A 56,764-nucleotide genomic window follows, 5' to 3' on the forward strand; every position below is an offset into this window, starting at 1 on the left:
TGAAACGCCGTAGCGCCGATGGTAGTGTGGGGTCTCCCCATGTGAGAGTAGGGAACTGCCAGGCATCAATTAAGAAGAACCCCGTACCGAAAGGTACGGGGTTTTTTGCTTTTGGATCTTCTCTTAATTATCCTTTCACCTGATCGCTTATCCTGCTAATGGAATGTGTGATCTTCATCGCAATTTCTATTATAACAAAATTATAACATTTCATTTACGAGGCGAGCGAGTCTTTCTGGACTCAACACGCCGCTGTTTATGGCAGGAGCATAATCACAATGACAGAAAGCATTGCATCAAACGGGACGCTGGCCAACAGTGATACCCGCAGAAGGGTATGGGCAATCGTCAGTGCCTCTTCAGGGAACTTGGTTGAATGGTTCGACTTTTACGTCTACTCATTCTGTTCGCTTTATTTCGCACATATCTTCTTTCCTTCGGGAAACACCACAACGCAGTTGCTACAAACGGCAGGGGTATTCGCTGCAGGATTCTTGATGCGACCCATCGGGGGCTGGCTGTTTGGCCGCATAGCGGATCGCCGTGGCCGAAAGGCATCCATGCTGATTTCAGTTTGTATGATGTGTTTTGGTTCTCTGGTGATCGCCTGCTTGCCAGGATACGAAACGATTGGTACATGGGCACCAGCGCTACTATTGCTGGCTCGCTTATTCCAGGGGCTATCTGTCGGCGGCGAATACGGTACCAGCGCGACGTACATGAGTGAGATTGCACTGGAAGGCCGTAAAGGTTTTTACGCCTCATTCCAGTACGTCACGCTAATTGGTGGTCAGCTGTTGGCCATCCTTGTCGTGGTGATCCTGCAGCAGATTTTGACGGATGAACAGCTTCACACCTGGGGATGGCGAATTCCTTTCGCCATGGGCGCTGTACTGGCTATCGTCGCACTTTGGCTGCGTCGTCAGTTAGATGAAACCTCTCAGAAGGAAGTCAGAACGCTGAAGGAGGCGGGAACATTCAAAGGGTTATGGCGTAACCGCAAAGCTTTCCTGATGGTGCTGGGCTTTACTGCGGGCGGCTCTCTCAGTTTTTACACTTTCACCACTTATATGCAGAAGTATCTGGTGAACACTACAGGTATGCATGCGAATGTCGCCAGCGTTGTCATGACGGTGGCTTTATTTGTCTTTATGCTCATACAACCGCTCATCGGAGCGCTCTCGGATAAGATGGGTCGACGTACATCGATGCTTATTTTTGGCGGCTTATCTGCATTATGTACCGTCCCCATTTTGACTGCGCTTCAGCATGTTTCCTCACCGTATGCGGCATTTGCGCTGGTGATGGTGGCGATGGTGATCGTCAGTTTCTATACCTCGATCAGCGGCATACTCAAGGCGGAAATGTTCCCGGCTCAGGTTCGTGCGCTGGGGGTTGGGCTTTCGTATGCAGTGGCGAATGCGATTTTTGGCGGGTCTGCGGAATACGTTGCCCTGTCGCTTAAATCATGGGGCAGTGAAACAACGTTTTTCTGGTATGTCACGGTAATGGGGGCTCTGGCTTTCATCGTGTCCCTGATGCTGCACCGCAAGGGCAAAGGCATTCGACTTTAATAATGCGCCATCTGCCACACGGCATAGCCGGTCGTTGCGCCGGCAACATCCCAGGCAAAATCTTTCCAGCTCCAGCCGCTCCCTGCGGGGCGGCTGTCCCAAAGCTCTTTTGATGCTCCCAGGCCTACTGAAAACATAAGGCCGATTGCCGCACTCCGATCCCTGCTGTATCCCTGATGTTGCGCATACTCATTACCGGCAGCGGACAACATGGCAGAAGCGATAAAGTGTTGGGCTTTATCCTGACCCGACCAGCTGTCGTTAGCCATGTGGCTACATCCTGTCAGGCACAGGAGAGCGAATAAGAGAGGGATGCGCATTAACGAACTCCATAAAAAAGCCCTGCTAATGACAGGGCCTGAACATTACAGAATACGGCTGATAAGGCGATCTATCCGGATCCGACGTAAACGACGAATAAGCTTACGGACTTTCACAGGATAATCGGCAATGCTCTGCAGATCGCGGTAATGGCGAACGACGGTGGTATGAGTACGAATCAATTCCAGCTCGCGCTCGCGTTTCGCGGCTAATTCATGCTGCGGATCGTGGATCAAAATGGCATTTTCCAGATCCAGGCGCCAGGCGCGTGGATTCAGATTATTGCCTGTCAGCAGCATCCACTCATCGTCGACCCACATGCCTTTCAGATGGTAACTGTTGTCTTCATCTTTCCAGAGACGCACAACCAGCTGGTCAGTGTTGACGTAATACTGTAAGCGGCTCAGGAAACGGCGAAGGTTAATCTCATAGAGATAAGGCAGTGCACCAATGATTTTGAACGGCTGATCTTCGGGAATGAAGAAGTCGTTTGCCGTTTTATCACCCACGATGATTTCCACTTTTTTACCCTCACGCAGCAGCTGAATGATATTACGCACCAGCACGGCAGGAAGGTTAAAGTACGGTGTGCAGATGGTCAGTTTCTGCTCCGCACACGGCATCAAATGGAAAATGGTCTTGTTCAGCAGGCTCGATTTGCCTAAACCGACTAATGGCGTAACGGAAAGCTCTTCGTTATTGGCATCGCCCTGAAAATGATACACCGCATCGCGCAGCTCCTGACGGAAAGAGCGAACATCATTTTTGATTTCGGGGCTTTTAGGTCGATGAGGATCGTCGAGACGGTTCACGCCACGGCCATGGACCAGGTGTCTGTCAACCCAATTAAACATGATATCCGCCATCTGCGCATTACGAATCAGATGGTAGCGGTCATATCGATATTTATCGAGCTGATGGAGGTAAACGTCATTCAGACTCGCGCCGCTGTAGAGGACGCAATCATCGATAATAAAGCCTTTGAAATGCAGAACGCCGAGTGCTTCACGGGTATTGACCGGTACACCATAAACCGGCACATCAACGCCAGGGTTCTCCTGCGCCGTGCGGCAATACCAGTCAGCATTCGTGTTAGACGCCGCTGCACCAATACGGCCGCGCTGTGCACGGTGCCAGTCAACCAGAACGCGAACATCCAGCTCCGGACGTTGACGCTTAGCTTCATAGAGCGCGTTCAGGATCGCGCGCCCGCCTTCATCTTGTTCAAGATACAGCGCCACAATACAAATACGTCGCGTAGCGCTGGCGATCTTTTCCAGGAGCGTCTCCCGAAAATGAGCGGGAGCGTAAAAGAACTCTACATCATCAACTGACTGAGAAATCTTCGGTAGTTGAGCAAGGTGTTGTTGATGTTTATTACGCTTGAATTTTGACAACATCACAGTGCGTTTCTTCTCTGTTCATTGAAGGGTTGTCTGTAGCATGCAAACAACATAAGCGGACAATGATACCCCAGTGCTATCAAAAGTGGGTAACATTTCCAGTAGGTTACTCTTGTTTATCTGCTGATGTCAGGGGGAGTGACAAGGCCACAATCCCTTCGTCCAGCTGAATATCCACGTCAAAACCCAGTTTGCGCGCCAGAGTGACCATACCGCGATTGTTGGGCATAGTAATGCCATTCAGGCGTAGCAATCCGTGATCTCGCGTATAACTGATGAGTTTTTCCAGCAGCCGTCTCCCCAGGCCCAGGCCTTTTAGATCAGAGCGTACCAGTACGGCAAACTCCGCATCGATATTATCCGGATCCGAAATAGCACGGGTCACGCCGAGGATCTCATCACTCTGCCCGGAACGCCGTACGGCCACAAACGCCATTTCTCGATCGTAGTCGATCTGCGTCATATTGGCTAAATCATCATGAGTGAATTCATTGATCTCGCTAAAGTAGCGGTAGTAAAGATCTTCTTTGGTCACCTGAGAAATGAATGTGCGCAGCTGCGGCTCATCTTCCGGCAGAATAGGGCGGAAGAGCGCGCGTTCGCCGTTTTTCATCTCCACCCATTCTTCGAGGTGTAAGGGATAAGGGCGGATCGCCAGACGGCTCTCCCTGTCTCCTGTGAATGGCGCAATATCCAGCGTGACATCCAACGCGATAAACTCATTGCCGGAGGCGAGCAGGGGATGAATATCCAACCGCTGAATCTCCGCACAATCCACTATCAGGTTAGACACCTGCACCAGGAACTGGCTTAATCCGGCAATATCAAGCGGGCGCAGGGCGCTCCGGCCACGGATTTTTTTGCTCTTTATCGCCTGTATTATCAGATAGCGTGCCAGATTCATATTCAACGGCGGTAATGCTACCACCGCCTGCTCTTCAGGTCGCCAGTCAACGCCGCCTTCACCCAGCATAATCAGCGGCCCAAAGACCGGATCGTGTTCAATCACCACGCGGAGCTCCTGGGCGCCTGCTCGGTTAGCCATGCTTTGCACAAGAAGGCCATGGATCCGGGCCTGCGGCCAGGCCATTTTGACGCGGTCGAAAATGGCATCTGCTGCTTGCTGCACTTCCACTGCCGTGCGTAAGTACAACATTACGCCCTGAACATCCGACTTATGTGGGATATCCGGCGAGCGAAGCTTCAGGGCAACCGGGTAGCCAATTTGCTCAGCGATATGGACGGCCTCCGCGCTGTCGCTGGCGATCCATGTCGGCAGCGTTTGCATGCCGTAACTGCCGAGAACGGGCTGTACCTCATGCGTGTCGAGCGAGGTCGCCCCCTCTTCGATAGCCTGCTGCAGCAGTCGGTGGACGTCGACGGCATTCGCAGTCAGGTTACCCGGTAAGGCCGGGGTTTCACGCAGTTGCTTCTGGTTACGACGGTATTCCACCATGTGCATAAATGCGGTGATAGTCCCTTCTGGTGTGCGATACGTCGGCAACCCGGATTCACTGAAAAGCCGTCGTGCCTCCTGAGAGGAAAATTCACCGCACCAGTTGGTGAGCACGGTAACGTATTTGCCGCGCGGATGATTACGCACAGCGTCAATGAGCGCTCGCGCGCTTTCAGTACCAGGCGCAACCGCACTGGGCGAGTGGATGATCATGAGCGCGTCGAAATCCTGGCTGTCCAGCAAAATAGAAATAGCCTTTATATAGCGCTCGCTGCTGGCATCATCGCGTAAATCCAGCGGGTTGCCTGGAGCGACGCTAACGGGTAATGCCTCACGCAGACGTTGCAGCGTCTCTTCGCCGAGCGTAGCCAGCTTACCGTTGCGTAGCCAAAGCTCATCCAGTGCCAGCGCTGCAGGTGCCGCGCCATTGCTGACAATCATTAGCTTTTCGCCGCGTAACGGACGCATATGGCTCAGCGTCTCAACGGCGGAAAAAAGCTCGTGCGTATCCTGCACCCGAAGTAAACCGGCACGCTGGATCGCGGCATCCCACGCGGGATCCATACCTGAATGCGAATTCAGCAAACGCTGCGCCTCCGGGCTACGTCCACTTTTGATGACCAGGATCGGTTTATTGCGCGATGCGCTACGCGAAGCTGACACAAAGCGACGGGCATCGCTTAAGTGCTCAAGGTAGAGAAGAATCGCGCTGGTTTTACTGTCTCTGGCCAGGAAATCCAGCAGCTCATCTACGTCGATATCGAGGCTATCACCCAGAGCGATGAAGTAGGAGAATCCCATCTCACGCTGCTGCGCCCAGTCGAGAATGGTGTTCGATACGGCTGCCGACTGCGAAATAAAGGCGAGTTTGCCTTTGCGGATTGGCACCGGGGAGAAGCTGGCATTCAGTCCTTGCCATGGTGCGAGCAGTCCCAGACTGTTTGGCCCCAGAATACGCATCTGAAAGCGACCGGCACAGGCCAGGAGTTCTCGCTGCTGTTCAGGAGGTGAGGAGAGAATAATGCAGGTTTTACACCCTTTTTGGCCAAGCGACTCCAGTAAGTCCAGATTCCGTTGCGCATGCGTACAGATGATAGCGAGGTCGGGAACGAAGGGCAGGCTCTGAACATCTGGCCACGCAAGTACCCCCTGAACGGCCTTATAAGCAGGGGTGACGGGCATGACAGGGCCATTAAATCCGCCAGCCAGCAGGTTACGCATCATCAGGTAACCCGCACGATCCGGTTTCATGGAGGCGCCAATAACGGCAATGGATTTAGGTCGTAGTAGCGCTTCTAACCCTCGCTGGCTCATGCAACTCTCCTGTGAATGCAAGCGGCCTGATGATTTTAAACGCTTTCTGCCTCGGCTGCTGTGACGCTGCCCTTATGAACGGTTTTTCCTGCAAGGTAACGCTCGCGGAAACAGGAAAAATGGCTGCCTAACGCGCTGGCGGCCTGGGTATCTCCGGCCAGATCCAGTAGCGCAATTGCCACTTCCGCCGTGCAATATTGCCCGTCAGCATGGGCTTCACGCAGGCGATAGGCCGAGACGCGAGACAAATCGACTGAAATCACCGGTAAAGCATCCAGATAGGGGCTTTTGCGGAACATTTTTCGCGCTTCGGTCCAGGTGCCGTCCAGCATAATAAACAGCGGCGGCTTACCGGATGGCGGCGCAGAAAGAACCTGGCGCTGTTCTCCCGCGTAGGAGGCCGGGAAAACCACCATTGGCTGATAGTCGGGGTTTGTGACTAAATCGAGCAGTGCCTGAGGGGGGTCTGTACGAGACCATTGAAACGCGGCGGTATTCGGCAAAATATCGGCGATAAGACGCCCCGTATTGCTGGGCTTCATCGGCTCGGTATCGAACATGACGAGACAAAAACGGCTTTCCGCCGTACTCGGGGTAAGCGTCTCGCAGAGGCAAACCTTCAGCGGCAGCAGGCAGCGCTGACAGCGCCGGATACGGTTGCCGCGGGCAAGGAACGGGCGCGTGGCGCGCGCAAGGCGTTCGGCGCGTAATTGGAGAACAGCGTTATCAGTCATGGGCGAAATGCAGGAAAAACCCTATTTTCGCAGAGGCGAGTACGGGGCACAAGATGTGCCCCACGAATGTTACAGCGACTCGTTTAACCAGCTTTCAAATGGCGCTTTCGGAACTGCGCCGTTGAGCATGTCGATCACTTCACCATTTTTGAAAATCATAATGGTCGGGATGCTGCGAATACGAAAACGTGCGCTCAGTTCGCGCTCGGCTTCGGTGTTCACCTTAACGAACCGCATTTTTCCGCTACGCTCTTCGGCCACGTCTTCGAAGATCGGTGCAAAGCTGCGGCAGGGGCCGCACCACGGTGCCCAGAAATCGACCACCACAGGAAGATCGTCCTTGAGGAGTTTGTCCAGCGTAGCACCCGTCGCGTTAATGACATCGCCATCAAACAATTCATGGCCACAACGTCCGCATTTCGCACCATCTTCCATCCGATCGTCCGGAATGCGGTTAAGAGCCTGACAGTTGGCACATACGGTATTCATAACTAACCTCTGATAGAGCCGTGGGACAGCGGCAGAACGCCGATAATGTTTCTAATATGTTACATATTATCAATGAGCCTGTTTGAAACAACAATGCGTTTTATTCAATGAGAACAATAGTCACAGGCTTTTGTACGAAATTATGGCTATGCGCTGGCACATCGGGTAATCTGCGCGCTTCGCGCAGCGCTGGTGGAGAAAAGCATGAACGACGAAATGAAAAATAAAAGCGGCAAGGTCAAAGTGATGTATGTCCGCAGTGATGATGACTCTGATAAACGCACCCAAAATCCGCGTACCGGAAAAGGTGGCGGGCGTCCGGCGTCTTCTCGTGCAGACGGTGGCCGTCGCCCCGCCCGCGATGACAGAAACAACCGCGGTGATGACCGCAAACGTGATGACCGCAAGCGTGACGATCGCAAACGCGATGACCGTCCGCGGGATGACTTCTCACGTGATAACGCCTCCCCGTGGCGCACCGTTTCTCGCGCCCCTGGCGATGAGGCGCCAGAAAAAGCCGATCACGGCGGTATCAGCGGTAAGAGCTTTATCGACCCGGAAGTGCTGCGCCGTCAGCGTGCGGAAGAGACCCGCGTGTACGGCGAGAATGCCTGTCAGGCCCTGTTCCAGAGCCGTCCTGAGTGTATCGTCCGCGCCTGGTTTATCCAGAGCGTGACTCCGCGCTTCAAAGAAGCGCTGCGCTGGATGGCCGCGAACCGCAAAGCCTACCACGTTGTGGATGATGCCGAGCTGACCAAAGCGTCCGGTACCGAACACCACGGCGGCGTCTGCTTCCTGATCAAAAAACGTAACGGCACCACCGTTCAGCAGTGGGTCAGCCAGGCGGATGCCGATGACTGCGTGCTGGCGCTGGAAGACGTGGGCAACCCGCACAACCTGGGTGCGATGATGCGCAGCTGCGCGCACTTTGGCGTGAAAGGCGTACTGCTGCAGGATGCCGCGCTGCTGGAATCCGGCGCCGCGATCCGTACTGCGGAAGGCGGAGCCGAGCACGTACAGCCGATCACCGGCGACAGCGTGCTGGATGCCCTTGAGCAGTTCCGTAAAGCGGGCTATTCCATCGTGACCACCTCGAGCCACGCCGGTACGCCGCTGTTTAAAGCGACGCTGCCACGTAAGATGGTGTTGGTGTTAGGTCAGGAACGCGATGGTCTGTCTGATGCAGCGCTCTCCAGTGCGGATCTGAGCGTCTCTATCGACGGAACAGGCAACGTGGAAAGTCTGAACGTTTCCGTTGCAACCGGCGTGCTGCTGGCCGAGTGGTGGCGTCAGAATAAGGCATAAGCCTCTTCATGTGCCGGGCCTGACCCGGCACATTCAAACCCTACTCGCTCTCTGCCGGTAACACAGGCATCCAGTCAATGGGCGTTTCGCCACGTTTTTCCAGCCATTCATTCGCCAGAACAAAATGATTACTGCCAAAGAAACCGCGATGGGCAGACAGCGGTGACGGGTGCGGTGCTTTCAACACGTGATGACGCTGGCGATCGATAATCGCTCCTTTCTTCTGCGCATGCGATCCCCAGAGTAAAAACACCACTCCTTCACGATGCTCGTTGATCAGGCTGATGACTTTATCGGTGAACGTCTCCCAGCCCAGGCTGGCGTGCGAGTGCGCCTGGCCCGCCCTTACGGTGAGTACCGTGTTCAATAACAGCACGCCCTGGCGCGCCCAGCTTTCCAGGTAGCCGTGGTTTGGCCGGGTAAACCCGGGCACGGTTCCCTCAAGCTCTTTATACATGTTGAGCAGAGAAGGGGGGATCGCCACGCCCGGACGGACGGAAAACGCCAGTCCATGCGCCTGTCCCGGGCCGTGATAGGGATCCTGGCCCAGAATAACCACTTTCACATCGCTCAGTTCGGTATAGCGAAAGGCGTTGAACACATCTTTCTGCGGCGGGTAAATCGTCTGTCCGGACTGGCGCTCAGCCGCAACGGTGCTGAGCGTATTGATAAAATAAGGCTGCTGCTTTTCTTCTGCCAGCACGTCATGCCAGGTTAAAGGTGTTGTCATCTCGCTCTCCTGCGAATCTCAATCTGTGACTAGCTTACCTGTTTAACCCCGGTGATCAAAATGACACGCTGAAATGTGCGCTAAGTGGCTAAATTTATTTTGAAAAGATGCAGGGCAAGTTGAATTGGTAAGGCTGTTAAATTGATCTAAAACAATAAATTCAAACCACACTCTTTATGTGGTTGGTGTTTTTGTTGATTTAAATCAATAAATCACCGGGGTGTGAATGATATATATACACACAAGAAACAATGGTTTTACCAATTGGCCGCGTGAGGCCGACATCAGTTAATGTAGCCTAGGGAGGCAACACATGATTACAGGTATCCAGATTACTAAAGCTGCAAATGACGATCTGCTCAACTCTTTCTGGCTGCTGGACAGCGAGAAAAACGAAGCGCGCTGCGTCGTGGCGAAAGCGGGTTTTGCTGAAGATGAAATCGTGCCGGTGAGCAAACTGGGCGAAATCGAATACCGTGAAATCCCAATGGAAGTGAAACCAGAAGTGCGCGTGGAAGGTGGTCAGCACCTGAACGTAAACGTACTGCGCCGCGAAACGCTGATGGACGCGGTTGAACACCCAGAAAAATACCCACAGCTGACTATCCGCGTGTCCGGCTATGCGGTTCGCTTTAACTCACTGACTCCAGAACAGCAGCGCGACGTTATCGCCCGTACCTTTACTGAAAGCCTGTAAGGGTTTCAGTCACGGGGGTGGAATAAAAAAGCCGGGAAATTTCCCGGCTTTTTTTTACTCTTCAGTTTTCGTCTGTGGCGCGGCAGAGCTTGGCTTACGGCGCTTACCAATATTTTTGGTATCGCGGTGGCGCTGCTTCACGCGCGGCTTCTCTTTTTCTTTCTCTTTTCTCTCAGCACGTTTCGCGAGCGCTTTCTTGGACGGTTTACCCGTCATCTTTTCACTCGGCGCACGTGTGGTCGGGCGCAAGCCGTCAATAACGCGCGCTTTCAGCGGCTCGTCAACATAGCGGCCAATTTTCTGCAGCAGCAGGTAGTCATGCGCTTCGACCAGTGAAATCGCAATCCCTTTGCGGCCCGCGCGGCCGGTACGGCCAATACGGTGCAGATAGGTATCGCCGCTGCGCGGCATGTCGAAGTTAATGACGTGGCTGACGTCAGGGATGTCGATCCCGCGAGCGGCAACGTCTGTTGCAACCAGCACGTTAACGCGACCGTCGGTCAGGCGCTTAATGCCTTCAGTTCGCTTGATCTGCGCCATCTCGCCTTCAAGATAGCAGTTGTTGATCCCGGCGTTACGCAGCATTTCTGCCAGCTCGTGCACGCGCTCGCGCTTGCGCACAAACACGATGGTGCGCAGCGCATCTTCCTGCTTCAGCAGGTGTTTGAGCAATTCGACCTTGTGCTCGAGGTTGTCCGCGCGGTAGTACCACTGGTGGATCTTCTTGCGCTCACGGGTGGACGGGGTCGCCGACACTTCCACCGGATCTTCCAGCAGACGTTCCGCGAAGTCTTTGATCGCTTCCCCTTCCAGGGTGGCAGAGAACAGCATCGTCTGGTTACGCCAGCGCGTTTCACCCGCAATGTGTTCGATATCCTGCGCGAAGCCCATGTCCAGCATGCGGTCGGCTTCGTCGAGGATCAGCGTTTCAACCGCGCGGCAGTCGAAGTTCTCTTCTTTAATGTACTGCAGCAGGCGGCCCGTCGTCGCAACGACGATGTCCTGGTTTTCGCTGAACACTTCGGCGTGGTTCATATACGCCACGCCGCCGGTGATGGTAGCGATATCCAGATGGGTATTTGCCGCGAGTTCACGCGCGTGATCGGCCACCTGCATGGCCAGTTCGCGCGTAGGCGTCAGGATTAAAATACGCGGCGGGCCAGATTTTTTACGTGGAAAGTCGAGCAGATGCTGCAACACAGGCAGCAAATAGGCTGCTGTCTTCCCCGTGCCGGTTGGCGCAGAACCGAGCACATCGCGGCCCTCAAGCGCAGGCGGAATGGCCGCTGCCTGAATGGCGGTCGGGCGTGTAAAGCCTTTGCTCTCAAGTGCATTGAGCAGGCTTTCATCGAGTTCAAGTTCGGAAAAAGTCGTTACAGTCATGTTCTACCTCTGTGTGGGGCGCTGATTATAGACGTTACGGCTGTAATCTTCATCTGTTTGTATGGATATCGCTTTTCGGCCACTTCGCTTTCCCCTATGCTACTCCAGTTTCACTTAGAAGGTTGCCCTGACATGTCTCAACTCAAAGCGCAGCTGCGCCGCGATGGTTTTACGTTTAAGCAGTTTTTTGTGGCGCACGATCGCTGTGCGATGAAAGTCGGTACAGACGGTATTTTACTGGGCGCGTGGGCGCCTGTCGCAGGTGTTAAGCGTATTCTTGATATCGGTACCGGCAGCGGTCTGGTGGCGTTAATGCTGGCGCAGCGCACGGAAGAGCATGTCACCATTGATGCCGTCGAATTGGATGCGCAGGCCGCAGGGCAGGCGAGTGACAATATGGCCGAATCTCCCTGGGCAGCCCGAATGAAGGTGGAATGCGCAGATGTGTTGGCCTGGGCACCTGAACAAACCGCGCGTTACGATCTGATCGTCAGTAACCCTCCCTACTACGAGCCCGGCGTTGAGTGCGGGACACCCGAGCGTGAACAGGCGCGTTATACCGGCTCCCTCGATCATAAAGCGCTGCTCACCAGTGCGGCGGAACTCATCTCCGAAGAAGGTTTTTTCTGTGTGGTCCTGCCTGAGAGTACCGGCAACACGTTCATCGGTATCGCGCAGGAGATCGGCTGGACGTTACGTCTGCGTACCGATATTTCGGATACGGAAGGACGACTGCCGCACCGCGTGCTGCTGGCGCTCTCGCCAAAAGAGGGGGAATGCTTTAATGACCGAATGGTGATCCGTGGGCCAGACCAGCGTTATTCCGAAGATTACACTGCTCTGACCCAGGCGTTTTATCTGTTTATGTAAACCTGCGGGGCGAGGATCGACGGGCCGGATTCAGCAAGCTGATCCGGGTAGTCCAGCGTATAGTGCAGTCCACGGCTCTCTTTACGCATCATCGCGCAGCGAACGATCAGCTCGGCAACCTGCACCAGATTGCGAAGCTCCAGCAGATTATTGGATACGCGGAAATTGGCATAATACTCATCAATTTCCTGCTGCAGCATGGTGATGCGGCGCAAGGCGCGCTCCAGGCGTTTCGTGGTCCGCACAATCCCCACGTAGTCCCACATAAACAGCCGTAGCTCATGCCAGTTATGCTGGATCACAACCAGCTCGTCCGGATTATCCACGCGGCTTTCATCCCAGGCAGGCAGATGCTCTGTTTCACGGGCATAAGGCATGCGCTTCGCGATGTCTTCCGCTGCTGACCAGCCGTACACCAGGCACTCAAGCAGCGAGTTAGAGGCCATACGGTTCGCGCCGTGTAGTCCGGTATAGCTGACCTCACCGATAGCATACAGACCATCGACATCGGTACGCCCATGATCGTCAACCATGACCCCACCGCAGGTATAGTGGGCCGCTGGCACAATGGGCACCGGATCGCGCGTTAAATCGATGCCAAGATTGAGCAGCTTTTCGTAGATCATCGGGAAATGCTGACGAATGAACGCTGCTGGCTTATGGCTGATATCGAGATACATGCAGTCCACGCCAAGACGCTTCATTTCATGATCGATGGCGCGGGCAACGATATCGCGCGGGGCCAGTTCACCCCGGGCGTCAAAGTCCGGCATAAAGCGGGAGCCGTCAGGGCGTTTCAGATAAGCACCTTCACCGCGCAGGGCTTCCGTCAGCAGGAAGTTGCGCGCCTGAGGGTGGAACAGGGCGGTTGGGTGAAACTGATTAAACTCGAGGTTCGCCACCCGGCAGCCGGCGCGCCAGGCCATCGCGATGCCGTCTCCGGAGGCAATGTCGGGGTTAGTCGTGTACTGATACACCTTAGAGGCACCGCCCGTGGCCAGCACCACAGCCTTCGCCTGGCAAGTTTCTACCTTCTCTTTATTGCGGTTCCAGACCCAGGCGCCCACCACGCGACGCGTGCCCGGCAGGCCAATCTTGTCGGAGATAATCAGGTCGACGGCGTTACTTCGTTCAAGCACCCGAATATTAGGATGGCTCAGCGCCTTGCTGACCAGCGTGGTCTCCACTTCTTTACCGGTGGCATCCGCTGCGTGCAGGATGCGGCGGTGGCTATGGCCGCCTTCGCGCGTCAGGTGGTAGCTCTCTTCACCGTTAGGCTGGACGTGGGTATCAAACAGCACCCCCTGATCGATAAGCCACTGTACGCAGTGTCGGGCGTTGCTGGCGACAAACTCTGCGGCATGTTCATCCACAATCCCCGCCCCGGCGATGAGGGTGTCTTCAACGTGTGAGGCAATGCTGTCCGTTTCGTCAAACACGGCCGCAATTCCGCCTTGCGCATAGAAAGTTGAACCCTCGCTCATCGGGCCTTTACTCAAGACGATCACGTTCTGATGCTCAGCAAGACGCAGCGCAAGGGAGAGACCGGCAGCGCCGCTGCCGATGATCAGTACATCACAATGGAGTTCAGGTGTTGTGTTCATGATGTTTGTTTAATTTACTAAACAGTGTTTGGCCAGAATAGCATCTGGCTGAGAGGTTCCGCACGTTTTTTTTGTATGTTGTTATGGTGACTAAACGTAAAGTCAGAGCTAAACAAGAGGTAAATGAACGAAAATATTTTGCGAAGCAGATCGTTAGCTTCAGATTTTGTGGTGAAATAAAGCCGGTGTTGCGTTACTCTTCTGACGATAAAGTTGATGATTCTTGTCAGAAAGTGGGTGCGTATCGTGATCAGACTTATAATGAGAGAAAATGATCGGTCTGCGGCGCGATGAACAAAAACAAAAGCGTGACGGAACTTATTGAAGAATAGACGCTCTAAGCCAGTGCTTGCTCAAAGTACAAAGCTGTTAGAGTGGCGTTTCGATAGCGCGTGGAATTTAGGTTTGGGGAGACATTACCTCGGATGAGCGAGCAGTTAGCGGACCAGGTCCTGGTTGAACGGGTCCAAAAGGGAGATCAGAAAGCCTTTAACCTACTGGTAGTTCGCTACCAGCATAAGGTGGCGAGTCTGGTTTCTCGCTATGTACCCTCGGGAGACGTTCCTGATGTGGTACAAGAGTCTTTTATTAAGGCCTATCGTGCGCTGGATTCATTCCGGGGAGATAGTGCTTTTTATACCTGGCTGTATCGCATTGCCGTGAATACAGCAAAAAATTATCTTGTCGCTCAGGGTCGTCGTCCTCCTTCAAGTGATGTGGACGCAATCGACGCCGAAAACTTCGAAAGTGGCGGCGCGTTGAAAGAAATTTCGAACCCTGAGAACTTAATGTTGTCAGAAGAACTGAGACAAATCGTTTTTCGCACGATCGAGTCGCTCCCGGAAGATTTACGCATGGCAATTACGTTACGGGAGTTGGATGGCCTAAGCTATGAAGAGATAGCAGCCATCATGGATTGTCCGGTCGGCACGGTTCGTTCACGAATTTTCCGTGCGCGAGAAGCCATTGATAATAAAGTTCAACCGCTTATCAGGCGTTGACGATAGCGGGATACTGGAAAAGGTATTAGGCATGCAGAAAGAACAACTTTCCGCTTTAATGGATGGTGAAACGCTGGATAGTGAGCTGCTCAATGAGTTGTCTCATTCTCCCGAAATGCAAGAGACCTGGGAGAGCTATCATCTCATCCGTGACACCCTACGTGGTGATACCGGCGAGGTTCTCCATTTCGATATCTCGGCTCGCGTCATGGCGGCCATTGAGAACGAGCCAGTACATCAGACCACTCCGCTGATTCCTGAAGCTCAGCCCGCGCCTCACCAGTGGCAGAAAATGCCGTTCTGGCAAAAGGTGCGTCCGTGGGCCAGCCAGCTTACCCAAATGGGCGTGGCTGCTTGCGTATCGCTTGCAGTTATCGTTGGCGTCCAGCACTATAATACTCAGTCTGAAGTCAATCAGCAGCCTGAAGCGCCAGTGTTTAATACACTGCCGATGATGGGCAAAGCCAGCCCGGTTAGCCTGGGCGTACCGGCAGATGCTTCCGCAAGCGGCGGTCAGCAACAGCAGGTACAAGAGCAGCGCCGTCGCATCAATGCGATGTTGCAGGATTATGAGTTGCAGCGTCGTCTGCACTCCGAACAGCTTCAGTTTGAGCAGGCACAAACCCAGCAGGCTGCTGTGCAAGTGCCCGGAAACCAAACTTTAGGAACGCAATCGCAGTAATGAAGCAACTTTGGTTCGCCATGTCTCTGATGACAGGTAGCCTGTTCTTCTCTGCCAACGCCTCGGCTGATGTTTCATCCGGGGCGTTGTTGCAGCAAATGAATCTGGCCAGCCAGTCACTCAATTACGAGTTGGCATTTATCAGCATTAATAAGCAGGGCGTCGAATCGTTACGCTACCGCCATGCCCGTCTTGATAACCAGCCGCTCGCCCAGCTTTTACAGATGGATGGTCCACGTCGGGAAGTGGTTCAGCATGGCAATGAAATCAGCTACTTTGAACCTGGCCTGGAACCTTTCACTCTGAATGGCGACTATATCGTTGATTCCTTGCCATCGCTTATCTATACCGATTTCAAGCGTCTTGCGCCTTTCTACGATTTTATCGCGGTCGGCAAAACCCGCATCGCAGACAGACTCTGTGAGGTTATCCGCGTTGTTGCCAGAGACGGTACGCGTTACAGCTACATCGTCTGGGTTGACGCAGAAACCAAGCTGCCAATGCGCGTTGACCTGCTCGACCGTGACGGTGAAACGCTGGAACAGTTCCGCGTTATCTCCTTCAGCGTGAATAATCAGGTGGGCAACAGCATGCAGAATCTGGCCAAAGCCAGCCTGCCGCCGCTGCTTTCGGTTCCTGCCGGTGATTCTGTGAACTTTAACTGGGTTCCTTCCTGGATCCCGCAAGGATTTAGTGAAGTCTCCAGTAGCCGTCGCCAGTTGCCGACCATTGAAACGCCGGTCGAATCACGCCTTTATTCAGATGGGTTGTTCAGCTTCTCGGTGAATATCAACCGTGCAACGGCAAACAGTTCTGAACAAATGCTTCGTACCGGGCGCCGTACGGTGAGTACCACGGTACGTGATAACGCCGAGATCACCATCGTCGGGGAATTGCCGCCGCAAACGGCGAAGCGCATTTCCGACAGCATTAAATTCAGGGCTGCGCAATGATTAAAGAGTGGGCTACGGTCGTATCGTGGCAGGATGGCGTTGCGCTGGTAAGCTGTGATGTAAAAGCTTCATGCAACAGCTGCGCGTCCAGAGCAGGTTGTGGCAGCCGCGTGCTCAACAAGCTGGGGCCGCAGACGTCGCATACGATCGCCGTCCCGAGCGAACAGCCGCTGGTGGCAGGGCAGAAGGTGGAGCTGGGCATTGCAGAGGGCAGTCTGCTGACCTCCGCGATGCTGGTTTATCTCTCCCCACTGGTTGGTTTGTTTGCGATGGGCGGTATTTTCCAGATGTTGTTTGGCACCGATGTGGCTGCCATGTGTGGTGCTGCACTGGGGGGCGTAGGTGGATTTTGGCTTGCCAAAGGCCTGTCGCCAAAGCTCGCTGCACGTGAAGAGTGGCAACCCGTTATCCTCAATGTTGCGCTTGCACCTGACCAGCTTCGTGTCGAGACGCTCTCTTCTGAAGCCCGGTGATCCACCGGGCTTTATCATTATTTACATCTCAAAAAAGAAAACGCCGTTTCTTCGCGCTATGCTTGGCTCTAAGTGCATTTCCAGGTTGCGGGGATGTAGTGTAGAATGCTGCGTTTTCGCACTGAAAAACGTCAGGCTAAGAACAGCGGCCTCCAGGAATTCGTAAGGCATAATTATTTAACTATATGAAGAACATACGTAACTTTTCGATCATTGCTCACATTGACCACGGTAAGTCGACGCTGTCTGACCGTATTATCCAGATTTGCGGTGGCCTGTCTGATCGTGAAATGGCAGCCCAGGTACTGGACTCCATGGACCTGGAACGCGAACGCGGTATCACCATTAAAGCGCAGAGCGTGACGCTCGACTATAAAGCGACGGACGGTGAAACCTACCAGCTGAACTTTATCGACACCCCAGGCCACGTTGACTTCTCCTATGAAGTTTCACGCTCGCTGGCGGCCTGTGAAGGCGCGCTGCTGGTGGTCGATGCCGGGCAGGGCGTGGAAGCCCAGACCCTGGCGAACTGCTACACCGCGATGGAAATGGATCTCGAGGTTGTGCCGGTTCTGAACAAAATTGACCTGCCTGCCGCCGATCCTGAGCGCGTGGCGGAAGAAATTGAAGACATCGTCGGCATTGATGCGACCGACGCGGTTCGCTGCTCGGCGAAAACCGGCGTCGGTGTTCCCGACGTGCTGGAGCGTCTGGTGCGCGATATTCCGCCACCGGAAGGTGACCCGGAAGCGCCGCTGCAGGCGCTGATCATCGACTCCTGGTTCGATAACTACCTTGGCGTTGTTTCGCTGGTGCGTATCAAAAACGGCACCATGCGTAAAGGCGACAAAATTAAGGTGATGAGTACCGGTCAGGTCTACAACGCCGACCGTCTGGGTATCTTCACGCCAAAACAGGTTGACCGTACCGAGCTGAAATGCGGCGAGGTAGGCTGGCTGGTATGTGCCATCAAAGACATCCTCGGTGCGCCAGTGGGCGATACCCTGACCGGTGCGCGTAACCCGGCGGACAAAGCGCTGCCCGGCTTTAAAAAGGTGAAGCCGCAGGTTTACGCGGGCTTGTTCCCGGTTAGCTCTGACGACTACGAAAACTTCCGTGATGCGCTCGGTAAGCTGAGCCTGAACGATGCCTCCCTGTTCTACGAGCCAGAAAGCTCAACGGCGCTGGGCTTCGGCTTCCGCTGCGGCTTCCTCGGCCTGCTGCACATGGAGATCATTCAGGAACGCCTGGAGCGTGAATACGATCTGGATCTGATCACTACAGCGCCGACCGTAGTGTATGAAGTGGAAACCACCTCGAAAGAAGTGATCTACGTCGACAGCCCGTCCAAGCTGCCGCCGCTGAACAATATTCACGAGCTGCGTGAGCCTATTGCCGAGTGTCACATGCTGCTGCCGCAGGAGTTCCTGGGCAACGTCATCACGCTGTGTATTGAGAAGCGTGGCGTGCAGACCAACATGGTTTACCACGGTAACCAGGTGGCGCTGACCTACGAAATCCCGATGGCGGAAGTGGTACTCGACTTCTTCGACCGTCTGAAGTCCACCTCCCGTGGCTATGCGTCGCTGGATTACAACTTCAAGCGCTTCCAGGCCTCCAACATGGTGCGTGTGGACGTGCTGATCAACGGCGAGCGCGTCGATGCGCTGGCGCTGATCACCCACAACGACAATGCGCCATACCGCGGTCGCGAGCTGGTTGAGAAGATGAAAGATCTGATCCCGCGTCAGCAGTTTGACATCGCGATTCAGGCGGCCATTGGCAACCACATTATCGCGCGTTCAACCGTGAAACAGCTGCGTAAAAACGTTCTGGCGAAATGCTACGGCGGTGACGTCAGCCGTAAGAAAAAGCTGCTGCAGAAGCAGAAAGAAGGTAAGAAGCGTATGAAGCAGGTCGGTAACGTCGAGCTGCCGCAGGAAGCATTCCTTGCCATCCTTCATGTTGGCAAAGACGGCAAATAACCCTAAGGAGTTGGCATGGCGAACATGTTTGCCCTGATCCTGGTCATCGCTACCCTGGTGACAGGTCTGCTGTGGTGTCTGGATAAGTTTATCTTCGCCCCAAAACGTCGTGAACGTCAGGCTGCCGCACAGGCAGCCACGGGCGATGGGATTGACGCGAAAACCCTGAAGAAAGTCGGCCCGAAACCGGGCTGGCTGGAAACGGGTGCATCGGTATTTCCGGTGCTGGCGATTGTGCTGGTGGTGCGTTCGTTCATTTACGAGCCGTTCCAGATCCCATCAGGTTCAATGATGCCAACGTTGCTGATTGGTGATTTTATTCTGGTAGAGAAGTTTGCCTACGGCATTAAAGATCCGATCTACCAGAAAACGCTGATCGAAACCGGTCATCCGAAACGTGGCGACATCGTGGTGTTCAAATATCCGGAAGATCCGCGCCTGGACTACATCAAGCGCGCGGTAGGTCTGCCGGGTGACAAAGTGACCTACGATCCGGTTGCGAAAGAAGTCACCGTTCAGCCTGGCTGCAGTTCCGGTACCGCTTGTGAAAACGCGCTGCCTATCACCTACTCAAACGTTGAGCCAAGTGATTTTGTGCAGACCTTTGCCCGTCATAACGGCGGCGAAGCGACCAGCGGATTCTTCCGGGTACCGAAAGGCGAGACCAAAGAGAACGGTATCCGCCTGGTTGAGCGTAAAGAGACGCTGGGTGATGTCACCCATCGTATCCTGACGGTTCCAATCGCGCAGGATCAAGTGGGTATGTATTACCAGCAGCCGGGACAGCAGCTTGCCAGCTGGATCGTACCACCGGGTCATTACTTCATGATGGGCGATAACCGCGATAACTCTGCCGATAGCCGCTACTGGGGCTTTGTGCCGGAAGCGAATCTGGTGGGTAAAGCGACCGCGATCTGGATGAGTTTTGAGAAGCAGGAAGGCGAATGGCCGACCGGGGTACGCCTGAATCGTATTGGCGGGATCCATTAATTCTCAATAAAAGAGCACGTAGCCGCACTATTTCGCGGCTACGTGAATTATTTCCACGATAAATCTCTTCGAACTAACGACATCCCCTGTCGTTGTGTATAGAATATTCCCCCGAAGTTTAAGGTTGGCCCTGCAAGGGAGCCACGGCACACGAAACCGCGTTGGTTTTCTCAGGTCGGTTTCGTGTGCTGCATTTTTGACGCATTCATTTATTGGTATCGCATGAACCCCATCGTAATTAATCGGCTTCAACGGAAGCTGGGCTACACTTTTCATCATCAGGAGTTGTTGCAACAGGCATTAACCCACCGCAGTGCCAGCAGCAAACATAATGAGCGCCTCGAGTTTTTAGGTGACTCTATTTTAAGTTTCGTGATTGCGAATGCGCTTTATCATCGTTTCCCGCGCGTGGACGAGGGTGATATGAGCCGCATGCGTGCCACGCTGGTTCGGGGTAATACCCTTGCGGAAATCGCGCGTGAATTTGAACTGGGCGAATGTTTGCGTCTTGGGCCGGGTGAACTGAAAAGCGGCGGCTTCCGTCGTGAATCTATTCTTGCCGATACGGTCGAAGCATTAATTGGTGGTGTGTTCCTGGACAGCGATATCCAGACCGTTGAAAAGCTGATCCTGAACTGGTATCAGACCCGTCTGGACGAAATCAGCCCGGGCGATAAACAAAAAGATCCGAAAACGCGTCTGCAGGAATATTTGCAGGGTCGTCATCTGCCGCTGCCATCCTATCTGGTGGTGCAGGTACGTGGCGAAGCGCACGATCAGGAATTTACCATCCATTGCCAGGTCAGTGGCCTGAGTGAACCGGTGGTGGGCACAGGTTCAAGCCGTCGTAAGGCTGAACAGGCTGCCGCCGAACAGGCGTTAAAAATGCTGGAGCTGGAATGAGCGAAGAAAAGACCTATTGCGGATTTATTGCCATCGTCGGCCGCCCGAACGTCGGCAAATCCACCCTGCTGAATAATCTGCTTGGGCAGAAGATTTCCATCACCTCGCGTAAGGCGCAGACCACGCGTCACCGCATCGTCGGTATCCATACTGAAGGCGCGTATCAGGCGATCTACGTCGATACCCCGGGCCTGCACATGGAAGAGAAGCGTGCCATCAACCGCCTGATGAACAAGGCGGCGAGCAGCTCGATTGGCGACGTAGAGCTGGTGATTTTCGTTGTGGAAGGCACCCGCTGGACGCCGGACGACGAGATGGTGCTGAACAAGCTGCGCGACGGTAAAACGCCGGTCATCCTCGCCGTCAACAAAGTTGATAACGTGCAGGAAAAGGCCGACCTGCTGCCGCATCTGCAGTGGCTCGGTAGCCAGATGAACTTCCTCGACATCGTTCCGCTGTCTGCTGAGACCGGCCTGAACGTGGATACCATCGCGGGCATCGTGCGTAAGCATCTGCCGGAAGCGATTCATCACTTCCCGGAAGACTACATCACCGATCGCTCTCAGCGCTTTATGGCGTCTGAAATTATCCGTGAAAAGCTGATGCGTTTCCTGGGTGCTGAACTGCCGTACTCTGTGACGGTGGAGATCGAGCGTTTCCAGAGCAACGAGCGTGGCGGCTACGACATCAACGGCCTGATCCTCGTTGAGCGTGAAGGGCAGAAAAAGATGGTGATCGGCAACAAAGGGGCCAAGATCAAAACCATCGGTATCGAAGCCCGTAAGGACATGATGGAGATGTTCGAAGCGCCGGTTCACCTCGAACTGTGGGTGAAAGTGAAATCTGGCTGGGCCGATGATGAGCGTGCTCTGCGCAGCCTCGGTTACGGCGAAGACCAGTAACGCAAGACGACGAGCATATGGATGGATGGCAGCGCGCTTTCGTCCTGCACAGTCGCCCCTGGAGCGAAACCAGTCTTATGCTGGACGTCTTCACGGAAGAGTCGGGTCGCGTGCGCCTGGTTGCGAAAGGCGCACGTTCCAAACGTTCTAATCTGAAAGGCGCCCTACAGCCTTTCACGCCGCTGCTGGTTCGCTTTGGTGGGCGAGGGGAAGTCAAAACCCTGCGCAGCGCCGAAGCCGTCTCCCTGGCGCTACCTCTTTCCGGCATCTCGCTCTACAGCGGTCTGTATGTCAATGAACTCATTTCACGCGTTCTTGAACATGAGACTCGCTTCTCTGAACTTTTCTTTGATTATCTGCACTGTATCCAGACGCTGGCTGGCGCAACCGGCACGCCCGAGCCTGCGCTGCGCCGCTTCGAACTGGCGCTGCTGGGCCATCTCGGGTACGGAGTCGATTTTCTGCACTGTGCGGGCAGCGGGGACGAGGTAGAAGACACCATGACATACCGCTACCGCGAAGAAAAAGGCTTCATTGCCAGCATCGTTATCGACAACAGCACCTTTACCGGGCGCCAGCTCCGGGCGCTGTATGAGCGCGAGTTTCCCGATCGGGACACCCTGCGCGCAGCAAAACGCTTTACCCGGATTGCCCTCAAGCCGTATCTTGGCGGCAAGCCCTTAAAGAGCCGCGAATTATTCAGGCAGTTTGTACCGAAACGTTAGACCACAGAATCGAAAAGAAAACCGAGGATTGTCATGGCTGAATTACTGTTAGGCGTCAACATCGATCACATCGCCACGCTGCGTAATGCGCGCGGCACGGCGTATCCCGATCCGGTTCAGGCGGCGTTTATCGCTGAACAGGCTGGCGCCGACGGCATTACCGTTCATCTGCGTGAAGACCGTCGCCACATCACCGACCGCGACGTGCGCATTCTGCGCCAGACGCTGGATACCCGTATGAATCTGGAGATGGCGGTCACCGAAGAGATGCTGGCGATTGCCTGTGAGACCCAGCCGCACTTCTGCTGCCTGGTGCCGGAAAAACGTCAGGAAGTCACCACCGAAGGTGGTCTGGATGTGGCCGGTCAGCTCGACAAAATGCGCGATGCCTGCAAGCGACTGGCGGATGCCGGTATCCTGGTTTCGCTGTTTATTGACGCCGATTTCACCCAGATTAAAGCGGCAGCCGACGTGGGCGCGCCGTATATCGAAATTCACACCGGCTGCTATGCCGATGCCAAAAACGATGAAGAGCAGACCAAAGAGCTGGAGCGTATTGCTAAAGCGGCCACCTACGCGGCGAGCCTGGGGCTGAAGGTTAATGCCGGTCATGGCCTGACCTACCACAACGTGAAGGCCATTGCCGCCCTGCCTGAAATGCACGAGCTGAACATCGGCCACGCCATCATTGGCCGCGCGGTGATGAGCGGCCTGAAAGAGGCGGTTTCAGAAATGAAACGCCTGATGCAGGAAGCGCGTCAGTAATGGCCATTCTGGGCTTAGGCACCGATATCGTTGAAATAGCCCGCATAGAAGCGGCGATCGCCCGCAGCGGCGATCGCCTGGCGAGACGCGTGCTGAGCGATAACGAATGGGCCATCTGGGAAGCGCATCAGCAGCCGGTGCGCTTTCTGGCAAAGCGCTTTGCGGTAAAAGAGGCGGCGGCCAAAGCCTTCGGGACCGGAATTCGTAACGGTCTGGCGTTCAACCAGTTTGAAGTGTTTAACGACGAGCTGGGTAAGCCAAGCCTGCGTTTATGGGGCGAGGCGCAAAAGCTGGCGGAAAAGCTGGGCGTGAATCACGTGCACGTGACGATCGCCGATGAACGCCACTATGCCAGCGCGACGGTGATCATCGAAAGTTAAAGCTTGTCCGCGTGGTGCATCAGGACAAACTTATCCCACAGCTGCTCTTCGCTCTCGACGTGTGCCGGATCCTTCAGGATGGTATTCGGGATCGGGCACACTTTTTGACAGGTCGGCGTCTCATAGTGGCCGATGCATTCGGTGCAGCGGTCGCTGTTAATCTCATAAATGCTGTCGCCCATCGAAATGGCCTGGTTCGGGCATTCGGGCTCGCACATATCGCAATTAATGCATTTTTTGGTAATTAACAGCGCCATCAGGAAATTCTCAGAAACAACACAAACTGGGCGGGCATTATACGCGTCAAACCAGTTTCTTTACCAGTTCTTCGCTGTGGCGAATGCGTTCGGGCGCGCGCTCCAGATCCTGCTGCACCAGCGCCATAAACAGCAGATCCGTCAGCATCATTTGTGCGCTGGTGGACGAAATAGCCGCGCTGCGCGTGGCCTGCTCCTCGGCAATGGTATATAAACAGCGCGTGGCCCGCTGCTGGAGCGCATTTGGCGTAAAACCGGTGATCGCCAGAATTTTACCGCCGACGCGCAGCGCTTCATCGGTCGCCATGTTGATCTCTCGACGTTCACCGGAATAGGAGATCGCCAGCAGCAAATCTTCAGGATCCATTGCCTGAACGGTGGCGAGCAGGGCGTGCATATCCTGCTCCACTATCGCGTTGTAGCCGATCTTCGTCAGCTTCCAGCCAAAGTTACGCGCCACAAGTCCGGACGCGCCGATGCCGGTCAGAACGATCCGCCTCGCGCCGCGCAGCATCGCCACGCTCTCCAGCAGCTTCTCTTCCGTATTCACATCCAGCGTCGCATGCATGGCCGCCACGTTCTCTTTGATCAGCTTTTCGCCGACCAGCCGCATCGGATCGTCTCCGCGGATCTGATTATGCACCGGCATCGACTGCGGGTTGGGGTTACTGACCAGCGCTTCACTGATCGCCAGCTTGAGGGCTGGGAACCCCTTAAAGCCAATCTTCTGGGCAAACTTAACCACGCTGGACTGGCTCACGCCGGCCTCACTCGCCAGCTGCTGCGAGCTGAGATGGCGCGCGTGGTCGGGTTGAGAAAGTAGAAAATCCGCCAGCTTCTTGTCGCTTTGGGCAAAGCCTGCGTAGCGCTGGCGAATGCGAATTAAACAGTTCATACGGTCTCCTGGCGAAAATGTGACTATCTGCTCAAATACGAATTTTGCTCGCCTGAATGAATTTTATATTCCAATATAGTGTGATTATTATGAATTAAAAATTCTTGAGGTACAAAAATGAATCTTGGCTCACTTGTTTCTGAAACGCGTAACCCGCAAACCATGGATCTGGATGCGCTCTCCACGCTGGAGCTGGTTAACCGCTTTAATCAACAGGATACGCTGGTCGCGCAGGCAGTGAAAGAGACATTACCTGAGGTGGCGAAAGCGGTTGATGCAGCGGCGGAAGCCCTCAAGGCCGGCGGTCGCATTATTTACATGGGCGCGGGCACCAGCGGGCGTCTTGGGGTCCTGGATGCCTCCGAATGTCCGCCAACCTTTGGGGTGCCGCACGGTCTGGTGATCGGGCTGATTGCCGGTGGCCCAGGCGCGCTGCTGAAAGCCGTTGAAGGGGCGGAAGATAACAAACAGCTCGGTGAAGATGATCTCAAAGCGCTAAACCTGACCGCGCAGGATCTGGTGGTTGGGCTGGCGGCATCCGGACGCACGCCGTACGTCATTGGTGGCCTGGAATACGCTAACCAGACCGGCTGCACGACGGTGGCCATCTCCTGCAACCCGGGCTCGCCGATTGCGCAGATGGCCGCTATCGCCATCTCTCCGGTCGTCGGGCCGGAAGCGCTGACCGGATCCACGCGCCTGAAATCCGGGACCGCGCAAAAGCTGGTGCTCAATATGATCTCCACCGGCGCGATGGTGAAGTTCGGCAAGGTGTATCAGAACCTGATGGTCGATATGCAGGCCACCAACGTCAAGCTGGTGGACAGAGCCTGCCGCATGGTGATGGAGGCGACGGGCGCAGGCCGTGAAGAGGCGGAAGCGGTCCTGAAACAAACCGATCATGATGTTAAACCGGCCATTCTGATGATCCTGAGCGGGCTGGACGCCGCGGCGGCGAGAGCCAAACTCGATGCGCATAATGGGTTCTTACGGGCTGCATTAGAAAACTAACAGAGGCGTGTATGGAAAAGACAGCAGCGCTCGCCAGCGGCATCCTGCAGGGGATCGGCGGAGAAAAGAATATCCAGCGTCTGGAAAACTGCATGACGCGCGTGCGCGTCGAGGTGCATAACGACGACGAGCTTGATCTACCGCGCCTGAAGCAACTCCCCGGCGTTAGTGGATACGTCAAACAGGGACAGCAGCACCAGCTCATTGTCGGGCCGGGAAAAGCGGCGCAGGTTGTTGATGCCATGCGCGCGCTGATGGTTGGCGGTGAGGCTACGGCCTCATTTGACGATGCCGAAAGCACCAAAGCGCAGGCAAAAGCCAAATACAAGGCGCCAATGAGCGATGCGCTGCGACAGCTGGCAAACGTCTTTATCCCGCTGATCCCGGCGTTTATTGCTTCGGGCCTGATCACCGGGATTATCAATATCCTCAAGCGGCCGGATATCGTCGGGGATTTTGCCACGCAGTATCCAAACCTGCTGGGGATCCTCGGGATCTTCGGTAGCGCAGTTTTCGCCATCATGAACATTCTGGTCGGGGTCAATACCGCGAAGGTATTTGGCGGGTCGCTGGCGATGGGCGGCGTGATGGCGGGCATCTTGTCCAGCCCGCAGCTGGCGCAGATCACGCTGTTTGGTGAGGCGCTTCAGCCCGGCCGCGGTGGGGTGATCGCCGTGCTGCTGGTGGTCATCCTGATGTGCTGGATCGAGAAAAGGCTGCGCGCGGTTCTGCCCGGCTCGATTGAGCTTATCCTCAACCCGCTGCTGACCACGCTGATTACCGGTAGCGTAGCGATTGTGGTCCTTCAGCCGTTAGGCGGCTGGATCTCTGACGCCATCGCCCACGGTGCGAGTCTGGCGATCGATCGCGGCGGCCTGTTAGTGGGCGCTGTGCTGTCGGGTACATTCCTGCCGCTGGTTCTGACCGGCCTGCATCAGGGGCTGGTTCCGATCCACGTCGAGCTGGTGCAGGCGCACGGCTATAACGCGCTGCTGCCTATCCTGTCGATGGCGGGCGTGGGGCAGGTCGGCGCGGCGATTGCCGTACTGATGAAAACCCGCAACGCGCGACTGAAAAAAGTGATTAAGGGCGCGCTCCCGGTCGGACTGCTCGGCATCGGCGAGCCGCTGATTTTTGGCGTCACGCTGCCGCTGGGTAAACCTTTCCTCGCGGCCTGCCTGGGCGGCGCGGTGGGCGGGGCGCTCATTAGCTACTGGAAAGTGGCGACGGTGATCACCTTTGGACTTTCCGGTTTACCGCTGGCATTAACCATCGTGACCGGAAAAGTGATGCTCTATCTGTTAGGCTATTTAGTAGCGGTAATCGCCGGGTTCCTGTTTACCTGGCTGTTAGGATTCAACGACCCAGAGGAGTAAGGTTTGGCAAATCACGCGCGTCGCGTTGTCTTTTTCGACCTGGATGGCACGCTGCACCAGCAGGATATGTTCGGCACCTTTATGCGCTACCTGCTGCGGCGCCAGCCTCTGAATGCGCTGCTCGTCTTACCGCTCTTACCCGTGATTGGCATCGCGCTGCTGGTGAAAGGCCGTGCAGCGCGCTGGCCGATGAGCCTGCTGCTCTGGGGATGCACCTTTGGTCACAGCGAAGCACAGCTTAAACAGCTCGAACAGGATTTTGCGCACTGGTTTCGCGGCCATGTCGCCGCGTTTCCCGTGGTGCAGGCGCGTCTCACCAGCTACCTCGACGCGAACGATGCCGACATCTGGCTGATTACCGGCTCCCCGCAGACGCTGGTGGAGCAGGTCTATTTTGATACGCCCTGGCTGCCGCGCGTAAATCTTATCGCCACGCAAATTTCCCGCGCTTACGGCGGCTGGGTGCTGACTATGCGCTGCCTGGGGCATGAAAAAGTGGTCCAGCTGGAGAAGCGCATCGGCACGCCGCTGCGCCTGTACAGCGGCTACAGCGACAGCAAGCAGGACAACCCGCTGCTCTATTTTTGCCAGCACCGCTGGCGCGTCACGCCATCAGGGGAACTTCAGCAACTCGAATAGTCTTATCCATAGCGGCTGTGTATAATGCCGCCCGCTTTTCGACTGGAGTATCAGCCCTTGTCCAACCCTGAACACAATCATGAATACTGGATGCGCCATGCGCTGACGCTGGCTCAACGCGCCTGGGATGAGGGCGAAGTGCCCGTGGGCGCGGTGCTGGTTCATCATAATCAGGTGATTGGCGAAGGGTGGAACCGCCCCATTGGCCGCCACGATCCTACCGCGCACGCCGAAATTATGGCGCTTCGTCAGGGCGGGCTGGTCCTGCAAAACTATCGTCTGCTCGATACCACGCTGTACGTCACCCTTGAACCCTGCGTCATGTGTTCAGGCGCGATGGTGCACAGTCGTATCGGTACGCTGGTGTTTGGTGCGCGGGATGAAAAAACAGGCGCGGCCGGTTCGCTAATGGACGTGCTAGGCCATCCGGGGATGAACCACCAGGTGCAGACTATCGGTGGGGTACTTGCACCAGAGTGTTCGGGTCTGCTGAGTGACTTCTTTCGAATGCGCCGGCAGCAGAAAAAGCAACAAAAGGCAGAATTGAAGCCGGTGGACGATTAAGTTCGTCCGGTGCGACCACCGGGTAGCTCTGAGCCAGCTGTTTAGCTTCTGCCGCTTCTTTCTCTTTCTCTAGCAGATACCCCACCAGGCTTATCTGATACTTACGAATATTTTCCACGTAAGCGTAGGCTTCATGCCCGCGCGCATACCCGTAGGTCAGCTTGTTGTACCACGGTTTTTGGCTCAGCAGCGGCAGACGCTGTTTTACATCAGACCAGCTGTCCGGGTTACCCTTGGTTTTTGCCGTCAGCGCGCGCGCGTCCAGCATGTGCGCATAACCCATGTTGTAGGCGGCCAGCGCAAACCAAATTCGCTCTTCTTCCGGCACGGTCTCCGGTACTTTGGCCATCATATCCTGTAAATACTGCGCGCCGCCGCTGATGCTTTGCTCCGCATCGGTACGGTCATTGACGCCCAGGCTCAGCGCGGTATTTTTCGTCAGCATCATCAGACCACGCACGCCGGTCGGAGAGGTAGCCTGAGTATCCCAGTGGGATTCCTGATACGAGATGGCCGCCAGCAGCTTCCAGTCAATCTCCTGGGCGTATTTTTCGAACAACGGCTGCAGGTCCGGCAGGACGCTATCAACTGCGCGCAGGAAGCTGCGGGTGTCGACGTAATCGAAGTCATCACCGTGGCCGAGGTATTTTTCTTCCAGGCGCGCCAGCGTACCGTCTTCATTGATGGCGTTATAGAAATCGAGCATGGCCGCAGAGAGGGTCTGATCGTTATCCAGTTGGGTAAACCAGGTCACAGGTTGTTCGTCAGTCACATCCAGCGCCACGGCGATTTCAGGGTGCACGCGCTGGAACAGGCTGATGGCCACCGAATCCGCAATGGTATAGGCCAGCTTTTTGTCTTTGACCCGATCGAGCAGTTCTGTGGTGCCCAGTTTTGGGTCAACCGTCCAGCTCAGGTCAGGATACTTTTTCTCTTTAAGGGCGCGCAGGTCGTCAATCACGACATGGCCGGGGGCAATTGTCAGCTGTTGCTCGTTAATGGTGGCGAGCGAGCGCGGGCGCGCGCTTCCCACGCGATAAACCAGCTGCTGGGAAACAGAGTAGTAGGTCGGGCCTGGCTGGTAGTTCTTGCTGCGCTCGCTGTTGTACACCAGCCCGGCTGCAAGGATATCGGCGTCGTCGTTATCCAGGTCATCGAACAATTGGCTGATGTTCTGACGCACGGTAATTTTGAGCTTAACCCCCAGATAGTCGGCAAACTGCTGGGCCAGTTCATAATCCAGACCAATGGTTTTGCCGTTGATGTCGCCGTAAATCAGCGGAGAGGTGAGGGTACTGACGCGCAATTCCCCCCGCTCCTGAATGGCGGCGATACGGTTTTCGGCTTTACCGAACCAGGGGATAGAAGGCCAGAGGGCCACTGCCAGCAGCAACGTAACAATGCCGATGAGCAGATAATTAATCTTTAATTTTTTCAATTAGTTAATTCTCTGCGACGCCGGTTGCCTCAGTATGCTGTAGCCATGTTAAAAATAAGGATTGCCATTGAATGAGCGGCATTTTGCGCAAAGTTACGCCACTTGGCAACAAATTAGAGAGACAGGTCACACCTATTGTTAAACCTCCGGGTAAATTTTATTTCGACGCAAACGGTTTCGTCGGCGCTCAGGATTCTCTATAATGACGCCCGTTTTCCCCCCTTGCGCACACTGTAAGCGCCCCGGCGCTTCGAAGACGAGAGACTTATGATGGAAATTCTGCGTGGTTCGCCTGCACTGTCTGCCTTCCGTATTACCAAACTGCTGGCACGTTTTCAGGCGGTCGACCTTCCGGTAAGCAATATTTACGCTGAGTATGTCCATTTTGCTGACCTGAATGCCCCCCTGAATGCAGAGGAGCGCGTACAGCTGGAACGCCTGCTCAAGTATGGTCCAAGCCTGAGTAGCCATACGCCAACCGGCAAACTGATCCTCGCGACGCCGCGTCCGGGCACCATCTCCCCCTGGTCTTCCAAAGCCACCGACATCGCCCACAACTGTGGCCTGAGCCAGATTAACCGTCTGGAGCGCGGCGTGGCGTACTACGTGGAAGCCTCTACCCTGAGCGACGCGCAGTGGCAGGCGGTTGCGGCTGAACTGCACGACCGCATGATGGAGAGCGTATTTGCCTCTCTCGATGACGCGCAGAAGCTGTTCTCCCACCATCAGCCTGCGCCGGTACAGAGCGTGGATCTGCTGGGGCAGGGCCGTCAGGCGCTGATTGACGCCAACCTGCGTCTCGGCCTGGCGCTGGCAGAAGACGAAATCGACTACCTGCAGGATGCGTTTGTTAAGCTCAACCGTAACCCGAACGACATCGAACTCTACATGTTCGCGCAGGCGAACTCTGAGCACTGCCGCCACAAGATTTTCAACGCCGACTGGATTATTGACGGCGAACAGCAGCCGAAGTCGCTGTTTAAAATGATCAAAAACACCATGGAACAAACGCCTGACCACGTGCTGTCTGCCTATAAAGACAACGCCGCGGTGATGGAAGGTTCCGAGGTGGGCCGCTTCTTCGCCGATCGCGAAGCAGGGCGCTATGACTTCCATCAGGAGCCCGCGCATATCCTGATGAAGGTGGAAACCCACAACCACCCGACGGCGATTTCTCCATGGCCGGGGGCGGCGACCGGCTCCGGCGGTGAAATCCGTGACGAAGGGGCGACCGGTCGTGGTGCAAAACCCAAAGCGGGTCTGGTCGGTTTCTCCGTGTCCAACCTGCGCATCCCGGGCTTTGAACAGCCGTGGGAAGAAGATTTCGGTAAGCCAGAGCGCATTGTCACCGCGCTGGATATCATGACCGAAGGCCCGCTGGGCGGCGCGGCGTTTAACAACGAGTTTGGTCGTCCGGCGCTGAACGGTTACTTCCGTACCTATGAAGAGAAAGTGGACAGCCACAACGGCGAAGAGCTGCGCGGCTACCACAAACCGATCATGCTGGCGGGGGGGATCGGCAACATTCGTGCCGATCACGTGCAGAAAGGGGAGATCGTCGTTGGCGCGAAGCTGATCGTGCTCGGCGGCCCGGCGATGAACATCGGTCTGGGCGGCGGCGCGGCCTCTTCGATGGCCTCCGGCCAGTCTGATGCGGACCTCGATTTTGCCTCCGTGCAGCGTGACAACCCAGAGATGGAGCGTCGCTGCCAGGAAGTGATCGACCGCTGCTGGCAGCTGGGCGATGCTAACCCGATCCTCTTCATCCACGACGTGGGCGCGGGCGGTCTGTCCAACGCCATGCCGGAGCTGGTGAGCGACGGCGGCCGCGGTGGTCGTTTCAACCTGCGCGATATCCTGAGCGATGAGCCGGGCATGAGTCCGCTGGAAATCTGGTGTAACGAATCCCAGGAGCGCTACGTGCTGGCCGTTGCCGCGGATCAGCTGCCGCTGTTTGACGAGCTGTGCCGCCGCGAGCGCGCGCCGTATGCGGTCATCGGTGAAGCGACCGAAGAGCAGCACCTGACTCTGAGCGATACCCATTTCGACAACCAGCCTATCGATCTGCCGCTGGACGTCCTGCTCGGTAAAACGCCGAAGATGACCCGCGACGTAACAACCCGTAAAGCGGCGGGCAAAGCGCTGGATCGCCAGGGCATTACCGTAGCTGAAGCCGTTAACCGCGTGCTGCACCTGCCAGCTGTTGCTGAGAAAACCTTCCTGGTGACCATCGGCGACCGTACCGTGACCGGTATGGTATCCCGCGATCAGATGGTCGGCCCGTGGCAGATCCCGGTGGCGAACTGCGCCGTGACCACCGCGAGCCTCGACAGCTACTACGGCGAAGCGATGGCGCTGGGCGAACGCACCCCGGTGGCGCTGCTGGACTTCGCCGCCTCCGCCCGTCTGGCGGTCGGTGAAGCGCTGACCAACATCGCCGCGACGCAGATTGGCGACATCAAACGTATCAAGCTCTCCGCAAACTGGATGGCCGCAGCCGGTCACCCGGGCGAAGATGCTGGCCTGTATGAAGCCGTGAAAGCGGTGGGCGAGGAGCTTTGTCCTGCTCTCGGCCTGACCATTCCGGTGGGTAAAGACTCCATGTCGATGAAAACCCGCTGGCAGGAAGGCAGCGAGCAGCGCGAGATGACCTCGCCGCTGTCGCTGGTGATCACCGCGTTTGCCCGCGTGGAAGACGTGCGCCACACCGTTACGCCGCAGCTTTCCACAGAAGACAACGCCCTGCTGCTGATTGACCTGGGTAAAGGCCACAACGCGCTGGGTGCCACCGCGCTGGCGCAGGTTTACCGTCAGCTCGGCGACAAGCCAGCCGACGTGCGCGACGTCGCGCAGCTAAAAGGCTTCTACGACGCCATCCAGGCGCTGGTGGCGGAGCGTAAGCTGCTGGCTTACCACGACCGTTCCGACGGCGGCCTGCTGGTGACGCTGGCAGAGATGGCCTTCACTGGCCACTGTGGCGTTGAAGCGAACATTGCAACGCTTGGCGAAGACCGTCTGGCGGCGCTGTTCAATGAAGAGCTGGGCGCGGTGATTCAGGTACGCGCCGGAGATCGCGACGCGGTTGAAGCGATACTGGCGAAGCACGGTCTGGCAGACTGCGTGCACTATCTGGGTAAAGCCGTTCAGGGCGACCGCTTCGTCATTGAAGCCGATGGCCACGCGGTGTTCAGCGAAAGCCGCACCACGCTGCGCATGTGGTGGGCAGAAACCACCTGGCAGATGCAGCGCCTGCGCGACAACCCGGAATGTGCCGATCAGGAGCACAACGCGAAGGCCAATGACCAGGATCCTGGCCTGAACGTGAAGCTCTCCTTCGACATCAACGAAGACATTGCCGCGCCGTACATTGCGACAGGCGCGCGTCCAAAGGTAGCCGTGCTGCGCGAGCAGGGGGTTAACTCCCACGTTGAGATGGCGGCTGCCTTCCACCGCGCGGGCTTTGACGCCATCGACGTCCACATGAGCGACCTGCTGGCCGGACGTACCGGTCTGGAAGATTTCCAGGCGCTGGTGGCGTGCGGCGGCTTCTCCTACGGAGACGTGCTGGGCGCGGGCGAAGGCTGGGCGAAGTCCATCCTCTTCAACAGCCGCGTGCGCGACGAGTTCGAAACCTTCTTCCACCGTCCGCAAACGCTGGCGCTGGGCGTGTGTAACGGCTGCCAGATGATGTCTAACCTGCGCGAGCTGATCCCGGGCAGCGAAGCCTGGCCGCGCTTTGTGCGCAACCAGTCCGACCGCTTCGAAGCGCGCTTCAGCCTGGTGGAAGTGACCCAAAGCCCGTCTCTGCTGCTGCAGGGAATGGTGGGTTCACAGATGCCAATCGCCGTTTCCCACGGCGAAGGTCAGGTCGAAGTGCGTGATGCCGCGCATCTGGCTCAGCTGGAGAGCAAAGGCCTGGTGGCGCTGCGCTTTGTCGATAACTTCGGCAAGGTGACAGAAACCTACCCGGCGAACCCGAACGGCTCCGCCAACGGTATTACGGCAGTGACCAGCGAAAGCGGTCGTGCGACCATCATGATGCCGCACCCGGAACGCGTGTTCCGCACCGTGAGCAACTCCTGGCACCCGGAAAACTGGGGCGAGGACAGCCCGTGGATGCGTATCTTCCGCAACGCGCGTAAGCAGCTGGGTTAAGTTTTAGCACCCTAACCCTGTAGGCCCGGTAAGCGTGAGCGCTACCGGGCTTTTTTATGCGTGTCGCAAAATTGCGACAATCCCGCTCCTTCGGTGTCTCCAAAAGGTGACACTTAACCTGTTGATTTATATCGGTAGAAAAATCGTGCTCTAAAGGTGTAGTTAAATAGCGACACTTAGCCTGAAAATCATTCTGCCAACAAGTAATAGGTTGAATGTATAAAATCCTTTTAATTCATCATGTTAATTTATTGTTTTGCAAACTGGCACGGCTGTTGCATAATATTAATCAGTGGCTCATTCACCTTCTTATGTCAGCCCCTTCGGGACGTGCTACATAAACTTAGAATGACGCACAAAAAGGTGCCTGCCGTCCAACTACTGATCATAGCGATGCTTTATCAGGACAGGGCGAAACGTCGAGTTAGGCACCGCCTCATTCCGCAACAAAGCCGGGTTTTTACCCGGCTTTGTTGTATCTGAAGGGCAGACTCAGTTACGCTCTGCGTAAACCCCCATTAAGAGAGTAATGCGTTGAAACGCTGGTCCGTTTTCCCTCGCTCCCTGCGACAGCTCGTCATGATGGCATTCCTGCTGATCCTGCTCCCTTTACTGATACTGGCGTGGCAGGCCTGGCAAAGTCTCAATGCGCTAAGCGCGCAGGCGGCATTGACGAATCGCACGACGCTGATTGATGCAAGGCGAAGCGAGGCAATGACTAACGCCGCGCTGGAGATGGAGCGTAGCTATCGCCAGTATTGCGTGCTGGACGATCGCACCCTGGAGCGGGTTTACCAGAATCAACGTAAACGCTACAGCGAAATGCTGGATGCCCACGCGGGCGTGCTGCCGGACGACAAACTCTACCAGGCATTACGTCAGGACCTGAACGATCTGGCCCAGCTACAGTGTAAAAATAGCGGCCCGGATGCCGCCGCCGCCGCGCGGCTGGAAGCTTTTGCTAATGCCAATACGGAAATGGTCCAGTCCACACGCACGGTGATCTTCTCTCGCGGGCAGCAGCTGCAGCAGGAAATCGCCGAGCGCGGTCAATTCTTCGGCTGGCAGGCGCTGGTTCTGTTCCTTGTCAGTCTTGCTCTGGTTCTGCTGTTCACCCGCATGATTATCGGTCCGGTGAAGGGCATACAGCGAATGATTAACCGTCTGGGTGAGGGGAAGTCTCTCGGTGATACGGTTGTTTTCACCGGGCCGCGCGAGCTGCGTTCGGTGGGTCAGCGGATCATCTGGCTTTCCGAACGTCTGGCGTGGCTGGAAACGCAGCGTCATCAGTTCCTCCGTCACATTTCCCACGAACTTAAAACGCCTCTCGCCAGCATGCGAGAAGGCACCGAGCTGCTGGCGGACGAAGTGGCTGGCCCGCTGACCTCTGAGCAAAAAGAGATTGTCGAGATCCTCGATGACAGCAGCCGCAATCTGCAAAAGCTGATTGAGCAACTGCTGGACTACAACCGTAAGCTGGCGGACGGGGCGGTGGTACTGGAAAACGTGGAGATTGCACCGATAGTGGATATGGTGATCTCCGCCCATAGCCTGCCAGCAAGAGCTAAAATGATGCATACCGAGGTCGATCTTAGCGAGCCCGCTTGTCTTGCTGAGCCCATGCTGTTTATGAGCGTTCTGGATAATCTTTATTCCAATGCGGTGCACTATGGTACTGAATCCGGTAACATTTATATTCGAAGCTACAGGGCGGGTTCCCGGGTGTTTATTGATGTAGCGAATACGGGCACCCCGATTCCGGATGAAGAAAAAACGATGATTTTTGAACCCTTTTTCCAGGGCAGTCATCAGCGAAAAGGTGCGGTTAAAGGAAGTGGTCTGGGCCTCAGTATTGCCCGCGACGGCATACGACGCATGCACGGTGAACTCAATATCGTCAGTGATGAACGGTCGGATGTGTGCTTTCGTATCGAACTGCCTCTTAAGCCGGAAAATCTATAAAATGAATCTAAGTCTGGTGAGTATGTCACACGTTTTTTTCCGCGCCGCACGCGCGGTGTTTTCCCGCAATACCGTACGTCTGAGTCTGCCGTGTTTATTGCTGGCAGGGTGTGTTACCCATGCCCCGAAGAGCGCAATCAGTGAAAAGCCGGAAGAGAAATGGCCTGAAAATCAGCTGGCGGATTTCCTGACCACCCCCTGCGAGGGCATCTGGCATTTGTCAGGACATGAAGTTGATACCAACCCGCTGTTTTGGCTTCGTGGCATCGATTGTGCGCAGCGTCTGGAACCCGTTGAGGCACGGGCGCAGGCCACGATGTGGGGCGACAACGCATGGCAGGCGACCTTTAAACGTGCCATTCTGCTTGGCGATGCCAAAATCACGCCCGTCGAGCGCCGCACGAATATCACGCGTCTGGACAGGTTCAGCGCCAGCATTCCTGCGCAGGTGCGGCCGATATATCAACTCTGGCGGGACGGCCAGGCATTACAGCTTCAGCTATCTGAAGAGCGTTCCCGCTACAGCAAATTACAGCAGTCAGCGGACGGCGAGCTTGATACGCTTCGCCAGCAGCAGAATTATCTGCGCACCCAGCTTGAGACCACCACACGCAAGCTTGAAAATCTGACCGATATTGAAAGGCAACTGTCGACGCGAAAACCCGCAGGCAGCTATCTGCCGGATTCGTCGAAAGGAAATTCTGCCGCATCGCCGGACGGTGACGCGCAGAAAGAAGAGGATGTGAAGCCATGACAAGCCGTAAACCTGCCCATCTTTTACTGGTCGATGACGATCCTGGGCTGTTAAAGCTGCTGGGAATGCGCCTGGTCAGTGAAGGCTACAGCGTTGTGACGGCGGAAAGCGGGCAGGAGGGGTTGAAAGTGCTCAGCCGCGAGAAGATTGATCTGGTGATCAGCGACCTGCGGATGGACGAAATGGATGGCCTGCAGCTTTTTGCAGAGATCCAAAAGCAGCAGCCCGGCATGCCGGTTATCATCTTGACCGCCCACGGCTCGATCCCGGATGCGGTCGCGGCAACCCAGCAAGGGGTGTTCAGCTTCCTCACTAAACCGGTGGACAAAGACGCGCTTTATAAAGCCATCGACAGCGCGCTGGAGCATGCCGCGCCTTCTGGTGATGACGCCTGGCGCGATTCCATCGTGACGCGAAGCCCTGTCATGCTGCGTCTGCTTGAGCAGGCGCGAATGGTGGCGCAATCTGACGTCAGCGTTTTGATCAACGGCCAGAGCGGTACCGGGAAAGAGATCCTGGCGCAGGCGATCCACAACGCCAGCCCGCGCGCTAAAAATGCCTTTATCGCCATTAACTGCGGCGCGCTGCCGGAACAGCTTCTTGAATCCGAACTCTTTGGTCACGCGCGCGGCGCCTTCACCGGCGCGGTGAGCAGCCGCGAAGGGCTGTTCCAGGCGGCGGAAGGCGGCACGCTGTTTCTCGACGAGATTGGCGATATGCCTGCGCCGTTGCAGGTGAAACTGCTGCGCGTGTTGCAGGAGAGAAAGGTACGTCCGCTCGGCAGCAACCGCGATATCGACATTAACGTGCGTATTATTTCCGCCACCCACCGGGATCTGCCAAAAGTGATGGCGCGCAATGAGTTTCGTGAAGATCTCTACTACCGCCTGAACGTGGTGAACCTGAAAATTCCAGCGCTGGCCGAGCGTGCGGAAGATATCCCGCTGCTGGCAAACCATCTGCTGCGCCAGTCCGCGGATCGCCATAAACCCTTCGTGCGCGCGTTTTCCACTGATGCAATGAAAAGGCTAATGACCGCCGGGTGGCCTGGCAACGTGCGCCAGCTGGTCAACGTGATTGAGCAGTGCGTAGCGCTGACGTCGTCGCCCGTGATCAGCGACGCGCTGGTGGAGCAGGCGCTGGAAGGGGAAAACACGGCCTTGCCGACCTTTGCCGAAGCGCGTAACCAGTTCGAACTGAACTACCTGCGCAAGCTGCTGCAGATTACGAAGGGTAACGTGACCCACGCGGCGCGCATGGCCGGACGCAACCGCACCGAGTTTTACAAGCTGCTGTCGCGCCACGAGCTGGAAGCAAACGATTTTAAAGAGTAATGCCGTATGGTACTGTGAGCAATCGATTACGAGGCAGCTTACAGGCATGAGTTTAAGGACCCACCATGAAAAAGATTGATGCGATTATTAAACCTTTCAAACTGGATGATGTACGTGAAGCGCTGGCGGAAGTCGGCATCACCGGGATGACAGTAACGGAAGTGAAAGGTTTTGGTCGTCAGAAGGGCCACACCGAGCTTTACCGTGGCGCGGAGTACATGGTCGACTTTCTGCCGAAAGTGAAAATTGAAATCGTGGTCAGCGACGATATCGTGGATACCTGCGTAGATACCATCATCCGTACCGCGCAGACGGGGAAAATCGGTGACGGGAAAATCTTCGTCTTTGACGTGGCGCGCGTGATCCGTATCCGTACCGGCGAAGAAGACGACGCGGCGATTTAACGTTCTTGCCGGGTGGCGCTGCGCTTACCCGGCCTACAAAACGCTTCGTAGGCCCGCGCAAGCGAAGCGCCGCCGGGCGATTACAGCACTTTATGCGGGCCGAAGCACTCGTAATGAATGCTGTCTTTGTTCACACCCATCTCAACCAGCTGCTTCGCGGCATACTGCATAAACGCCACCGGCCCACAGACGTAGAACTGCATATCCGGCGCGCTAAACGCCCCTTCATGCTGGCTTAAATTCATCAGACCTTCGCTGTCGAAGCGTGCGGCCTGGCGGTCTGCGTCCGTTGGCAGGCGATACCAGGTGTGCGCGGTGAAGCGCGGCAGTGATGCCCCGAGCGTTTTCACTTCATCCGCAAAGGCGTGCACGTCGCCGTTCTCTGCGGCGTGGAACCAGTTTACCTGCGCGTTGTGGTGTGTTTTTGCCAGCGTATCGAGCATCGCCAGCATTGGCGTTTGACCAACACCCGCAGAGATCAGCGTCACTGGCGTATTCGCTCCAACGGCCATAAAGAAATCGCCCGCCGGCGCGGCCAGATGAACCACGTCGCCCACGCGGGCTTCGTTGTGCAGCCAGGTTGAGACCTGACCGCCATCTTCGCGTTTCACCGCAATGCGGTAGCCTTTGCCGTTTGGCTTGCGGGTGAGGGAATACTGGCGGATCTCCTGATGCGGGAAGCCTTCAGGCTTCAGCCACACGCCCAGATACTGGCCCGGTTGATATTCGGCCACAGGTTTACCGTCCACCGGCTCAAATTCAAAGCTGGTAATCAGCGCGCTGCGCGGCGTTTTCTCAACGATGCGGAACGCGCGCGTCCCTTCCCAGCCGCCATTTTTGCTGGCATTTTCGCTGTAGATTTGCGCTTCACGGTTGATGAATACGTTTGCCAGCACGCCGTAGGCTTTACCCCATGCGTCCAGCACTTCCTGGCCCGGGCTGAACATTTCGTCCAGCGTGGCCAGCAGGTGGCCGCCAACGATGTTGTACTGCTCGGGCTGGATCTGGAAGCTGGTGTGCTTCTGCGCGATTTTTTCCACCGCGGGCAGCAGTGCAGCCAGGTTTTCAATATTGCTGGCGTAGGCCGCGATGGCGTTGAACAGCGCTTCACGCTGATCGCCATTGCGCTGGTTGCTCATGTTGAATATCTCTTTGAGCTCCGGGTTGTGCGAGAACATGCGATCGTAGAAATGCGCGGTGAGTTTAGGGCCGGTTTCCACCAGCAGGGGAATGGTGGACTTAACGGTAGCGATGGTTTGAGCGTCGAGCATGAGCGCGTCCTTCTGATGTCACATTTAATGATGTATTTTAAATACATCTTATAAAAAATAACCCTGCGTTGTAAATGGTTCTTTGCAAGATGAAAAATATGCATCACAAACCTGAAAAGAAATCCGTTGAAAATGATGAGAGCTTTATTCCTCAAACCCTTTCGTGGCGTGGAGGGAAACGTTTGCGTAAAATCGTTTGTCAAGACCTGTTATCGCAGAACTATTCAGTTATACTGTTGCCCGTCGTCCAACAGGACTGCCTTTTCAGGCCAAAATTTACTTGTTAGCTGAGTCAGGAGATGCGGATGTTAAAGCGTGAAATGAACATTGCCGATTATGATGCCGAACTGTGGCAGGCTATGGAGCAGGAAAAAGTACGTCAGGAAGAGCACATCGAACTGATCGCCTCCGAAAACTACACCAGCCCGCGCGTGATGCAGGCGCAGGGTTCTCAGCTGACCAACAAATACGCTGAAGGTTATCCGGGCAAGCGCTACTACGGCGGTTGCGAGTACGTTGATATCGTTGAGCAGTTGGCTATCGACCGTGCGAAAGAACTCTTTGGCGCAGACTACGCGAACGTGCAGCCGCACTCTGGCTCTCAGGCTAACTTCGCGGTCTACACCGCGCTGCTGCAGCCGGGCGATACCGTTCTGGGTATGAACCTGGCGCAGGGCGGCCACCTGACTCACGGCTCCCCGGTTAACTTCTCCGGCAAACTGTACAACATCATCCCTTACGGTATTGATGAGTCCGGTAAAATTGACTACGAAGACATGGCTAAGCAGGCCAAAGAGCACAAACCGAAGATGATCATCGGTGGCTTCTCTGCTTACTCCGGTATCGTTGACTGGGCAAAAATGCGTGAAATCGCAGACAGCATCGGTGCTTACCTGTTCGTTGATATGGCGCACGTTGCGGGTCTGATCGCGGCAGGCGTTTACCCGAACCCGGTTCCACACGCTCACGTTGTGACCACCACCACCCACAAAACCCTGGCGGGTCCACGCGGTGGCCTGATCCTGGCGAAAGGCGGTGACGAAGATCTGTATAAGAAACTGAACTCTGCCGTGTTCCCAAGCGCGCAGGGCGGCCCGCTGATGCACGTTATCGCCGCAAAAGCGGTAGCGCTGAAAGAAGCGATGGAGCCAGAGTTCAAAGTTTATCAGCAGCAGGTTGCCAAAAACGCCAAAGCGATGGTGGAAGTGTTCCTGAGCCGTGGCTACAAAGTGGTGTCTGGCGGTACTGAAAACCACCTGTTCCTGCTGGATCTGGTTGATAAGAACCTGACCGGTAAAGAAGCTGACGCAGCCCTGGGCCGCGCCAACATCACCGTGAACAAAAACAGCGTGCCAAACGATCCGAAGAGCCCGTTCGTGACCTCCGGTATCCGTATCGGTTCTCCGGCCGTGACTCGCCGCGGCTTCAAAGAAGCGGAAGTGAAAGAGCTGGCGGGCTGGATGTGCGACGTTCTGGACAACATCAATGACGAAGCGGTTATCGAGCGCGTCAAAGGTAAAGTTCTGGATATCTGCGCGCGCTTCCCGGTATACGCATAATCCCTCTGCTTTGCAGAAATAAAAAAAGGCCGCGCTTGCGGCCTTTTTTATGGGCTAACGTCGGTCAAGAGATATGGCTCCCGGTCCCACAATCGCCAGCAAAATAAACGCACCGGCAATGCTCACATTCTTATAGAAGTTAATCATGTTCGGCACAACCGCATCACCGGTCATATCCCAGTAGTGGTGGCCTATTACCGCCGTTCCCAGCGTATAAAAGACAAAGAGCACCGCGATGGGGCGGGTGAAAAAGCCCAGCACGATCAGAATTGCCGCGGGAACCTCCATCACCACCGCAATAATCGCCGCCAGCATAGGCATGGGGGCGCCGAGCGACGTCATATACTGAACGGTGCCGCTAAACCCCGTGAGTTTGGGATAGCCAAAAATAATAAACAGGACAACGATAGCAATACGGGCAATCAAAAGCAGGAAAGAACGTGAGGAGCCGAAATCGAAATAACGTAAGCTGTTCATGGCAAACGACCTCTTCAGGCGATGTTCTTTAAACGTAATACAATTTTGCCGCTCTCGCCATACGCCGACCGGCTGTCCATGATGTTAATTTATCGTTAATTTATAGCGCGCTAACGACTTGCTAAAGTGCAGGATAAGCGCCAGACTATCGCCTCCATTTCGGGAGGGATTCATGGTCTTGCATTCCACGCGCTGGCTGGCGCTCAGCTACTTCACCTACTTCTTTAGCTACGGTATTTTTCTGCCTTTCTGGAGCGTCTGGCTCAAGGGAATCGGCCTCACCCCTGAGTCCATCGGCGTTCTGCTTGGTGCAGGACTGGTGGCGCGTTTCCTGGGCAGCCTGCTGATTGCGCCGCGCGTCAGCGATCCCTCCTTGCTGATCAAGGCCGTGCGCATACTTGCGCTGCTCACTCTGGTCTTTGTCGCCTGCTTCTGGGTGAGCCAGCAGTTTGCCTGGCTGATGGTGATCATGGTTGGCTTTAACCTGTTCTTCTCACCGCTGGTGCCGCTGACGGATGCCCTGGCGAACACCTGGCAAAAGCAGATCACCATGGACTATGGCCGCGTGCGTCTCTGGGGATCGATTGCGTTCGTGATCGGCTCGGCGCTGGTGGGTAAGCTGGTCAGCCTGTACGACTATCGCGCCATCCTGGCGTTACTGAGCGTGGGGATTGCCTCCATGCTGCTGGGGATGCTGCTGCGTCCGTCGGTAATGCCGCAGGGCGAAAGCCGTCACCAGGAGAGCGCAGGCTGGCCGGCCTGGCGGAGCCTGGTCACACAAAGCTGGCGCTTTCTGGCGTGCGTTTGCCTGCTTCAGGGGGCGCATGCGGCGTACTATGGGTTCAGCGCCATCTACTGGCAGGGGGCGGGCTACTCTGCTTCTGCGGTAGGCTACCTGTGGTCGCTCGGCGTCGTAGCGGAAGTGATCATCTTTGCGCTCAGCAAAAAGCTCTTCCGTCGCTTCGGCGCGCGAGACCTCCTGCTGCTTTCCGCCGTCTGCGGCGTAGCGCGCTGGGGAATCATGGGCTGGACGACCGAACTGCCGTGGCTGATTGTGGCGCAAATTCTGCACTGCGGCACCTTTACCGTGTGCCATCTGGCGGCGATGCGCTACATCTCTGCGCGTGAGGGCGGGGACGTAATTCGACTGCAGGCGGTCTACTCTGCGGTGGCAATGGGCGGCAGCATAGCGGTGATGACGGTCTTTGCAGGCTTCCTGTATCAGCACCTGGGGCACGGCGTGTTCTGGGTGATGGCGCTCGTTGCGCTACCTGCAACGATCGTTCGCCCAAAAGTGACGGCACGCGCGTAGCTAGGATTCCAGCATCGCGCGAATATGTTCTTGCTGCTGCGCGTTCAATGTCTCAACGGCATGGATCAGCGGCGGTGAGAACAACGGCAGGGCGGTTGGGTAAGGGGTGATCACCAGCGCAGCTTCACGGGGAGCACCTTCCTTCTGAAACGCGTGCAGGGTCAGATAACGAATATTGAGCGGCAACAGCGTCAGCTCGCGCAGCTGCTGCTCAATCAACGCTTCACATGCTTTATCTTCTCCGGTCAGTAACACCACCTGTTTTTCATGCAGATCGGTCTCCTGCATCAGCCAGGCACCAAAAATCACCGCCACCAGGCTCATCTCCTCATCGGAGAAACGCAGCCCGAACTCCGCTTCCAGCTCAAACAGCGCCTCTTTGGTGGTGCGTAACAGCCGCGGATAAAGCCGATGGATCTCTTCCGGCAGGCTGTTATCGATGCCGATTTCAAACAGTGAGCGATCTAGCGCCTGAGCAAGATGGATATAAAGCTGGTCGGTAAGCCCCTGTTCATCGCTAAAATTCATCCCGGTTTGGGCCCGAAAGCGCGCGATCATCCGCACTATGGCGCGACGCAGGCGTTGATCCTGCTGATGTCTGTCAAGCACCGGATCGGGAGTGCGCAGCATCATAAACAGCAGCGCGAGGAACAGCTGTTCATCGCTGTGCGTTCCCTGCGGAACGCGCCGTTTCCAGTGGCGCACGATTTCCTGCGCGGTGAAATATTCCCCTCTCGACTGGGTCCAGCTGCGCTGAACGTGGGAAAACTGCGGCGTATTGCCCAGATGATGCTGAATCAGACAGTATTGCAAAAACAGCTGTAAAAACTGAACGTCACGGCAGTCAAACGGACGCTGAAGCTTTCGCGAGCAGAAGTTGATCAATGCTCGCAGGTTGGTGTCATCATAGAGTGGACGAGCGATGCCCTGCTGTTTAAGTGCGGTTTTAAGTGCGGGAGTAAACTGCTGAGAGACGAACTGCGGGCAAAGCCGCAGCGCCCGGCGCAGCCAGTGCAGCAGGCATAAACGCTGATTCAGGACCGAACCTTCAATTCGGTAGCTGCCGTCGAGGTGCGTGACGATATCAAGCCGATGATAGCGCTGGATTTCATCACGCGTCTCGGCTATATCTTGCCGTGCCATCGCGTCGTCCACGCCGTTGGCAGCAATTATGCTCTGTGCGGTGACGGCAGCATCGGGCAGGTAAAGCATCAAAAGCACCTGGCAGCGGCGCTGCGAACTGGAAAGCACAGATGGAATTTCAAGCGTCGTCATCATCTGTCGGGTATCCAGTGTGAATGTTTGATAAGAATAGCTAAAGGATGGGCGCTGAAAAGCGCGCCGGCAGGCCTTTCATTCAGGATTGCTGGGGAACATCACAGAATTTTTGACGTGAGGAATTGATGCAAATAGTTAAACAAAGCGCGATGGCGTTATTTTTGGCGGTTATCACCTTTACCGCCAGCGCACATCCTCACAGTTTTATCAGCCTGAAAACCGAGCTTGTGACGGACGGCACGCAGCTGAGCGGCCTGAAGATGCGCTGGACGATGGATGAAATCACCTCGGCGGATCTGCTCTATGATGCAGGAAACGCAAAGCCTGGCGATGAGATCTGGAAAAAGCTGGCGGCAGAAGTGATGGCCAACGTGCTCGGTCAGCACTACTTCACCGAGTTCTGGCATAACGGACAAAAGGTCAAATTTCTTAACCGGCCCACGGAATACGGTATGACGCGAGACGGGCATCAGGCGGTGCTGACATTTATTCTCCCGCTGGCGCACCCTCAGCCGCTGGCAGGGCAAAAGTATCGTTTCTCCACCTTTGATCCCACCTACTATGTCGATATGAGCTACGCCGAGGACAGCGACGTGCAGCTTCCGGCATCGCTACAAAAGACATGTAAGCTTACCGTCCATACGCCAAAGCCCAGCGAAGAGACGCTGAACTTTGCGGTCTCTCTCGACAAAGAAGATGCGCCACCAGAGGACATGGAGCTGGGTAAACAGTTTGCGCAGGAGGTGACGTTACAATGTCAGTGATCTCCTCTTCGCACCCAAAAACGCGCCGCTGGCTTCATCTCTGGCCGCTGGCGCTCTTTCTCCTGCTCGCCGTTTGCGGTTCGCTCTGGCTGTGGCAGGCCTGGCCGCAGGTGATGATGAAAAGCATCATCTGGCAGCGTGAGGTCAACCAGCAGATGAGCGGGCTGCTGAAGGCGGTGGCGGAAAACCCGACCAAAGCGGGCGGTTCCCTGCTGGCGTTTAGCTTTATTTATGGCGTCCTGCACGCGCTGGGGCCGGGGCACGGCAAAATCGTCATCACCACCTGGCTTGCTACCCATCCGTCAAAGCTAAAATCGAGCATCGGCCTGACGCTGGCCTCCTCGCTGCTGCAGGGCGGCGTGGCGATTGCGCTGGTCGTTGTTGTGCTTTCACTTTTGCAGCTTCCGGCGCGCCAGCTGCACATGAGCAGCTTCTGGCTGGAGAAAGGGAGCTACGCGCTGGTGGGTGTGCTGGGGCTGATCCTCTGCTGGCGGGCGCTGAAAAAGCTGCGCGTGCTGCTGCAAAGGCCGAAATTCAAAACCTTTACGCCGCACCACGTTCATAATGAACACTGCGGCTGCGGGCATCAGCATCTGCCCACGCAGGAACAATTACAGAACGGCGACGACTGGCGCGCGCGGCTGATGATTGTGCTTTCGATGGGCATGCGCCCGTGCTCGGGTGCCATCATGGTGCTGCTGTTCAGTAAGGTCATCGGCGTGTTCGGCTGGGGAATGCTGTCCGCGCTGGCGATGGCGGCAGGAACCTCTCTCACCATTTCGTCTTTAGCGCTGCTGGTACACAGCTTCCGTCAGCTGGCGGTCAAACTCAGCGGCAATAAAACGCCGGTGCTGTGGCGGCAGGTTGGCTGGACAACGCTCGCGCTGGCGGGCGGGGTGATTCTGCTGGTGGCGGCGGTGACGATGTGGATGAGTGCGGTGCCGGTGGGAAGAGGATTGCGGCCGTTTTAGCGACGTACGGTCTGCTCCCCCTCCATCACGGGTGCTGCCGCTTATTGCTAATCCCAGTTACCGTAGGGGTAGGTTTTGCCTTTGATGAAATCCTGCGTTGACTGGATAACGTTGAACGTACCGCCGGGGACGACGTAGTTTTTGCACAGCGTCAGGTCGTTGCCGGAGCGGGTCCACATCTTCAATGGTTTAACGGGCAGGCTGGGGCGTCCGGCGACATCCGGGAACCAGAGCTTGACTTTGCCGCCGGGGGACAGGCCGAAGGTCATGTTGTCGTACCAGACAGTATCTCCATACCAGGTATGATCGGCAGGCGTTTTCATGCGCAGCCAGGTATCCGGTCCGAAGACGGCGCTGGTTTCGTAGGTTTGCTGGTCAATATAGGATTCCCAGCAGAAGACAATGTACTGAGGGGGCTTTTTGACTTTGTTGAAATTGATGCTGGGGCCATGAACTGCTGAAGCCCATCTGTCGATAGAATCAGGGCCGGGAGAAGTCTGGTCAAGCATGTTAAAGGTGTATAGGTAACCATCGGTATCAATAACCCGCGCGTGAATGACTTCTGCTGGTAGCTCATGAGGAGTGACAAAGGAAAAACTCCACTCGCCAGAAGGCAGTGTCCAGTCCCCGCTGGCGGCCTGTTTTGACTGTAAAGGTTGGTATTTTTGTGGGCTGCAGCCAGAGGCGGTCAGCAGTAATGAGAGTATCAGCAGTTTGTTCCTGTTCATCCCTGTCATTCCCAGTTCCCGTAAGGGTAAGTTTTGCCTTTAATGAAATCCTGCGTTGACTGGATAACGTTGAACGTACCGCCGGGGACGACGTAGTTTTTGCACAGCGTCAGGTCGTTGCCGGAGCGGGTCCACATCTTCAATGGTTTAACGGGCAGGCTGGGGCGTCCGGCGACATCCGGGAACCAGAGCTTGACTTTGCCGCCGGGGGACAGGCCGAAGGTCATGTTGTCGTACCAGACAGTATCTCCATACCAGGTATGATCGGCAGGCGTTTTCATGCGCAGCCAGGTATCCGGTCCGAAGACGGCGCTGGTTTCATAGGTTTGCTGGTCAATATAGGACTCCCAGCAGAAGACAATGTACTGCGGGGGTTTTTTGACTTTGTCGAAAACGACGCTACCGCCATAGGCCACTTCAGTCCATTTGTTCACGGATTCGGAGTCGCGAGACGTCGTGTCAAGTGTGTTAAAGGTATACAAGTAACCATCCGTGTCGATCACGCGGGCATGAAGTGCTTTTGCCGGTAGTTCATAGGGGGTAATAAAAGAAAAACTCCACTCGCCATAAGGCAGCGTCCAGTCCCCGCTGGCGGCCTGTTTTGACTGTAACGGGTGGGATTTTTGTGGGCTGCAGCCTGCAGCCGTCAGCAGCAGGGCTAGCGCCAGTAGATTGCGTTTTTTCATCGTTTATTTTCATCCATGTTGTAAATCGTTCTGATCCAGTTCTCGTCCGGCCTGTTGACAAAGCCGACGGTTTCGGACACTGAGGCACCACCCTGTAATTCACCGGACTGTTTAAGCTCCACGGCGTTCCAGTGGGCCGAGCAGTGGATATATTTCCGGGCAATTATGTCCACCTCTTCAGGCCTAAAGCCGGTTACGCTTCTGTGCTGACGGGCTGCTTTTCCCATTTCACGAGCGTGGTCAGACAACGGCTTTAGCTCATCAGGTAAGGCGTGAATTTTGATGCTGTCTACGTCAGTAAATAACGCTCCTGCCTCCACTGCCGCATCGACCATGACCCGCAGCGCCACCTTTGACCAGTCAAAAAGGACCGTGCGATGGCGTAGCGTCAGGGCGGCAAACGCGCGCTTCTGCGGCTGGCTGTAGCGGTCAGGCGGGGCGAAATCGTCTTCCCAGACGTCCGGAGTGATAGCGTTGGTACGAATAACGGGCACGATCGCCGGTGAATGCTCCAGCGCGCGTAGCTGTGCCATCGTTTGCTGGTAAACATGCGATTGTGTGCCGGGCTGGTTGTGAGGCAGGGTTTCCACCAGCGGGCGGGTGAGAAAGAGGTCTTCCCGCAGCTGGGGCAGATAGCCGCCGCCGATATCGGAATGGGCGCCGGGGAGTGAGAGCTCTGGCCAGGCGGGGGCGACGCTGTTAAGAGCGAAGTTGTAGCGGCACTCGTGCTGGGCGGTAATGTGAAACGCCTTCTGCGCCACGCCGGGACGCAGGTGGATATTGACATTGCCGGTATCGGCGCTGTGTGGATTAAGCCCGTTCGCCAACGTGCCGACGGCCGCCACGGTATCCATAATGCCGAGGAAGCGGGTTTTGCCTGCGGGAGCGCCACGATAGTTAATTTTGCCTAAGCCCGCTGAAATGACGTCAGCAATGGCTCGGTCTTCCGCCTGTACGCGGTTGGCGAAATGACGGGCCGCTGCCGCGCCACGGCTAAAGCCGAAGATATCAAACAGCAGGGAATCGACAACAAACTTTCCGTTTAGTTGGGTGAGTGCTTTCTTTATCCCGGCTTCGAGTTGCGCTATCGCATCGTCAGTCTTGGCAATGATCCCCGTTTCGGCGGTACCCAGCCCGAGACCTATCGGATTATCGGGTTCGCCTGCCCGCGTGCCAATGCCTTCAACATAGATAACGTCCTGTATATAGCGACTGTCTGGCGGAAAGTTTTGCTCATACAATTTATTCAACCAGTAAATGTTTGTGTAATATCCCAGATAACTTCCCGCCCCGATCCCACTAATCCCCATCTTTTCCGATGCATTTCTGGCGAGAATGGTTGCCGCATCCGGGCTGTTGATATCAAAGTGCTGCGCCGTGAGTGCCTCAAGCATCTTGCCTGTATTCACCGCGTTATTACCGGTGCCGTCAAAGAATATCCCCAGCACCAGCGTCACTCTCCGCTCAGGTTGCTCTTCTGGGAAGATAGTCTTCTGGACCACCGGAAAAAGACGGCTGTAATTTTCAGGCGTCAGCAGATAATCAAATTCGGTACCGGCAATAAGATGGCGACTCAGAATATAATCATAATCCACCGAGATATATTCATGGTCCATATCATTCATATCTGAATGCAGCTGAATGGACCGTATTGATGCACCACGTAATTCGATAAGATAATAGTTCTCCATATGACCGTATCGATTGGTGCGGTAAATATCAAAGGTAAGCTTAAGACGTTCATTATTATTAATGGCGTTGCTGAGTAACGGAGAGCTTTTATCCAGGAGCTTACAGAATTGCAGTCCGCGATGGTGAATCCGGCCACCGGTGCTGCCCGCTTCCTGCGTCAGACTGAAAACAAAGATTTCATCTTCATGTCCCAGCTGATAGCGGTTGCCGACTGAAGCCTGAGAACCACAGCCAGCAGAAATCTTGCCCTGAATATCGCCCTCAAGCGTTAAATAAATAAGGTTGCTCATTTATTTTTCCTGCGTGAGGCGTTTAGTCAGGAAGTATCGTAATGATAAAGTTGAAAAGACAATCTGCTATAAATCAAATTACGGAGTAAATACTGATTATTATTTAGGTGTAAAAGGAACGACTAATAAAAAATCCCCGATGATGAATGTCGGGGATTTATATACACAGACTGCATTGGGTAAATAAACGCTGGATGCAGTTACCGGGATTAACGCTTCAGCGCATCGCTCAGTTCGTCACGCATGTTTGCCAGCATGGCTTTAACAACGCGTGGGTTACCCGCAACGATGTTGCCGGTAGACATATAGTTATGGCCGCCGGTGAAGTCGCAAACAATGGCGCCTGCTTCACGCGCGATCAGCTCGCCCGCAGCAAAGTCCCACGGCTTCAGTGACAGCTCGAAGTAACCGTCAACGCGGCCGGTGGCCACGTAGGCCAGATCCAGCGCAGCAGAACCGGTGCGACGGAAATCCGCGCATTCGGTGAACAGTTTGCCCAGGATATTCATGTAGGTGGTCGCGTGCTGTTTCGCCTTGAACGGGAAACCGGTCGCCAGGATGGTGCCGTCCAGATCGCGTGCGTTGCTGCAGCGCAGACGGTAGCCGTTCAGCTGTGCGCCCTGACCGCGGGTCGCGGTGAACAGCTCGTTACGCATTGGATCGTACACAACGGCGACTTCAGTACGGCCTTTAATGCGTACTGCGATAGACACAGAGAAGTGTGGCAGGCGTTTGACGAAGTTGGTGGTGCCATCCAGTGGATCGATAACCCATTGAACATCCTGATCGGTACCTTCATGTTCACCGCTTTCTTCGGTGATGATGGTGTGCTGTGGGTAAGATTTGCGGATCGTTTCGATAACAATCGCTTCTGCGGCTTTATCAACGTTCGTCACGAAATCATTGCTGCCTTTCTGGCTGGTTTCTACGGAGTCTGGCGTTTCGTAGTGTTTGGCAATTACATTACCCGCCTTGCGCGCTGCGCGCACGGCGATGGTCAGCATCGGATGCATCGGTCTCTCTCACTGGATGTTAAAGAACAGGAAAATCGGCGCAGAGTATAGCAGCGGGATCGGATTATGTCTCCCGTTTATGATAATATGCCCGAATATTCTTCAGACACTGAATTCAGACATTAAAAATTATGCTGCAAAACATTCGAATTGTGCTGGTCGAAACATCGCATACCGGCAACATGGGCTCCGTTGCCCGCGCTATGAAAACCATGGGCTTAACGAACCTGTGGCTGGTTAACCCGCTGGTGAAACCTGACTCGCAGGCTATCGCGCTGGCGGCCGGGGCCAGCGACGTGATCGGCAATGCCCAGATCGTCGATACCCTTGACGAAGCGCTGGCCGGCTGCAGCCTCGTTGTGGGTACCAGCGCGCGTTCGCGCACGCTGCCGTGGCCAATGCTCGATCCGCGTGAATGCGGCCTGAAAAGTGTCTCGGAGGCAGAACAGGCACCGGTTGCGCTGGTGTTTGGCCGCGAGCGCGTTGGCCTGACCAACGACGAGCTGCAGAAGTGCCATTATCACGTCGCGATTGCGGCAAACCCGGAGTACAGCTCGCTGAACCTGGCGATGGCGGTGCAGGTTATCGCTTACGAAGTGCGTATGGCGTGGCTGGCAACGCAGGAGAAACAGGTCGAGCCGAAAGAAGAGACGGCCTACCCGCTGGTGGACGACCTTGAGCGCTTCTACGGTCACCTGGAGCAGACGCTGCTCTCAACCGGTTTTATCCGCGAAGGCCACCCGGGACAGGTAATGAACAAGCTGCGCCGTATGTTTACCCGCGCGCGTCCGGAAAGCCAAGAGCTGAACATCCTGCGCGGGATCCTGGCGTCGATTGAGCAGAAGAATAAAGCGTAGCGTCGTCTGTTTGCCAGGTGGCGCTTCGCTGACCTGGCCTACAAAACCGTAGGTCGGGTAAGCGAAGCGCCACCCGACAAAAAACGGCACAGAAGGTTAAATACCTGACTAAAACAGTCAAGTAAATAGTTGACCATTTTAGTCAGGAATGTCAGACTTGGCCCTGCTATGCAATACCCCATTTTACAATAAAAAACCCCGGGCAGGGGCGAGTTTGAGGTTAAGTAAGACATGAGACTGACATCTAAAGGGCGTTATGCCGTGACCGCGATGCTGGACGTTGCGCTCAACTCCGAAGCGGGCCCGGTTCCGTTGGCTGATATTTCTGAACGACAAGGGATCTCCCTCTCTTATCTGGAACAGCTGTTCTCCAGACTGCGTAAAAATGGACTGGTTTCCAGCGTTCGTGGCCCGGGCGGCGGTTATCTGCTGGGTAAAGACGCGGGCAGTATTGCAGTTGGCGAAGTGATCAGCGCCGTTGACGAATCCGTTGACGCGACCCGTTGCCAGGGTAAAGGCGGCTGCCAGGGCGGCGATAAGTGCCTGACCCACGCGCTGTGGCGCGATCTGAGCGACCGTCTGACCGGCTTCCTGAACAACATCACCCTGGGTGAACTGGTGAATAACCAGGAAGTTCTGGATGTATCGGGCCGTCAGCACAGTCAGGATTCTCAACGCAGCACCCGTGCGCAGGACGCTATCGACGTCAAACTGCGCGCGTAATAAAACGATAAGTATTTCAGAATCAGGCCGGGGCGGTCATGCCCCGTGTACTCGGTCGTACATCCAGCCGGTTGCCTGATTCCTTGCATTGAAGCGATGTACGGAGTTTAAAGAGCAATGAAATTACCGATTTATCTCGACTACTCCGCAACCACGCCGGTGGACCCGCGTGTTGCCGAGAAAATGATGCAGTGTCTGACCCTGGACGGAAACTTTGGTAACCCAGCTTCCCGTTCACACCGTTTTGGCTGGCATGCTGAAGAGGCGGTTGATATCGCCCGTAATCAGATTGCTGACCTGGTGGGTGCCGACCCGCGTGAGATTGTTTTCACCTCCGGTGCGACCGAATCCGACAACCTGGCGATCAAAGGTGCAGCCAACTTTTATCAGAAAAAAGGCAAGCACATCATCACCAGCAAAACCGAACACAAAGCCGTACTGGACACCTGCCGTCAGCTGGAGCGTGAAGGGTATGAAGTCACCTACCTGGCGCCACAGAGCAACGGCATCATCGACCTGAAAGAGCTCGAAGCGGCCATGCGTGATGACACCATTCTGGTCTCCATCATGCACGTCAACAACGAAATCGGCGTGGTGCAGGACATCGCGACCATCGGCGAAATGTGCCGCGCGCGCGGTATCATCTATCACGTTGACGCGACCCAGAGCGTGGGCAAACTGCCTATCGACCTGAGCCAGCTGAAAGTGGACCTGATGTCCTTCTCCGGCCACAAAATCTATGGCCCGAAAGGGATTGGCGCGCTGTACGTTCGTCGTAAGCCACGTATCCGCATCGAAGCACAGATGCACGGCGGTGGTCACGAGCGCGGCATGCGTTCCGGTACGCTGCCTGTTCACCAGATCGTGGGCATGGGCGAAGCCTACCGCATTGCAAAAGAAGAGATGGAAACCGAGATGGCGCGCCTGCGCACGCTGCGTAACCGTCTGTGGGACGGCGTGAAGGATATGGAAGAAGTGTATCTGAACGGCGATCTCGAGCAGGGCGCACCAAACATCCTCAACGTCAGCTTCAACTATGTTGAAGGCGAGTCGCTGATCATGGCGCTGAAAGACCTGGCGGTTTCTTCCGGTTCTGCCTGTACCTCTGCAAGCCTTGAGCCATCCTACGTGCTGCGCGCGCTGGGTATGACTGACGAGCTGGCACACAGCTCTATCCGTTTCTCTTTAGGTCGTTTCACTACCGAAGAAGAGATTGACTACACCATCAAGCTGGTTCGCAACTCCATCGGCCGTCTGCGCGACCTTTCTCCACTGTGGGAAATGTTCAAGCAGGGCGTGGATCTGAACAGCATTGAATGGTCACATCACTAATCGGTACATAAGGAGAATTCAATCATGGCATACAGCGAAAAAGTCATCGATCATTACGAAAACCCACGCAACGTTGGCTCTTTTGACAACAGCGACGAATCTGTTGGTAGCGGCATGGTCGGTGCACCGGCGTGTGGCGACGTGATGAAGTTGCAGATTAAAGTCAACAATGAAGGTATCATTGAAGACGCGCGCTTCAAGACCTACGGCTGCGGTTCTGCTATCGCGTCCAGCTCCCTGGTCACCGAATGGGTGAAGGGTAAGTCTCTGGACGAAGCACAGGCAATCAAAAACACGGATATTGCTGAAGAACTCGAACTGCCACCGGTGAAAATTCACTGCTCAATTCTGGCAGAAGACGCGATCAAAGCCGCCATTGCGGATTACAAAAGCAAACGTGAAGCAAAATAATTGAGGTTTGAGTATGTCGATTACCCTTAGCGACAGCGCTGCCGCGCGAGTAAGCTCTTTTCTGGCGAACCGTGGTAAAGGCTTTGGCCTGCGACTGGGCGTACGTACCTCCGGCTGTTCTGGTATGGCTTACGTACTGGAGTTTGTTGACGAACCGGCGTCTGACGACACCGTGTTTGAAGACAAGGGCGTGAAGGTGGTGGTCGATGGCAAAAGCCTGCAATTCCTCAACGGCACTCAGCTGGACTTCGTTAAAGAAGGCCTGAACGAAGGGTTCAAATTCACGAACCCGAACGTCAAAGACGAGTGTGGTTGCGGCGAAAGCTTCCACGTTTAACCGCGCGTCATCCGAAACCCCACCGTGGCGTTACCCGCTACGCGTGGGGTTTGTTTTAACAGGCTACCCCTGAGATTGTTATGGATTACTTCACTCTCTTCGGACTACCCGCTCAATACCCGATTGATCTCCAGGCGCTGACGATCCGCTTTCAGGATCTTCAGCGTCAGTACCATCCGGACAAATTCGCGAGCGGTACTCAGGCAGAGCAGCTGGCTGCGGTATCGCACTCTGCCACCATCAACCAGGCCTGGCAGACGCTGCGCCATCCGCTGGCGCGTGCTGAGTATCTGCTCTCGCTCCACGGTTTTGATCTGGCGAGCGAGCAGCACACCGTGCGCGACACGGCGTTTCTGATGGAGCAGCTGGAGCTTCGCGAAGAGCTCGATGAGATTGAACAGGCCAAAGACGAAGCGCGTCTGGAAAGCTTTATTACGCGCGTGAAGGGCATGTTCGATACCCGCCATCAGCAGATGGTGGAGCAACTGAACAACGAGACCTGGGACGTGGCGGCAGATACTGTGCGCAAACTCCGTTTTCTCGATAAACTGCGAAGCAGTGCTGAACAACTCGAAGAAAAGCTGCTCGATTTTTAATTTCGGAAGCAATTATGGCCTTATTACAAATTAGTGAGCCTGGCTTAAGTGCCGCACCGCACCAGCGTCGTCTGGCGGTGGGTATCGATCTGGGCACCACCAATTCCCTCGTGGCGACCGTGCGCAGCGGCCAGGCGGAAACGCTGGCTGACGAGCAGGGGCGCCATCTGCTGCCTTCCGTGGTCCACTACCAGCAGCAGGGTCACGCGGTAGGCTATGACGCCCGCGCTAACGCCGCGCGCGATCCGGCCAACACCATCAGCTCCGTCAAGCGCATGATGGGCCGCTCGCTGGCCGATATTCAGACCCGCTATCCGCATCTGCCGTATCAGCTGCAGGCAAGTGAAAACGGCCTGCCGATGATCGCGACCGCGGCCGGTCTGCTGAACCCGATTCGTGTTTCTGCTGATATCCTCAAGGCGCTGGCAGAGCGCGCCACGGCAACGCTCGGCGGCGATCTGGACGGCGTGGTGATCACCGTTCCTGCGTACTTTGACGATGCACAGCGTCAGGGCACTAAAGACGCCGCGCGTCTGGCGGGCCTGCACGTGCTGCGTCTGCTGAACGAACCGACGGCGGCGGCGATTGCCTACGGCCTCGATTCCGGTCAGGAAGGGGTCATTGCGGTTTACGATCTCGGCGGCGGTACCTTTGATATTTCAATCCTGCGCCTGAGCCGTGGGGTATTTGAAGTGCTGGCGACCGGCGGGGATTCCGCGCTGGGCGGCGATGACTTCGACCACCTGCTGGCGGACTACATCCGCGAGCAGGCGGGCCTCAGCGATCGCAGCGATGCGCGCGTACAGCGCGAGCTGCTGGATGCGGCTATTGACGCCAAAATCGCCCTGAGCGATGCGCAGACGGTTACCGTCAACGTTGCGGGCTGGCAGGGTGAGATCTCTCGCGACCAGTTCAGCGATCTGATCGCCCCGCTGGTGAAACGCACCTTACTGGCCTGCCGTCGCGCATTGAAAGATGCGGGCGTTGAGGCGAACGAGGTGCTCGAAGTGGTGATGGTGGGCGGTTCGACCCGCGTGCCGCTGGTGCGCGAGCGCGTGGGCGAATTCTTTGGCCGCACGCCGCTGACCTCCATCGACCCGGACAAAGTGGTTGCCGTGGGTGCCGCTATCCAGGCCGATATTCTGGTCGGCAACAAGCCGGACAGCGAAATGCTGCTGCTGGACGTCATCCCGCTGTCGCTGGGGTTAGAAACCATGGGCGGCCTGGTGGAGAAAGTGATCCCGCGTAACACCACCATTCCGGTGGCGCGCGCGCAGGAGTTCACCACCTTCAAAGACGGCCAGACCGCGATGTCCATCCACGTGATGCAGGGCGAACGCGAGCTGGTGCAGGACTGCCGTTCACTGGCGCGCTTTGCGCTGCGCGGCATCCCGGCGCTGCCTGCGGGCGGGGCGCACATTCGCGTCACCTTCCAGGTGGATGCCGACGGCCTGCTGAGCGTCACGGCGATGGAAAAATCCACCGGCGTGGAATCGTCCATTCAGGTGAAGCCGTCCTACGGCCTGACCGATGGCGAAATCGCCTCCATGATTCAGGACTCAATGAGCTACGCCGAGCAGGATGTGAAGGCGCGTATGCTGGCTGAACAGAAAGTGGAAGCCGCCCGCGTGCTGGAGAGCCTGACCGGCGCGCTCGCTGCCGACGCCGCGCTGTTAAGCGCCGCTGAGCGTCAGGTGATTGACGAAGCCGCCGCGCGCTTAAGCGCCGTGGCCGAAGGCAATGACGCTGACGCAATAGAAGAAGCCATTAAAAACGTTGATAAACAAACCCAGGACTTTGCTGCTCGCCGCATGGACAAATCTGTCCGCGTCGCGCTGAAAGGCCAGTCCGTGGACGAGGTTTAATATGCCAAAGATTGTAATTTTGCCTCATGCGGACCTCTGTCCGGATGGCGCTGTTCTGGAAGCGAAGACCGGTGAAACCATTCTCGATGTAGCCCTGCGTGCAGGTATCGAAGTGGAACACGCCTGTGAAAAATCCTGTGCCTGCACCACCTGCCACTGCATCGTGCGTGAAGG

Annotated in this window: 56 protein-coding genes (1 of these 56 cut by a window edge); 37 read left to right on the forward strand and 19 right to left on the reverse strand. The window is 55.8% G+C overall.

Going from position 1 to position 56,764, the window contains the following annotated elements; translation table 11 throughout:
* Window positions 1-278 precede the first annotated feature (278 nt).
* Window positions 279-1,574: an MFS transporter gene (locus tag KK102_RS08445; protein WP_029485167.1), complete on the forward strand. Its 1,296-nt coding sequence runs from the start codon at window positions 279-281 to the stop codon at window positions 1,572-1,574.
* Here KK102_RS08445 and KK102_RS08450 read toward each other — a convergent pair.
* The 6 genes from KK102_RS08450 to trxC all read right to left on the reverse strand — a co-directional run bounded on the left by KK102_RS08450 (window position 1,571) and on the right by trxC (window position 7,291).
* Window positions 1,571-1,894: a YfiM family lipoprotein gene (locus KK102_RS08450; RefSeq protein WP_126546396.1), complete on the reverse strand. Its 324-nt coding sequence runs from the start codon at window positions 1,892-1,894 to the stop codon at window positions 1,571-1,573. The two genes, KK102_RS08445 and KK102_RS08450, sit on opposite strands and share 4 nt — an antisense overlap.
* A gap of 45 nt (window positions 1,895-1,939) precedes the next feature.
* Window positions 1,940-3,292, reverse strand: a complete 1,353-nt coding sequence (gene pssA / locus KK102_RS08455; protein WP_235843767.1) for a CDP-diacylglycerol--serine O-phosphatidyltransferase — start codon at window positions 3,290-3,292, stop codon at window positions 1,940-1,942.
* On the reverse strand, window positions 3,273-3,320 hold the full coding sequence (locus KK102_RS08460; protein WP_214594211.1) for a hypothetical protein: 48 nt from the start codon (window positions 3,318-3,320) through the stop codon (window positions 3,273-3,275). The genes pssA and KK102_RS08460 overlap by 20 nt, the downstream gene beginning before the upstream one ends.
* A gap of 84 nt (window positions 3,321-3,404) precedes the next feature.
* Window positions 3,405-6,068 carry a bifunctional acetate--CoA ligase family protein/GNAT family N-acetyltransferase gene (locus KK102_RS08465; RefSeq protein WP_216357370.1) on the reverse strand — a complete coding sequence of 888 codons (2,664 nt, stop codon included), beginning with the start codon at window positions 6,066-6,068 and terminating at the stop codon, window positions 3,405-3,407.
* Between the two features lie 35 nt (window positions 6,069-6,103).
* Entirely contained in the window at window positions 6,104-6,802 is a 699-nt protein-coding gene (gene tapT / locus KK102_RS08470; protein ID WP_126546398.1) for a tRNA-uridine aminocarboxypropyltransferase, read from the reverse strand.
* 69 nt (window positions 6,803-6,871) lie between these two features.
* On the reverse strand, window positions 6,872-7,291 hold the full coding sequence (gene trxC / locus KK102_RS08475) for a thioredoxin TrxC (protein WP_089598419.1): 420 nt from the start codon (window positions 7,289-7,291) through the stop codon (window positions 6,872-6,874).
* A 204-nt stretch (window positions 7,292-7,495) separates the two neighbouring features.
* On the opposite strand from trxC, the gene KK102_RS08480 reads away from it, so the two are divergent.
* Entirely contained in the window at window positions 7,496-8,596 is a 1,101-nt protein-coding gene (locus KK102_RS08480) for a tRNA/rRNA methyltransferase (protein ID WP_126546399.1), read from the forward strand.
* Between the two features lie 40 nt (window positions 8,597-8,636).
* Here the strand turns inward: KK102_RS08480 and ung are convergent, their stop codons facing one another.
* Window positions 8,637-9,326 carry a uracil-DNA glycosylase gene (ung, locus tag KK102_RS08485; protein WP_023333064.1) on the reverse strand — a complete coding sequence of 230 codons (690 nt, stop codon included), beginning with the start codon at window positions 9,324-9,326 and terminating at the stop codon, window positions 8,637-8,639.
* A 313-nt stretch (window positions 9,327-9,639) separates the two neighbouring features.
* On the opposite strand from ung, the gene grcA reads away from it, so the two are divergent.
* A complete protein-coding gene (gene grcA, locus KK102_RS08490) occupies window positions 9,640-10,023 on the forward strand; it encodes an autonomous glycyl radical cofactor GrcA (RefSeq protein ID WP_008502190.1) in 384 nt (127 codons plus the stop codon).
* 54 nt (window positions 10,024-10,077) lie between these two features.
* Here grcA and srmB read toward each other — a convergent pair whose 3' ends face one another.
* Window positions 10,078-11,406, reverse strand: coding sequence for an ATP-dependent RNA helicase SrmB (gene srmB / locus KK102_RS08495; RefSeq protein ID WP_126546400.1), 1,329 nt, complete (start codon window positions 11,404-11,406; stop codon window positions 10,078-10,080).
* 132 nt (window positions 11,407-11,538) lie between these two features.
* Here srmB and trmN point away from each other — a divergent pair, with 132 nt between their 5' ends.
* Window positions 11,539-12,276 (forward strand): tRNA(1)(Val) (adenine(37)-N(6))-methyltransferase TrmN, encoded by a 738-nt coding sequence (gene trmN, locus KK102_RS08500; protein WP_126546401.1) that lies wholly within the window; start codon window positions 11,539-11,541, stop codon window positions 12,274-12,276.
* Here trmN and nadB read toward each other — a convergent pair.
* Entirely contained in the window at window positions 12,261-13,880 is a 1,620-nt protein-coding gene (gene nadB, locus KK102_RS08505; protein ID WP_126546402.1) for an L-aspartate oxidase, read from the reverse strand. The genes trmN and nadB overlap by 16 nt on opposite strands.
* 345 nt (window positions 13,881-14,225) lie before the next feature.
* On the opposite strand from nadB, the gene rseD reads away from it, so the two are divergent.
* The 12 genes from rseD to acpS all read left to right on the forward strand — a co-directional run bounded on the left by rseD (window position 14,226) and on the right by acpS (window position 23,639).
* Window positions 14,226-14,309 carry a rpoE leader peptide RseD gene (rseD, locus tag KK102_RS08510; protein WP_235843769.1) on the forward strand — a complete coding sequence of 28 codons (84 nt, stop codon included), beginning with the start codon at window positions 14,226-14,228 and terminating at the stop codon, window positions 14,307-14,309.
* Window positions 14,306-14,881, forward strand: coding sequence for an RNA polymerase sigma factor RpoE (gene rpoE / locus KK102_RS08515; RefSeq protein ID WP_126546403.1), 576 nt, complete (start codon window positions 14,306-14,308; stop codon window positions 14,879-14,881). Before rseD ends, rpoE begins: the two co-directional genes overlap by 4 nt.
* Before the next feature lie 31 nt (window positions 14,882-14,912).
* Complete coding sequence (gene rseA / locus KK102_RS08520; RefSeq protein WP_126546404.1) at window positions 14,913-15,563, forward strand: anti-sigma-E factor RseA; 651 nt, start codon at window positions 14,913-14,915, stop codon at window positions 15,561-15,563.
* On the forward strand, window positions 15,563-16,516 hold the full coding sequence (gene rseB / locus KK102_RS08525; RefSeq protein ID WP_216357371.1) for a sigma-E factor regulatory protein RseB: 954 nt from the start codon (window positions 15,563-15,565) through the stop codon (window positions 16,514-16,516). The genes rseA and rseB overlap by 1 nt, the downstream gene beginning before the upstream one ends.
* Entirely contained in the window at window positions 16,513-16,989 is a 477-nt protein-coding gene (gene rseC / locus KK102_RS08530) for a SoxR-reducing system protein RseC (RefSeq protein ID WP_126546406.1), read from the forward strand. Before rseB ends, rseC begins: the two co-directional genes overlap by 4 nt.
* A gap of 185 nt (window positions 16,990-17,174) precedes the next feature.
* Entirely contained in the window at window positions 17,175-18,974 is a 1,800-nt protein-coding gene (lepA, locus tag KK102_RS08535; protein ID WP_126546407.1) for a translation elongation factor 4, read from the forward strand.
* A gap of 15 nt (window positions 18,975-18,989) precedes the next feature.
* On the forward strand, window positions 18,990-19,964 hold the full coding sequence (lepB, locus tag KK102_RS08540) for a signal peptidase I (protein WP_126546408.1): 975 nt from the start codon (window positions 18,990-18,992) through the stop codon (window positions 19,962-19,964).
* A gap of 222 nt (window positions 19,965-20,186) precedes the next feature.
* The gene (gene rnc, locus KK102_RS08545) at window positions 20,187-20,867 is read left to right on the forward strand and encodes a ribonuclease III (protein ID WP_003860711.1); all 681 of its coding nucleotides are present in this window, start codon (window positions 20,187-20,189) and stop codon (window positions 20,865-20,867) included.
* Window positions 20,864-21,769, forward strand: a complete 906-nt coding sequence (gene era / locus KK102_RS08550; RefSeq protein WP_111965125.1) for a GTPase Era — start codon at window positions 20,864-20,866, stop codon at window positions 21,767-21,769. The genes rnc and era overlap by 4 nt, the downstream gene beginning before the upstream one ends.
* Window positions 21,770-21,786: 17 nt before the next feature.
* Window positions 21,787-22,494: a DNA repair protein RecO gene (recO, locus tag KK102_RS08555; RefSeq protein WP_216357372.1), complete on the forward strand. Its 708-nt coding sequence runs from the start codon at window positions 21,787-21,789 to the stop codon at window positions 22,492-22,494.
* Window positions 22,495-22,527: 33 nt separating this feature from the next.
* Window positions 22,528-23,259: a pyridoxine 5'-phosphate synthase gene (pdxJ, locus tag KK102_RS08560; RefSeq protein ID WP_216357373.1), complete on the forward strand. Its 732-nt coding sequence runs from the start codon at window positions 22,528-22,530 to the stop codon at window positions 23,257-23,259.
* A complete protein-coding gene (gene acpS, locus KK102_RS08565; protein ID WP_126546411.1) occupies window positions 23,259-23,639 on the forward strand; it encodes a holo-ACP synthase in 381 nt (126 codons plus the stop codon). The genes pdxJ and acpS overlap by 1 nt, the downstream gene beginning before the upstream one ends.
* On the opposite strand, the gene KK102_RS08570 is transcribed toward acpS, so the two are convergent.
* Window positions 23,636-23,896, reverse strand: coding sequence for a YfhL family 4Fe-4S dicluster ferredoxin (locus KK102_RS08570; protein ID WP_008502177.1), 261 nt, complete (start codon window positions 23,894-23,896; stop codon window positions 23,636-23,638). The two genes, acpS and KK102_RS08570, sit on opposite strands and share 4 nt — an antisense overlap.
* Before the next feature lie 46 nt (window positions 23,897-23,942).
* Window positions 23,943-24,791, reverse strand: coding sequence for a MurR/RpiR family transcriptional regulator (locus KK102_RS08575; protein ID WP_126546412.1), 849 nt, complete (start codon window positions 24,789-24,791; stop codon window positions 23,943-23,945).
* Between the two features lie 117 nt (window positions 24,792-24,908).
* Here KK102_RS08575 and murQ point away from each other — a divergent pair, with 117 nt between their 5' ends.
* Genes murQ through tadA form a run of 4 tightly spaced genes read left to right on the forward strand, consistent with a single transcriptional unit; the run spans window position 24,909 to window position 28,381 of the window.
* Window positions 24,909-25,802: an N-acetylmuramic acid 6-phosphate etherase gene (gene murQ / locus KK102_RS08580; protein WP_216357374.1), complete on the forward strand. Its 894-nt coding sequence runs from the start codon at window positions 24,909-24,911 to the stop codon at window positions 25,800-25,802.
* A gap of 11 nt (window positions 25,803-25,813) precedes the next feature.
* Window positions 25,814-27,178: a PTS transporter subunit EIIC gene (locus KK102_RS08585; protein WP_126546413.1), complete on the forward strand. Its 1,365-nt coding sequence runs from the start codon at window positions 25,814-25,816 to the stop codon at window positions 27,176-27,178.
* Between the two features lie 3 nt (window positions 27,179-27,181).
* A complete protein-coding gene (gene yfhb / locus KK102_RS08590; RefSeq protein WP_126546414.1) occupies window positions 27,182-27,817 on the forward strand; it encodes a phosphatidylglycerophosphatase C in 636 nt (211 codons plus the stop codon).
* A 24-nt stretch (window positions 27,818-27,841) separates the two neighbouring features.
* Complete coding sequence (gene tadA, locus KK102_RS08595; protein WP_126546415.1) at window positions 27,842-28,381, forward strand: tRNA adenosine(34) deaminase TadA; 540 nt, start codon at window positions 27,842-27,844, stop codon at window positions 28,379-28,381.
* On the opposite strand, the gene mltF is transcribed toward tadA, so the two are convergent.
* Window positions 28,269-29,819, reverse strand: coding sequence for a membrane-bound lytic murein transglycosylase MltF (mltF, locus tag KK102_RS08600; RefSeq protein ID WP_126546416.1), 1,551 nt, complete (start codon window positions 29,817-29,819; stop codon window positions 28,269-28,271). The two genes, tadA and mltF, sit on opposite strands and share 113 nt — an antisense overlap.
* A 267-nt stretch (window positions 29,820-30,086) precedes the next feature.
* Here mltF and purL point away from each other — a divergent pair, with 267 nt between their 5' ends.
* The 5 genes from purL (at window position 30,087) to glnB (ending at window position 38,428) form a co-directional block, all read left to right on the forward strand.
* Complete coding sequence (purL, locus tag KK102_RS08605; protein ID WP_216357375.1) at window positions 30,087-33,974, forward strand: phosphoribosylformylglycinamidine synthase; 3,888 nt, start codon at window positions 30,087-30,089, stop codon at window positions 33,972-33,974.
* 534 nt (window positions 33,975-34,508) lie between these two features.
* Window positions 34,509-35,936, forward strand: coding sequence for a two component system sensor histidine kinase QseE/GlrK (gene qseE, locus KK102_RS08610; RefSeq protein WP_185805629.1), 1,428 nt, complete (start codon window positions 34,509-34,511; stop codon window positions 35,934-35,936).
* A gap of 1 nt (window position 35,937) precedes the next feature.
* Entirely contained in the window at window positions 35,938-36,690 is a 753-nt protein-coding gene (gene qseG, locus KK102_RS08615) for a two-component system QseEF-associated lipoprotein QseG (protein WP_126546420.1), read from the forward strand.
* Window positions 36,687-38,024 carry a two-component system response regulator GlrR gene (gene glrR, locus KK102_RS08620; RefSeq protein WP_216357376.1) on the forward strand — a complete coding sequence of 446 codons (1,338 nt, stop codon included), beginning with the start codon at window positions 36,687-36,689 and terminating at the stop codon, window positions 38,022-38,024. The genes qseG and glrR overlap by 4 nt, the downstream gene beginning before the upstream one ends.
* A 65-nt stretch (window positions 38,025-38,089) precedes the next feature.
* Window positions 38,090-38,428 (forward strand): nitrogen regulatory protein P-II, encoded by a 339-nt coding sequence (gene glnB, locus KK102_RS08625; RefSeq protein ID WP_003860685.1) that lies wholly within the window; start codon window positions 38,090-38,092, stop codon window positions 38,426-38,428.
* An 80-nt stretch (window positions 38,429-38,508) separates the two neighbouring features.
* Here the strand turns inward: glnB and hmpA are convergent, their stop codons facing one another.
* Window positions 38,509-39,699 carry an NO-inducible flavohemoprotein gene (gene hmpA / locus KK102_RS08630; protein ID WP_216357377.1) on the reverse strand — a complete coding sequence of 397 codons (1,191 nt, stop codon included), beginning with the start codon at window positions 39,697-39,699 and terminating at the stop codon, window positions 38,509-38,511.
* Between the two features lie 305 nt (window positions 39,700-40,004).
* Here hmpA and glyA point away from each other — a divergent pair, with 305 nt between their 5' ends.
* Window positions 40,005-41,258 carry a serine hydroxymethyltransferase gene (gene glyA / locus KK102_RS08635; RefSeq protein ID WP_042714241.1) on the forward strand — a complete coding sequence of 418 codons (1,254 nt, stop codon included), beginning with the start codon at window positions 40,005-40,007 and terminating at the stop codon, window positions 41,256-41,258.
* 54 nt (window positions 41,259-41,312) lie between these two features.
* Here glyA and KK102_RS08640 read toward each other — a convergent pair whose 3' ends face one another.
* Window positions 41,313-41,735 (reverse strand): DoxX family protein, encoded by a 423-nt coding sequence (locus KK102_RS08640; RefSeq protein WP_032653045.1) that lies wholly within the window; start codon window positions 41,733-41,735, stop codon window positions 41,313-41,315.
* A 172-nt stretch (window positions 41,736-41,907) separates the two neighbouring features.
* Between KK102_RS08640 and KK102_RS08645 the strand changes: the two genes are divergently transcribed.
* Window positions 41,908-43,047, forward strand: coding sequence for a 3-phenylpropionate MFS transporter (locus tag KK102_RS08645; RefSeq protein WP_126546422.1), 1,140 nt, complete (start codon window positions 41,908-41,910; stop codon window positions 43,045-43,047).
* On the opposite strand, the gene csiE is transcribed toward KK102_RS08645, so the two are convergent.
* Entirely contained in the window at window positions 43,048-44,325 is a 1,278-nt protein-coding gene (gene csiE, locus KK102_RS08650) for a stationary phase inducible protein CsiE (protein ID WP_126546423.1), read from the reverse strand. It abuts the gene before it with no gap.
* Between the two features lie 125 nt (window positions 44,326-44,450).
* Between csiE and KK102_RS08655 the strand changes: the two genes are divergently transcribed.
* A complete protein-coding gene (locus tag KK102_RS08655) occupies window positions 44,451-45,089 on the forward strand; it encodes a DUF1007 family protein (RefSeq protein WP_126546424.1) in 639 nt (212 codons plus the stop codon).
* Complete coding sequence (locus KK102_RS08660; protein WP_216357378.1) at window positions 45,080-46,060, forward strand: nickel/cobalt transporter; 981 nt, start codon at window positions 45,080-45,082, stop codon at window positions 46,058-46,060. Before KK102_RS08655 ends, KK102_RS08660 begins: the two co-directional genes overlap by 10 nt.
* A gap of 47 nt (window positions 46,061-46,107) precedes the next feature.
* Here KK102_RS08660 and KK102_RS08665 read toward each other — a convergent pair whose 3' ends face one another.
* The 4 genes from KK102_RS08665 to suhB all read right to left on the reverse strand — a co-directional run bounded on the left by KK102_RS08665 (window position 46,108) and on the right by suhB (window position 50,469).
* Window positions 46,108-46,788, reverse strand: coding sequence for a DUF2931 family protein (locus KK102_RS08665; protein ID WP_216357379.1), 681 nt, complete (start codon window positions 46,786-46,788; stop codon window positions 46,108-46,110).
* A 5-nt stretch (window positions 46,789-46,793) separates the two neighbouring features.
* A complete protein-coding gene (locus tag KK102_RS08670; RefSeq protein ID WP_216357380.1) occupies window positions 46,794-47,474 on the reverse strand; it encodes a DUF2931 family protein in 681 nt (226 codons plus the stop codon).
* Window positions 47,471-49,456, reverse strand: coding sequence for a type VI secretion system tube protein TssD (gene tssD, locus KK102_RS08675; RefSeq protein WP_216357381.1), 1,986 nt, complete (start codon window positions 49,454-49,456; stop codon window positions 47,471-47,473). Before tssD ends, KK102_RS08670 begins: the two co-directional genes overlap by 4 nt.
* Window positions 49,457-49,665: 209 nt before the next feature.
* A complete protein-coding gene (gene suhB, locus KK102_RS08680; protein ID WP_216357382.1) occupies window positions 49,666-50,469 on the reverse strand; it encodes an inositol-1-monophosphatase in 804 nt (267 codons plus the stop codon).
* 131 nt (window positions 50,470-50,600) lie between these two features.
* Between suhB and trmJ the strand changes: the two genes are divergently transcribed.
* From trmJ to fdx, 8 genes are all read left to right on the forward strand, one after another.
* Window positions 50,601-51,326, forward strand: a complete 726-nt coding sequence (gene trmJ, locus KK102_RS08685; protein WP_216357383.1) for a tRNA (cytosine(32)/uridine(32)-2'-O)-methyltransferase TrmJ — start codon at window positions 50,601-50,603, stop codon at window positions 51,324-51,326.
* A gap of 231 nt (window positions 51,327-51,557) precedes the next feature.
* Window positions 51,558-52,049 (forward strand): Fe-S cluster assembly transcriptional regulator IscR, encoded by a 492-nt coding sequence (iscR, locus tag KK102_RS08690; RefSeq protein WP_024908641.1) that lies wholly within the window; start codon window positions 51,558-51,560, stop codon window positions 52,047-52,049.
* Between the two features lie 117 nt (window positions 52,050-52,166).
* Window positions 52,167-53,381, forward strand: coding sequence for a cysteine desulfurase (iscS, locus tag KK102_RS08695; protein WP_008502157.1), 1,215 nt, complete (start codon window positions 52,167-52,169; stop codon window positions 53,379-53,381).
* 24 nt (window positions 53,382-53,405) lie between these two features.
* Entirely contained in the window at window positions 53,406-53,792 is a 387-nt protein-coding gene (gene iscU, locus KK102_RS08700) for a Fe-S cluster assembly scaffold IscU (RefSeq protein WP_003860661.1), read from the forward strand.
* A 13-nt stretch (window positions 53,793-53,805) separates the two neighbouring features.
* A complete protein-coding gene (gene iscA, locus KK102_RS08705; RefSeq protein WP_003860659.1) occupies window positions 53,806-54,129 on the forward strand; it encodes an iron-sulfur cluster assembly protein IscA in 324 nt (107 codons plus the stop codon).
* An 80-nt stretch (window positions 54,130-54,209) separates the two neighbouring features.
* A complete protein-coding gene (gene hscB, locus KK102_RS08710) occupies window positions 54,210-54,725 on the forward strand; it encodes a co-chaperone HscB (RefSeq protein ID WP_024908642.1) in 516 nt (171 codons plus the stop codon).
* A 14-nt stretch (window positions 54,726-54,739) separates the two neighbouring features.
* Window positions 54,740-56,590, forward strand: a complete 1,851-nt coding sequence (gene hscA, locus KK102_RS08715; protein ID WP_216357384.1) for a Fe-S protein assembly chaperone HscA — start codon at window positions 54,740-54,742, stop codon at window positions 56,588-56,590.
* Between the two features lies 1 nt (window position 56,591).
* Window positions 56,592-56,764, forward strand: the 5' portion of a protein-coding gene (gene fdx / locus KK102_RS08720) for an ISC system 2Fe-2S type ferredoxin (RefSeq protein ID WP_003860652.1). 163 nt of this gene lie beyond the right edge of the window; 173 of the gene's 336 nt are visible here — the first part of the coding sequence; it begins with the start codon at window positions 56,592-56,594; its stop codon lies beyond the right edge, outside the window.

Source organism: Enterobacter quasimori, from assembly GCF_018597345.1.
Lineage (GTDB): Bacteria > Pseudomonadota > Gammaproteobacteria > Enterobacterales > Enterobacteriaceae > Enterobacter > Enterobacter mori.

Coding starts and splice junctions, on each gene's coding strand:
- trmN (WP_126546401.1), top strand. CDS start 11,539: ATGTCTCAACTCAAAGCGCAGCTGCGCCGCGATGGTTTTACGTTTAAG.
- csiE (WP_126546423.1), bottom strand. CDS start 44,325: ATGATGACGACGCTTGAAATTCCATCTGTGCTTTCCAGTTCGCAGCGC.
- nadB (WP_126546402.1), bottom strand. CDS start 13,880: ATGAACACAACACCTGAACTCCATTGTGATGTACTGATCATCGGCAGC.
- KK102_RS08570 (WP_008502177.1), bottom strand. CDS start 23,896: ATGGCGCTGTTAATTACCAAAAAATGCATTAATTGCGATATGTGCGAG.
- trxC (WP_089598419.1), bottom strand. CDS start 7,291: ATGAATACCGTATGTGCCAACTGTCAGGCTCTTAACCGCATTCCGGAC.
- rseA (WP_126546404.1), top strand. CDS start 14,913: ATGCAGAAAGAACAACTTTCCGCTTTAATGGATGGTGAAACGCTGGAT.
- recO (WP_216357372.1), top strand. CDS start 21,787: ATGGATGGATGGCAGCGCGCTTTCGTCCTGCACAGTCGCCCCTGGAGC.
- KK102_RS08670 (WP_216357380.1), bottom strand. CDS start 47,474: ATGAAAAAACGCAATCTACTGGCGCTAGCCCTGCTGCTGACGGCTGCA.
- trmJ (WP_216357383.1), top strand. CDS start 50,601: ATGCTGCAAAACATTCGAATTGTGCTGGTCGAAACATCGCATACCGGC.
- KK102_RS08640 (WP_032653045.1), bottom strand. CDS start 41,735: ATGAACAGCTTACGTTATTTCGATTTCGGCTCCTCACGTTCTTTCCTG.
- era (WP_111965125.1), top strand. CDS start 20,864: ATGAGCGAAGAAAAGACCTATTGCGGATTTATTGCCATCGTCGGCCGC.
- pdxJ (WP_216357373.1), top strand. CDS start 22,528: ATGGCTGAATTACTGTTAGGCGTCAACATCGATCACATCGCCACGCTG.
- lepB (WP_126546408.1), top strand. CDS start 18,990: ATGGCGAACATGTTTGCCCTGATCCTGGTCATCGCTACCCTGGTGACA.
- iscR (WP_024908641.1), top strand. CDS start 51,558: ATGAGACTGACATCTAAAGGGCGTTATGCCGTGACCGCGATGCTGGAC.
- tadA (WP_126546415.1), top strand. CDS start 27,842: ATGCCGCCCGCTTTTCGACTGGAGTATCAGCCCTTGTCCAACCCTGAA.
- grcA (WP_008502190.1), top strand. CDS start 9,640: ATGATTACAGGTATCCAGATTACTAAAGCTGCAAATGACGATCTGCTC.
- hscA (WP_216357384.1), top strand. CDS start 54,740: ATGGCCTTATTACAAATTAGTGAGCCTGGCTTAAGTGCCGCACCGCAC.
- KK102_RS08465 (WP_216357370.1), bottom strand. CDS start 6,068: ATGAGCCAGCGAGGGTTAGAAGCGCTACTACGACCTAAATCCATTGCC.
- glrR (WP_216357376.1), top strand. CDS start 36,687: ATGACAAGCCGTAAACCTGCCCATCTTTTACTGGTCGATGACGATCCT.
- tapT (WP_126546398.1), bottom strand. CDS start 6,802: ATGACTGATAACGCTGTTCTCCAATTACGCGCCGAACGCCTTGCGCGC.
- glyA (WP_042714241.1), top strand. CDS start 40,005: ATGTTAAAGCGTGAAATGAACATTGCCGATTATGATGCCGAACTGTGG.
- KK102_RS08655 (WP_126546424.1), top strand. CDS start 44,451: ATGCAAATAGTTAAACAAAGCGCGATGGCGTTATTTTTGGCGGTTATC.
- KK102_RS08645 (WP_126546422.1), top strand. CDS start 41,908: ATGGTCTTGCATTCCACGCGCTGGCTGGCGCTCAGCTACTTCACCTAC.
- hscB (WP_024908642.1), top strand. CDS start 54,210: ATGGATTACTTCACTCTCTTCGGACTACCCGCTCAATACCCGATTGAT.
- ung (WP_023333064.1), bottom strand. CDS start 9,326: ATGACAACACCTTTAACCTGGCATGACGTGCTGGCAGAAGAAAAGCAG.
- rpoE (WP_126546403.1), top strand. CDS start 14,306: ATGAGCGAGCAGTTAGCGGACCAGGTCCTGGTTGAACGGGTCCAAAAG.
- KK102_RS08665 (WP_216357379.1), bottom strand. CDS start 46,788: ATGAACAGGAACAAACTGCTGATACTCTCATTACTGCTGACCGCCTCT.
- rseB (WP_216357371.1), top strand. CDS start 15,563: ATGAAGCAACTTTGGTTCGCCATGTCTCTGATGACAGGTAGCCTGTTC.
- acpS (WP_126546411.1), top strand. CDS start 23,259: ATGGCCATTCTGGGCTTAGGCACCGATATCGTTGAAATAGCCCGCATA.
- srmB (WP_126546400.1), bottom strand. CDS start 11,406: ATGACTGTAACGACTTTTTCCGAACTTGAACTCGATGAAAGCCTGCTC.
- KK102_RS08660 (WP_216357378.1), top strand. CDS start 45,080: ATGTCAGTGATCTCCTCTTCGCACCCAAAAACGCGCCGCTGGCTTCAT.
- iscA (WP_003860659.1), top strand. CDS start 53,806: ATGTCGATTACCCTTAGCGACAGCGCTGCCGCGCGAGTAAGCTCTTTT.
- iscS (WP_008502157.1), top strand. CDS start 52,167: ATGAAATTACCGATTTATCTCGACTACTCCGCAACCACGCCGGTGGAC.
- glnB (WP_003860685.1), top strand. CDS start 38,090: ATGAAAAAGATTGATGCGATTATTAAACCTTTCAAACTGGATGATGTA.
- suhB (WP_216357382.1), bottom strand. CDS start 50,469: ATGCATCCGATGCTGACCATCGCCGTGCGCGCAGCGCGCAAGGCGGGT.
- KK102_RS08480 (WP_126546399.1), top strand. CDS start 7,496: ATGAACGACGAAATGAAAAATAAAAGCGGCAAGGTCAAAGTGATGTAT.
- qseG (WP_126546420.1), top strand. CDS start 35,938: ATGAATCTAAGTCTGGTGAGTATGTCACACGTTTTTTTCCGCGCCGCA.
- KK102_RS08450 (WP_126546396.1), bottom strand. CDS start 1,894: ATGCGCATCCCTCTCTTATTCGCTCTCCTGTGCCTGACAGGATGTAGC.
- rseC (WP_126546406.1), top strand. CDS start 16,513: ATGATTAAAGAGTGGGCTACGGTCGTATCGTGGCAGGATGGCGTTGCG.
- rnc (WP_003860711.1), top strand. CDS start 20,187: ATGAACCCCATCGTAATTAATCGGCTTCAACGGAAGCTGGGCTACACT.
- hmpA (WP_216357377.1), bottom strand. CDS start 39,699: ATGCTCGACGCTCAAACCATCGCTACCGTTAAGTCCACCATTCCCCTG.
- purL (WP_216357375.1), top strand. CDS start 30,087: ATGATGGAAATTCTGCGTGGTTCGCCTGCACTGTCTGCCTTCCGTATT.
- KK102_RS08585 (WP_126546413.1), top strand. CDS start 25,814: ATGGAAAAGACAGCAGCGCTCGCCAGCGGCATCCTGCAGGGGATCGGC.
- lepA (WP_126546407.1), top strand. CDS start 17,175: ATGAAGAACATACGTAACTTTTCGATCATTGCTCACATTGACCACGGT.
- tssD (WP_216357381.1), bottom strand. CDS start 49,456: ATGAGCAACCTTATTTATTTAACGCTTGAGGGCGATATTCAGGGCAAG.
- iscU (WP_003860661.1), top strand. CDS start 53,406: ATGGCATACAGCGAAAAAGTCATCGATCATTACGAAAACCCACGCAAC.
- murQ (WP_216357374.1), top strand. CDS start 24,909: ATGAATCTTGGCTCACTTGTTTCTGAAACGCGTAACCCGCAAACCATG.
- KK102_RS08575 (WP_126546412.1), bottom strand. CDS start 24,791: ATGAACTGTTTAATTCGCATTCGCCAGCGCTACGCAGGCTTTGCCCAA.
- KK102_RS08445 (WP_029485167.1), top strand. CDS start 279: ATGACAGAAAGCATTGCATCAAACGGGACGCTGGCCAACAGTGATACC.